Here is a 56195-nt window from a genome sequence, read left to right as displayed (position 1 = left end):
CCGGACCGCGCAGCCGGTGGCGCTCGCTCGTCGTGCCGACCGCGTGGCGCTGGTCGCGGGGCACGCCCACGGTGTACGTGGCATCACCCGTGTAGGTGTCGTCGAGCCGCGACCACGCCACACGCCGGCCGTTCCGGGTCGTCAGGCCGTCGGCCCGGTCGCCGAGCGTCAGTACCGTCCGCAGCCGGTCGCCGGCACCGAGGGTGGTCGTGCCGTTCATCGTGTAGGTGCGGTGCGTCCGGGTGGTGACGGCACGTCCGCGACGGTCGACCGTGATCTTCTCGTCGTCGGTCCAGGTGGCGTCCAGGCCGTCCACGGTCTCGCCGTCGGTCCAGCGGTGCACGGAGGTGTGGGCGAGGCCGCGGGTGACGGTGGTGGTCACGCGGCCGTGGGAGGTGTCGAGGTACCCGGCGACGGTCAGCCGGTGCCCGCCCTCGGTGTCGAGGCGGTGTTCCGCGCCGGGCGTGTGGACGGTGGCGTCGACGAGGTCGCCCGCGTCGCTCCCGAGCAGCTTCCCGGGGACGACGGCCCGGCCGGCGTCCTGCCAGACCAGCACGTTGACCGGAGTGCTCCAGCCACCCCGCCCCTCCGGGACACCGACCACGGACACCTCGACGCGGTGCGGACGCCCGTCGTTGAGGATTCCGGCGAAGGGCGTCAGGTCGTATTCGATCGGCTTGACGTCGAAGGCGCGGGGGCCCGGGATCACGTACCAGAGGAAGGGGTTGGACCAGCCGCCGGTCCACACGGTCGGGAAGGGGGTGGCGATGCCGGCCAGGCGTCCGTCGACCCTGACCTGCACCTCGCGGTACGGGCCGTCGTCCGCCCGGCAGGAGTAGGGCGCCTCCTCGGGCACCGTCAGATACCAGTACTCCTCGCACCCTCCTCCGGATCCGGTGGCGTACACCTCGGCGACGACGCGTTCGCTGTTGCGGGGGGTGGTGAGGGTCGCGCCGTCGGCCAGGGTGAGGACGCGGTCGGGCGCCGCGGCCTGCTTCCCGGCGTAGAAGGTCAGCGTGACCTTCACGTCGATGACTCCGGTGTACGTGTCGTCGACGACGTTCCCGATCAGCATCTCGACGTCCCGGCTGCGGCGGAAGGTGTCGCCGTACCGGGTGACGTCCTTCTCCACGGACCACTCGATGCCGTCGGGCGAGGGTTCCGGCGTCGACGTACGGAGGATCTCGACGCCACCGACGTGCACGAAACCGAGCCGGTCGAACTGACGCCCCTTCACCTTGCCGTCGAGACGCAGGACGACCTTGCTCCAGCGGTCGCCACAGCCCTTGGGCGGGGTGTAGGTGCCCCGGTACGGGGTGAAGTCCCGGAACTGCGCCTCGGCGAGCGTGACGTGGCAGGACCTGCCGGAAGGCCGGTCCACCGGCGGCGCCGCCGTCACCGGGTCGTGCCAGTCGGTGCCGAACTCGGCGGGGACGTCGGCCGATCGTGCCGGAGCCGCGCCCAGGAAGGTGCTCACCAGCAGGGTCGCCCCGGTGAGCATGGACATGATGACCCGTCTCTTCATGGGCGGTGTTCTACGGGGAGTCGGCCACTCCCCGCAATGGCGCCTCCCCCACCGGCGTCACGCCTCCAGCGCGGCCCTGTCCCCCATCACCACCACCGGATACTGATCCGGGTCGAGCGTGCGCAGCAGGTACTCCATGGCGTCCTTGGACAGGCTGACGCAGGCGGACGTGCCGTCACCGTGGTCCAGGTGCAGCCAGATCCCGCCACCTTTCTCCTCGCCCAGCGGCTTCGTCGGATCGTCGGGCGGGGTGCCCTGGACGCGGTTGTAGTCGATGGCGATGACGTAGTCGAAGTCGTGCCAGTGCGAGCGGTCCCACCAGCGCGGCGCCGCGTAGTCCTCCGACTGGGTGTACGGCAGCCTCGTCCCGGGGTCGTCCAGGACGCCGCCCGCGGCGGTGAGCGTGAACACGCCGACGGGACTGCGGTTGTCCCCGAGACGGTGGTCCGCGGTCCAGCCCTTCTTGCCGTTGTGCGCGGGCCAACCGCGGACCCGCTCCCAGACCCGGCCCCGCCTGGTGTACAGCACGGCGGTGGAGTTCGCGGAGTCCTCTCCCTCGCCGTACACCGCGAGCACCTGACGGGACGCGGCGGGAATGCGCCCGTGCATCCGGTCCCCCAGGTCCGGGATCCTGGTCGGCTCGGGCGCGGGCGTACTCGGCGCCGCACGACCGCCCCCGGCACCCACCTGCGTCCTGCCGCCGCCCTGCCCCGGGCCGGCGCTCCCGCAGGCGGACAGTGCCGCGAGAAGGAGAACTCCGGCCACCTTCACGGCCCCATGGGACCACCTACCGCCATGTCGCATCCGCCCATGCTCGCATCACTTTCCGGGCATTCATGTCAGATTCCGGACATCCGCGTCGTGTCGGCGAGCAGCCGGATCGATGCCACCGCCGCGGAAAACCAGTTGATTCCGACCACGCTGCGACGCGAACCTTTCACGGTTTGTTGCCGCTCCGCGCGGGTCCTTCTCGTGCGTTCACCCGCCTCTCTCCCCCCTCACCCCCTGACACGAGCCACTGGGACGTCATGCAGATCCAAGACCTTCCGTATCCCGACCCGGGTGTGCCGGACGCGCGCTCGGGACCTCGCTTCCTGTGGTGGCTCGGCCGCAACCAACTGGGCGGCCAGCTGAAATCCCTGGCCTGGGGCCTGCTGCACTTCGTCGCCGTCTCCGCACAGCCGTTCTGCGTGGGCCTCGCCATCGAGGCCGTGGTCGACCGTTCCGGGACCCGGCTCGCCCTCATCGGGGGACTGATGGCCCTGTGCGGTGCGGCCACCGCGCTCGGCGACACCTTCCTGCACCGGGCCGCCGTCACCAACTGGATCACCGCCGCCGCGCGCGTCCAGCAGCTGCTCGCCCGCCAGGCCTCGCACCTCGGATCGGCGCTGACCCGGCGGGTGGCGGCCGGCGAGGTCGTGGCCGTCTCCACCGGTGACGTCGAGAAGATCGGCTGGTTCGTGGAAGCCGTCTCCCGCTTCACCGCCGCGGCGCTGACGGTCGTGCTGGTCTGCGTGGGCCTGGTCGTCTACCAGCCGGCCCTCGGCATCGTGGTCGCCCTGGGGCTGCCCGTCCTCGCCCTCGCGGTGCTGCCGCTGCTGCCCCGCGCGACGCGCCGGGCCGACTTCCAGCGCGAGAAGGCGGGGCGCGCCACCGAACTGGCCTCGGACACCGTGGCGGGCCTGCGCGTGCTGCGCGGCATCGGCGGCGAGGAACTCTTCCTCGACCGCTACCGCCGCGCCTCCCAGGAGGTCCGGCACGCGGCCGTGCGCAGCGCCCGTATGTGGTCCCTCATCACCGCCCTCCAGGTGCTGCTGCCGGGCCTGCTGCTGATCGCGGTCGTCTGCTACGGCGTCCATCTGGTCCGCGAGGGCCGGGTCTCCGTCGGTGAACTGGTCACGGTCTACAGCTCCGTGATGGTGCTGACCTATCCCCTCAGGCACTTCGAGGAGATCGCGATGGCCTACTCCTTCTCGCGGCCCTCGGCCACACGCGCAGCGAGAGTGCTGTCCCTGGAACGGGTCACGGACGCCGGCGGATCGCGCGCGGCGGACCTTCCCTCCGGCGACCTGTACGACCCGTCGACCGGACTGCTCGCCCCGGCCGCCCGGCTCACCGCGGTGGTGTGCGGCGACCCGGACGCGGCCGGGCGGCTCGCCGAACGGCTGGGCGGCCATCCGCCGGAGGACGGACCGTCGGTGCTGCTCGGCGGCGTCCCGCTGGACGAACTCCCGCTGGACACCGCCCGCACGGCCGTCCTCGTGCAGGACAAGGACCCGGTACTGCTGTCCGGTTCACTGCGCGAACTGCTCGACGTGCCCGCGTCGGGCGCCGTGGCCGCGCGGGCCGCTCTGGCCGCCGCCCAGTGCGGGGACGTCCTGGACGCCCTGGTGCAGGGCTCCCTGGACGCCGACGACCCGATGGACGCCCGCATCACCGAACGCGGCCGCTCGCTGTCCGGAGGCCAGCGGCAGCGGCTCGCCCTGGCCCGGTCGCTGCTCACCGACCCGGAGGTCCTGGTCCTGGACGAGCCCACCTCCGCCGTGGACTCGCACACCGAGGCACGGATCGCCGAGGGGCTTAGGGAACTGCGGTCGGGCCGCACGACGGTGGTGTTCACCTCGTCCCCGCTGCTGCTCGACCGGGCGGACCGGGTGGTGCTCGTGCACGAGGGCAAGGTCGCAGCGGCCGGTGAGCACAGGGAACTGCTGCTCGGCGAGCCCCGGTACCGGGCCGTGGTCACCCGCGAGACCGACGAGGAGACGGCTCTGGGCGACGCGCTGACCCGGCTCGGCGAGAACAAGCTGAACGAACTGGAAGAGATCGAGGAGACCGCATGATCGGCGTGCCGCCACCGGAGTACGATCCGGCGGCACCGACGACGGCGAACACGCTGCCCGTCGGCGCCCCCGCGACCGTACGCGCCTACGTGGCCGAACTGCTGCGCCGGCATCGCCGTGCCTTCCTGGTCCTGCTGCTCGTCAACACCGTCGCCACGGTCGCCTCGATGGTCGGCCCGTGGCTCCTGGGCGATCTGGTGGAACGGCTGTCCGACGGCACGCGCGAGCTCCGTCTGGGGTTCACCGCCACGCTGTTCGTGCTCGCTCTGGTCGTCCAGGCCGCCTTCGTCCATCAGGTGCGGCTGCGCGGCGCCATGCTCGGCGAGCGCATGCTGGCCGATCTGCGCGAGGACTTCCTCGTCCGCTCGGTCCGGCTGCCGCCGGGCGTGCTGGAGCGGGCCGGTACGGGGGACCTGCTGTCCCGCATCACCACCGACATCGACCGGCTGGCCAACGCGATGCGCGAGGCCGTGCCCCAGCTGACCATCGGCGTGATGTGGGCCGGGCTGCTGCTCGGCGGTCTCGTCGTCATGGCACCGCCCCTCGCGCCGGCCGTGCTGGTCGCGGTGCCGCTGCTGGTGGCCGGCTGCCGCTGGTACTTCAAGCGGGCGCCGTCCGGCTACCGCTCGGAGGCCGCCGGGTACGCCGCGGTGGCCGCCGCCCTGGCCGAGACCGTGGACGCCGGTCGCACCGTCGAGGCCCACCGCCTCGGCGACCGCCGCGTCGAGCTGTCGAAGCTGCGGATCCGGCAGTGGACCGCCTGGGAGCGCTACACCCTGTGGCTGAGGTCGGTGCTGTTCCCGGTCGTCAACCTGGTGCACGTCACGGTGCTCGGCTCGGTCCTGATGCTCGGCGGCGTGTTCGTCCTGCGGGGCTGGATCGGCGTCGGCCAGCTGACCACCGGGGCGCTGCTGGCCCAGATGCTCGTCGACCCGGTGAACCTCATCCTGCGCTGGTACGACGAGCTGCAGGTCGCGCAGGTGTCGCTGGCCCGTCTCGTCGGGGTGCGGGACATCGAGCCGGACGCCGGGGAGAGCGGGCTGGCGCCGGACGGGCGGGACGTGCTCGCCGAGCGGGTCCACTTCGGCTACCGCGAGGGCGTCGACGTACTGCGCAAGGTGTCCCTGGAGGTCGCCCCGGGAACCCGGCTGGCCCTGGTCGGACCCTCGGGCGCGGGCAAGTCCACCCTGGGCCGCCTCCTCGCCGGCATCTACGCGCCGCGCGACGGCCGGATCACCCTCGGGGGCGCCGAGCTGTCCCGGATGACCGCCGAGCGGGTCCGCTCCCACGTGGCGCTCGTCAACCAGGAGCACCACGTCTTCGTCGGCTCCCTGCGGGACAATCTGCGGCTCGCCCGGACCGGGGCCGAGGACGCCGAGCTGTGGGCGGCCCTGGGCGCGGTCGACGCGGACGCCTGGGCCCGCGCGCTGGACGACGGCCTGGACACCGAGGTCGGCTCGGGCGGGGTCGCGCTCACTCCGGCGCAGGCCCAGCAGATCGCGCTGGCCCGGCTGGTGCTGGCCGATCCGCACACCCTGGTCCTGGACGAGGCGACCTCGCTGCTCGACCCGCGTGCCGCCCGGCACCTGGAACGGTCCCTCGCCCGGGTCCTGGACGGCCGCACCGTCGTCGCCATCGCCCACCGCCTGCACACCGCCCATGACGCCGATGTCATCGCCGTCGTCGAGAACGGCCGCATCAGCGAGCTGGGCAGCCACACGGAGCTGGTCGCGGCGGACGGGGCGTACGCGGCGCTGTGGCGGTCCTGGCACGGGTGAGGGGGTGCCGTCGGCGGCAGCGCCGGCGGGCGGGGCCGGGCAGCGCGTCGGCGGGGACACCCGCCGACCCGCAGCGGGCCTGTGGGCCGTCGCGGGTACACCGCCCGGCGCACCGGCCCCGGCGCACCGGTCCCGGCTCCACCTCCGCTCTGGCGTTGCGCGGTGCCGAAGCGGGATGGAACGCTGGATACCGGCACCCGCGCGGGGCACGGCCCGGATCCGTCCGCGGCACGCCGGGCCCGGCCGGTGCCCCGTACGGCGGTGCCGCACCGCCGATCGCGGTGAGAACGGGCCCGTCACCCCCTGGAGGTACCCGTGAACAGCGCCGACGGATGGGGGGACGACGTCTACCAGCCCGACGCCTCCGACATCCAGGAGGACACGGGACTGCTCGACGCGGAGGACACGCTCGTGGACGACGGCGTCGCGGATCCCCTGGACCGCGGCTGGTCCCCTCCGGAGCGGCCCTGGGCCGTGGAACACACCGGGGTGACGGCCGCGGAGCGTCGGCAGGGCGAGACCCTGGACCAGCGGCTCGCGGAGGAGATGCCCGACCTCGCCGCCCCCGACGGGGACGGCATCGGCGACTGCGACGGCACCGACGGGGAACTCCTCGACAACGAGGTCGGCGCGGCCCGGTCGGGCCGGCTCGTGGCACCGGACGAGGGGACCCACGAGGACGAGGAGAGCGCCCTGGTGGCCACCGATGTCGGCATCGACGGCGCGGCCGCTTCCGCGGAGGAGGCCGCGATGCACATCGTCGACGAGGACACCCTGTCCGGCTGACCGGCGCGCACCTGTTCCGTCGCCCCGACACGACGACGAGGAGCCCTCATGCAGCAGGACAAGCACCCCGACTACCACCCGGTCGTCTTCCGCGACCGCGCCGCCGGATACGCCTTCCTCACCCGGTCCACCGCGACCAGCGACCGGACGATCGAGTGGGACGACGGCGAGACGTACCCCGTGGTGGAGGTGGAGATCTCCTCGGAGAGCCACCCCTTCTACACCGGGAAGGCCCGCACGGTGGACACGGAGGGCCGCGTCGCCCGCTTCGAGCGCCGCTACGGCGAGGGCGGAAGCGCCTGAGCGCCCGCCCCCGCCCGCGGCCCGCGTCAGATGACGTTCAGCGCCGCCGCCGCGCCCACTCCCCCGAGCAGCATGAACACCGGCATCAGCACCTTCAGCTCGACCCAGCTGCCGGCCCGGAACCGCATCGCCTTGGGCGGACCCACCGGATACCAGCGCTTGCGCCCGATCGGGATGGGCCACAGCACCGGGCAGCCGGAGACGGTCAGCGCGTCCCCGATGTCGTGCACCAGGGCGCCGAGCAGGATCGGCAGCCCGAGCCACAGGTACTCCTGACCGGGCTCCGTGAACAGCCAGCCCGCGCCGTTGCCGGGCTTGTCCAGCACGCCGGCGAGGATCCACGCGCTGGTCGCGGCCAGCAGCCACACCAGCACATCGCTGCTGGAGCCCCGCGCCGCCCGCCACAGCAGGCCCTCGATCGCCAGCACCATGTGCACGAAGAGGATCGCCAGCACCGCCCAGCGGCCACCGGCGATCGCCAGCGCCGAGGCGCCCGCGCCGATCATGACGGCCCACAGCCAGGTGTGGGTGAGTGTGCGGTGCCCGCCGGAGCGACGCGGGTCGCCCTGCTTCCTGGTGCCCTTGTAGACGGCGTAGGAGAGCTTGTCGACGACCTCGCACAGCCAGCGCGAGAGGGGTCCGAAGGCGCGGGAGATCGTGGCGGCCTTGTGGTCGAGGTCCGGTGCGAGCGCCGCACCGGCGCAGATCAGCGCACCGCACAGGAGGACCGGCCAGGGCATGGTGTGGCCGGCTGCCGCGGCCGCCGCACCGACGCCGAGCCAGGCGGCGGCTCCCGACAGTGAGTGTGCTGGTCCCATCATGGCCGTTGCCCGCCCTGTTCCTTGTGTGCCGCTGTCCAGTTGACCGGGTGCGTTGACGCTCCGTCGGCGACACAGCGTAGCGGCCGTGATCTTCGGGCCGGCAGCCGATTCCCCCATCGGGCGCGCGGGCAGGCAAGATGGGGGCGTGACCCTCATCGATCAGTTGCCACCGACCGCAGATCCCGACGCCCTGTACGAAGCCTTCGAGTCCTGGGCCGAGGAGCGCGGTCTGACGCTCTACCCCCACCAGGAGGAGGCGCTGATCGAGGTGGTCTCCGGGGCGAACGTGATCGTGTCGACGCCGACCGGCTCCGGCAAGAGCATGATCGCGGCGGCCGCGCACTTCGCGGCCCTCGCACGGGACGAGGTCACCTTCTACACCGCCCCGATCAAGGCGCTGGTGTCGGAGAAGTTCTTCGAGCTGTGCAAGATCTTCGGCACGGAGAACGTGGGCATGCTGACCGGCGACGCGTCCGTCAACTCCGACGCCCCGGTCATCTGCTGCACCGCCGAGGTGCTCGCCTCGATCGCACTGCGCGACGGCAAGCACGCGGACGTCGGCCAGGTCGTCATGGACGAGTTCCACTTCTACGCCGAGGGCGACCGCGGCTGGGCCTGGCAGATCCCCATCCTGGAGCTGCCGCAGGCGCAGTTCGTCCTCATGTCGGCGACGCTCGGCGACGTCTCCTTCTTCGAGAAGGACCTCACTCGCCGCACCGGCCGCCCGACCGCGGTGGTCCGCTCGGCGACCCGGCCCGTGCCGCTGTCCTACGAGTACCGCTACACCCCGATGACGGAGACGCTCACCGACCTGCTGGAGACGAAGCAGGCGCCCGTCTACATCGTGCACTTCACGCAGGCGCAGGCGGTGGAGCGGGCGCAGGCGCTGATGAGCATCAACATGTGCTCGCGTGAGGAGAAGGAGCAGATCGCCGAGCTGATCGGCAACTTCCGCTTCACCACCAAGTTCGGCCGCAACCTCTCCCGGTACGTACGGCACGGCATCGGCGTCCACCACGCCGGCATGCTGCCCAAGTACCGGCGTCTGGTGGAGAAGCTCGCCCAGGCCGGACTGCTGAAGGTGATCTGCGGTACGGACACGCTCGGCGTCGGTGTCAACGTGCCCATCCGCACGGTGCTGTTCACGGCGCTGACGAAGTACGACGGCAACCGGGTGCGCACCCTTCGGGCGCGTGAGTTCCACCAGATCGCCGGCCGGGCCGGGCGGGCCGGCTTCGACACGGCCGGTTTCGTGGTCGCGCAGGCGCCCGAGCACGTCATCGAGAACGAGAAGGCGCTCGCCAAGGCGGGCGACGACCCGAAGAAGCGCCGCAAGGTGGTGCGCAAGAAGGCGCCGGAGGGCTTCGTCGGCTGGACGGAGAACACCTTCGAGAAGCTGATCGAGTCGGAGCCGGAGCCGCTGACATCCCGGTTCCGGGTGACGCACACGATGCTGCTGTCGGTGATCGCCCGGCCCGGCAACGCCTTCGAGGCGATGCGCCATCTGCTGGAGGACAACCACGAGCCGCGCCGGCAGCAGCTGCGGCACATCCGGCGCGCGATCGCGATCTACCGCTCGCTGCTGGACGGCGGGATCGTCGAGAAGCTGGACGAGCCGGACGCCACCGGCCGGATCGTCCGCCTCACCGTGGACCTGCAGCAGGACTTCGCGCTGAACCAGCCGCTGTCCACGTTCGCGCTGGCCGCGTTCGAACTCCTCGACCCCGAGTCGCCCTCGTACGCGCTGGACATGGTCTCCGTCGTCGAGTCCACGCTGGACGACCCGCGGCAGATCCTGGCCGCCCAGCAGAACAAGGCGCGCGGCGAGGCCGTGGCCGCGATGAAGGCGGACGGTGTCGAGTACGAGGAGCGCATGGAGCGGCTCCAGGACATCACGTACCCGAAGCCTCTGGAGGAGCTGCTCTTCCACGCCTACAACACGTACCGCAAGAGCCATCCGTGGGTCGGCGACCACCCCTTGTCGCCGAAGTCCGTCATCCGTGACATGTACGAGCGGGCGATGTCCTTCACGGAGCTGGTGTCGCACTACGAGCTGGCCCGTACCGAGGGCATCGTGCTGCGCTACCTGGCCAGCGCCTACAAGGCCCTCGACCACACCGTCCCCGACGACCTCAAGTCGGAGGACCTGCAGGACCTGATCGAGTGGCTGGGCGAGATGGTGCGCCAGGTGGACTCCAGCCTGCTGGACGAGTGGGAGCAGCTCGCCAACCCGGAGGAGATGACCGCCGAGGAGGCCCAGGAGAAGGCCGACGAGGTCAAGCCGGTCACCGCCAACGCGAGGGCCTTCCGGGTCCTGGTCCGCAACGCGATGTTCCGGCGGGTCGAGCTGGCGGCTCTGGACCAGGTCGAGGAGCTGGGCGAACTGGACGCCGAGTCCGGCTGGGACGCCGACGCGTGGGGCGAGGCGATGGACAAGTACTGGGACGAGTACGACGACCTCGGCACGGGGCCGGACGCGCGCGGACCCAAACTGCTGGTGATCCAGGAGGAGCCGCAGAACGGTCTGTGGCGGGTCCGCCAGATCTTCGACGACCCCGCCGACGACCACGACTGGGGCATCAGCGCGGAGATCGACCTCACGGCCTCCGACGCGGAGGGCCGGGCGGTCGTCCGCGTCACGGACGTGGGCCAACTGTGACGACAGCGCTAGGCACAGGAGAAGCGCACCGATGACGAACCCCGCCGACAGGCTCGTCGACCTGCTCGACCTGGAGCAGATCGAGGTCAACATCTTCCGGGGACGCAGTCCGCAGGAGTCCCTGCAGCGGGTCTTCGGCGGCCAGGTGGCCGGCCAGGCGCTGGTCGCGGCCGGCCGGACCACCGAGGGCGACCGGCCCGTGCACTCGCTGCACGCGTACTTCCTGCGCCCGGGCCGGCCGGGCGTGCCGATCGTGTACCAGGTCGAACGGGTGCGGGACGGGCGGTCGTTCACGACCCGCCGGGTCACCGCCGTGCAGCAGGGCCGCACGATCTTCAATCTCACCGCCTCCTTTCACAAGCCTGAGGAAGGTCCCTTCGAGCACCAGCTGCCGCCGGCCCGCGAGGTCCCGGACCCGGAGTCGCTGCCGACGGTGACGGAGGAGGTCCGGGCGCATCTCGGGGCACTGCCGGAGCAGTTGGAGCGGATGGCGCGCCGTCAGCCCTTCGACATCCGGTACGCGGACCGGCTGCGCTGGAGCGCGGAGGACGTCAAGGGCGCCGAGCCGCGCAGCGCGGTGTGGATGCGCGCGGTCGGGCCGCTGGGCGACGATCCGCTCGTGCACACCTGCGCCCTGACGTACGCCAGTGACATGACCCTCCTGGACGCCGTCCGCCTGCCGGTGGAACCCCTGTGGGGTCCGCGGAACTTCGACATGGCGTCGCTGGACCACGCGATGTGGTTCCACCGGCCGTTCCGCGCGGACGAGTGGTTCCTGTACGACCAGGAGTCACCGATCGCGACCGGCGGACGCGGGCTGGCCCGCGGGCGGATCTACGACCTCCACGGCCGTCTGCTGGTGTCGGTCGTCCAGGAAGGCCTGTTCCGCGCGCTGTAGCACGCGGGCGTCAGGAGCTTCTGCGGCACAGCCGGCTCAGCAGGCCGCGCGGCGAGCGCCGGGGCCGCTCCGGCGTCCCCGGTTCCGGCGCCGGAGGCGGGGACGGGTGCGGGTGCGGAACCGGCCGTACAGCGGGGGCGGACGGGGCCGGCGGAGTCGGGGCGGGCCGTGGCGCGGGTTCCTGCGCGCGGGCCTCAGCCAGGGTGCGGACCAGGTCGGACCTCAGCCATCCGATCTCGTCGGGGTCGTCCGCCGTCATGAGCTTCTCGACGAGATGCCCGGCCGGGGTCCCCGGTGCGCCATGGGCGGGCGGTCCGGGCCGGAACCGGTTCAGGTGGGAGCGCTCGTAGGGATCCTCCACGAGTTCCGCGACGTGCAGGGGGTCGAGGAAACCGGACAGGGCTCCGGCCCGTTGCCAGGGCCCGTCGGCGAGCCGGAGCAGGAAGCCCAGGTGGCGGCCCCGCCAGTTCCGGGCCCGCAGGTCCAGGCCCGCGGCCATGTGCGCGCGCATCCGCTCGGGTGTCCGGCCGTTGAGCCAAGGCGCGTTGTTCTCGTCGGCCGCGAACTGCTCCGCTTCCGCGGCCAGGTACAGCCAGACGACGGCCCGATAGCGGTTGAGATAGAACTTGACCGGGACGAGCAGCCCCAGTCGCGCGAGGCGGGTGAACCGGGAGGCCGGGACGTTCATGAGGGCGGCGCCCTCGCCCGTGCCCACGACCCGGACGTCCTCGCGCACCTCCCCGGCCGAACCGAGCAGCCGGTCGATCTCCGCGCGGGGCACCAGGCGGCCCCCGCCGCCTTCGTCGGGGACGGTCCTGATGCGCCCCAGATGCACGGCGAGGTCGAACTCGCTGCGCTTCAGGCCCAGTTCCCGAGCGGCGCGGCTCGGGGAGCAGGACGGGGCTCGCTGTGGTGCGACGGTGTTTCCGGACATGATCGGTCTCCCCCGTGGAGTGAAGTGGGATCAGGCGGCCCGCGGTCGATCCGCGGTGGCCTCGGAAAAGACCGTAGCCGGAATCGCGGATCCCGTGGCGAGCCTGTGGATAACTCCGGGGAAGCCGAGAAAAACCCAGGTCAGAGGTCTGTCAGCGGGGCCCGGTCGGGCTGCCGTGCGTCCACGGTCAGGTGCTCGCCGACCCGGCTGACGAGCAGGGTCATCTCGTAGGCGACGTGGCCCATGTCGGCCTCCGCGCCGCTGAGCACGCACAGACAGCTCCCCGAGCCCGCGGCGGTGACGAACAGCAGCGCGTCATCGAACTCGATCATGGTCTGCCGTACCTGCCCCGCGCCGAAGTGCCGCCCGGATCCCTTGGCCAGGCTGTGCAGTCCGGACGAGACCGCGGCGAGGTGCTCGGCGTCCTCGCGGCGCAGTCCGGTGCTCGCGCCCGCGACCAGCCCGTCGTTGGACAGCACCAGCGCGTGCCGGACATGGTCGACGCGCTGGGTCAGGTCGTCCAGCAGCCAGCCCAGTCCCTGGTTCTGCGCCATGTTCCGTCTCCCCGTGGTGACGTTCCCCGTGTGATGTCCCCCGTGTCGCCTCCGCCTCGCCGGAGGAAACGCCCGCCAGCCTTACCCAGGACCCGCCGCCGGAGCAAGGAGGATGGCGGCATGGCGCAGAAGATGACCGACGAAGAGTGGCGGGCGTTCGTCTCGTACGGCACCCGCACGGGAAAGCTGTCCACGGTGCGGGCCGACGGCAGTCCGCACGTGGCACCGATCTGGTTCGTGCTCGACGGTGACGAGGTGGTGTTCAACACCGGCAAGGAGACGGTGAAGGGCCGCAATCTGGCGCGGGACGGCCGGGTCGCCCTGTGTGTGGACGACGACCGGCCGCCGTTCGGCTACGTGGTGCTCCAGGGCCGCGCCCGGCTGACGGAGGACCTCGACGACGTCCGTCACTGGGCGGCCCGTATCGGCGCCCGGTACATGGGTGAGGACCGTGCCGAGGAGTTCGGCGCCCGCAACGGCGTGCCCGGTGAACTGCTCGTGCGCGTCGGGATCGACAAGGTGCTGGCGATGAAGGCCGTCGCCGACTGACGCCGTCTCGTCAGCTCACCGAGTCGAGCAGCCGGGCGGTGTGCATCCGCCCGGCGTACTCGACGAGCCGGATCAGCACCTCCTTGCCCGAGTCCCGGTCCCGGGCGTCGCACAGGACGACCGGGGTGCCCCCGTCGAGGTCGAGGGCCCGCGAGACGTCCTGCGCGCGGTGACTCCTTGCGCCCGCGAAGCAGTTGACGGCGACGACGAACGGGATGTGCCGGTGCTCGAAGTAGTCGACGGCGGGGAAGCAGTCCTCCAGGCGCCGGGTGTCCGCCAGGACCACCGCGCCCAGGGCGCCCTGCGACAGCTCGTCCCACAGGAACCAGAAGCGGTCCTGCCCCGGGGTGCCGAACAGGTAGAGGGAGAGGCCGGAGCGGATGGTGATCCGGCCGAAGTCCATCGCGACGGTCGTCGTGACCTTGTGGTCCACTCCGCCGGTGTCGTCCACCCACTGGCCCGCTTCGCTCAGGAGTTCCTCGGTGCGCAGCGGCTTGATCTCGCTGACGGCGCCCACCAGGGTGGTCTTGCCCACGCCGAACCCGCCGGCGACCAGAATCTTCAACGCCAGGGGGGCCGTGTCGCCACCCGCGGCATCGGAGTGCTCGGGGACCATGGATCACTTCTCTCGGGAGAGGACGGCTTGTGTGCAGGTGTGCGAAGTCAGCATCATGACAACTGGGTCCCCTTTCCGGGGAGTTCGACCGAAATTCGCCTGATCTGGCCGTCCTCTGCGCAAGCGCGGTCCGAAGGTGTGCGCCACGGGTCACAGCGCCCGCAGCCCCTCGATCACCTCACGCAGGATGCGTTCGTCGGGCAGGTGAGCGGGCGGCACCGGCCGGCTGACGGTGACACAGCCGAGTTCCAGAAGGTCGCCGAGGAGGACCCGGACCACGCCCACGGGGAGATCGGCGCCGGCCGCGAGTTCGGCGACGGACTGGGTCTCGGTACGGCACAGGGCGATGAGCGTCCGGTGTTCGGGCCCGAGCGCCATGCCGTCCGTGCCGGGCGCGCCCGGGTCCAGGGTGACCAGGGCGATCAGATCGAAGCGCACTCCGGTGGGACCGGGTTTGGTGCGCCCGCCCGTCATGGCGTAGGGGCGCACCAGGGGCCCGGCCTCGTTGTCGTACCACTGGCTGCCCAGCTCGCGCGGGACGCCGGTCATGTCCTCGGTCATCTCGGCCGGTCGCTCTCTCGTGTCATCCGGCGGCGGGTGGCCGCGTCGTGAGCCTCGGCGGGGTGAAGAGGTGCTCACCGACCCGTTTGACCAGCCGCGCCATCTCGTACGCGACGAGGCCGATGTCGGCGGTCACGGCGGTGAGGACGGCGAGGCAGGAGCCGTCGCCCGCGGCGGCCACGAACAGGAAGCCGTCGTCCATCTCGACCATGGTCTGACGGACGCCGCCGGCGCCGAAGTGGCGGCCCGCGCCCTTGGCGAGGCTGTGGAAGCCGGAGGCGACGGCGGCGAGGTGTTCGGCGTCCTCGCGCCTGAGGCCGGTGGAGGCGCCGACGGCCAGGCCGTCGTTGGACAGCACCACGGCGTGCCGTACCTCGCTGACGCGCATCACCAAGTCGTCCAGCAGCCAGTCGAGTTCACCGGACCGCTGGGGCGGCCGCGTGCTCGGGTCCTGGATCATGCGGGGTCTCCTTCGCTGCTGTCGCTGCGCGGTGCGGATTCCGGGGTGGCACCGCGGCCGGGTTGCCTGCCGCCGCCGCGTGCCCAGCCGGCCCGGTAGGCGGCCATCCGGTCCCGGACGAGTTCGGGGGTGCGTTCGGCGTCGTCGCGCGGGCGCGCCTCGGGGGCCGGTTGCTCGGGAAGCGGCCGGCGCAACTGGGGGGCGAGGTGCGCCTGACGGACCCGGCGCGGGAGGTCGTCCGATCCGTCGGAGCGGTCCGGTCCGTGGGAGTGGTCCGGTCCGTGGGAGTGGTCCGGTCCGTGGGAGTGGTCCGGTCCGTGGGAGTGGTCCGGTCCGTGGGAGTGGTCCGGTCCGTGGAAGTCCTCCGAGCCGTCGGAGCGGTCCGGTCCGTGGGAGTCGTCCGGTGAGCGGTGCAGGCGCAAGGCGGTGACTCCGGGGGGCGGCGGGTCGGCGGCCGCCGGGCGGGCGGCGGCCCGGACGGGGGCGACCAGCGCGGGCCGGTCGGCGGGAGCGGGGACGGCCTCCTGCTCGGCGGCGGGCCGGTCGGGTGCGGGCACCCTCGCGTACGCGTGTCCCGCCGGCTGCCCCGCCTCCGCCGCCTCCCGGGCGGAACGTTCCGGCTTGCCGGTGTGCAGCAGGGCCGTCGGCAGCAGGACGACCGCCGTGGTGCCGCCGTAGGGCGAGGTCCGCAGGTGCACCTTGACGCCGTGCCGGGCGGCGAGCCGGCTGACGACGAACAGACCGAGCCGGTCGCTGTCGAACAGGTCGAGCGCCTCGGACTGCGCGATGCGCCGGTTGGCCTCTTCGAGGGTCTCCTTGCCCATGCCGAGGCCGCGGTCCTCGACCTCGACGGCGTAGCCGTTGCCGACGGGTTCACCGGTGATGCGCACGCGTGTGTGCGGAGGTGAGAACTGGGCCGCGTTCTCGACGAGTTCGGCGAGCAGGTGGGTGAGGTCGGCGACGGCGGCGCCGACGACGGACGCCTCGGGGAGCGGTCGTACCTCCACGCGCGCGTAGTCCTCGACCTCGGAGACGGCGGCCCGGACCACGTTGGTCAGGGAGACCGGCATGCGCCAGGCCCGGCCGGGTGCCGCTCCGGAGAGGATGATCAGGCTCTCGGCGTGGCGTCGCATGCGGGTGGTGAGGTGGTCGAGCCGGAAGAGGTCGCTCAGTTCGTTCGGGTCGTCGGAGCGGCGTTCCATGCTGTCCAGGAGGCTCAGCTGGCGGTGGACGAGGACCTGGCTGCGGCGGGCGAGGTTGACGAACACCCCGGAGATGCCGCTGGCGAGTTCGGCGCGCTCGACGGCGGCTCGCAGTGCGGCCCGGTGCACGGTGGTCAGGGCCTCGGCGACCTGGCCGGTCTCGTCCTCGGAGGGCGGGCCGGGCGGGGCCTCGGCCCGGATGTCGATCTCTTCCCCGGCGCGCAGTTTGCGCATGGCCTCGGGGAGTTTGCGCCGGGCGATCTCCAGGGCGTCGTTGCGCAGGCCGACCAGTTCGACGACGAGACCGCGGCCGATGCGTACGGAGATCACGAGGGAGGCGGCGACGGCGGCGAGGCCGAACAGCACCGCGGCGCCGGCCGGGGTGAGCAGCCCGCGGGTGAACGGGTCGGCGCGCTCTACCGCGTCCCGCCCGGCGGCCTCCTCGATGTCGCGCATGCCGTCCTGCACGCGTGCCCGGGCCTTGTCCCAGATGGCCGCCGGAGCCGCCGCGATCGCCCTTCTGCCCGGTCCGCCCGCGAGTGCCCTGTCCTCGGCGGCGGCCAGCGCCGCGTAGTCGCGGCCTGCGGCCAGGCGCTGCCAGGCGGTGCGTTCGGGGCCGCGCAGGTCGGCGACGGCCGCCTCCGTCAGGGCGCGGCGGGTCTCGACGGCGCCGGTGAACAGCCGCAGCCGCCGGCCGTCGAGGCGGCCGGACAGGCGGGCGCCCGCGAGGACGGCGTCCTCCTGGGCCAGCGCCTCGCCCGCGCGGGAGAATTCGAGCAGCACGCGCGCGTCGGAGCCGAGTTCCGCGTCCTGGATGCCGGAGAGCGCGCCGCCGACCGAGAAGGCCGCCGAGATCGTGGTCGTGTACCGGTCGTGGGCCTCCTCCCAGTCGGCGCCGCCGTCGAGGACGGCGGTCCGCAGGGTGCGCAGCCCCTCGGCTGCGGAGACGAAGGCCTCGAGCCGCCGGGCGACCGCGCGAGGCAGGTCCTGGCCGTCGGCGACGGTGCTGTGGTCGCCGAGCCGGAGCCTGGCCACGGCCACGTCCGTCTGCCGCGCGAGCGTCCTGAGGTCGGTGTCCCGTCCGGCCGCCGGACCGGTCGCGTACCGGACGGCGGCCGCCCGCTCGGCCTGCAGGGCGGCCACCGCGGCCGACACGGGGGTGCGGACCTGGGAGTCCACGAGCTGCAGTTGACGCAGCCCGGAGACGTCCTGGGCGGTGCTGACGGTGGCGTACGCCCACAGGGCGAGCAAGGAGACGGCCGGCACCATCAGCAGGCAGATGATCTTGGCTCGCACGGTGCGCGGACGGATCTGCCAGCGTCCGGCACGCAGGGGTATGACGTCGGCCGACGGGCCGGTCCGCTCGTGCGGTCCCTCGTCGGCGGGCGGCCCGGCGTGGGCGCGACGGCCGCGCACGGGCGGCGGCGCGTCGGCGCCTGCCGTGGGGGTCCTCCGGGGTGTACGCATGGCCTCCTCGCTCGGAAGAAGTTCGGGGGGCGTGCCGTCCACGCCCGTCACACGGTCCGGGCCGGCCTGCGGCCGGTGACGCTCTCCCCCGGCTGCTGGGCCGACGCGGACGCGGCGCGCTCCCCCGTGGTGGGCGACAGGGCGACGAAGGCCGAGGTCAGGAAGAGATAGGACCCGAGGCCGACGGCGAGGGGGAAGATGAACTGCATCGCCGTGGCCCCGGGCAGTGCCGCTCCGGACGGCGTGACCCGCACGCTGACCGCGAACATGCCGGTGTAGTGCATGCTGCTGACCGCCGCCCCCATCACGAGTGAGGCGACGGTGACGGCGACCGGCGCCTTGATGTTGAGCGCCGCCCACAGGGCCGCGGTCGCGGCGACGACGGCGATGAGGACGGAGAGCGCGACGCGTGCCGGTTCGTAGACGACGTCGCCGTGCAGGCGGACCGCGGCCATCCCCAGGTAGTGCATGCTCGCGACGCCCAGACCGGTGGTGAGACCGCCGATGAGCAACGCGCGCGTGCGGTCGCGTCCGTAGCCGACGGCGAAGACACCGGCACAGACGACGACCATGGCGACGAGAAGGCTGAGCACGGTCAGCGGAACGTCGTAGCGGATGTCGGTGCCGCCGACGCCGAAGCCGAGCATGGCCACGAAGTGCATGGTCCAGATGCCGGTGCCGATGGCGGAGGCGGCGGTGATCAGCCAGTTGCGGCGCGAGCGCCCGGTGGCGCCGAGGGCGCGCACGGTGCAGCGAAGACCGAGGGCGGCGCCTATGCAGGCCATCACGTACGACAGCACGGGGGTCAGCCAGCCGAAGGCGGCGTGGTCCAGGTGTCCCATGGCCAGGGGACGCTAGTGGGGGCACGGGTGCACAAAGGGGGCGCATTTCGAAAGGTGAGGGAATGTGACGCATAAGTGCGCCGATCCGATCGCCTGACGCTCGAACGTGCGCGCAGCGACGTCCTCCGTGTCGGTGAGGGATCATGCGGAACATGAGCGACGACCACACACACGTCCAGGAGTTCTTCGGCGCACGCGCGGCGGACTGGGACGACCGCTTCCCCGACGACGGTCCCGCCTACGCGGCCGCGGTCGACGAGCTCGGACTGCGGGAGGGGGATCGCGTGCTGGACGCGGGCTGCGGCACCGGACGGGCCCTCACGCCGCTGCGCGCGGCCGTCGGGCCCTCGGGGGTGGTCGTGGGGGCCGATCTCACCCTGGCCATGCTTCAGGCCGCCGTACGGGCCGGGCGCGACCGCGACGGGCGGCTGCTGCTCACCGACGTCGCCGCGCTCCCGCTGCGTCCCGGCGCACTCGACGCGGTGTTCGCGGCGGGGCTCATCGCCCATCTGCCCCGGCCGGCGGAGAACCTGCGGGAGCTGGCCCGGGTGGTGCGGCCCGGCGGGGTCCTGGCGTTGTTCCACCCGATCGGCCGGGCCGCGCTCGCGGCCCGGCAGGGCCGGCAGATCACGCCGCAGGACCTGCGCGCCGAGCCGAACCTGCGCCCCCTGCTGGCCGGGGCCGGCTGGCGCATGACGTCGTACGTCGACGAGGACGACCGCTTCCTGGCACTGGCCGTCCGGGAGGGCTGACGGCTCACACCCCCGCGGCGACCGCCTCGACGAACGCGTCCGGGTTGTCGAACATGACGTTGTGACCGGCGCCCGGCACCGTCACAACGCGGACGCCCGCCTTCTCCAGGGCGTCCGCTCCCTCGAGCGGCCCGGTGAGTGCGCCCTGGAGGTACACCCGGTCGACCCGGTCGAGCCCGGTCAGGATCTCGCGCATGACGGGGTCGGAGCCGCGCCTGAGCGCGACGGCGCTGCGGTGCAGGGCGCGCGGGTCGGCCAGCCGCATCGTGGCGGCCCACAGCGGACCGACCCGGTCGAGCACGCGCGCGTACCCGCCGTCGAGGAACTCCTCCTCCGTGCAGGCGGCGATGCCGCTGCTGCCCGCGGTGGGCGGCGGGCAGGCGTCCAGGTTGGCCTCCGTGAGGACGAGCCGCGCGACCAGGTCGGGCCGGCGGTGGGCGAGGACGATGGCCACGGAGCCGCCCATGCTGTGGGCGACGAGTTCCGCCCCGCTCACGGCCGCCGCGTCCAGCGCGGCCGCCAGCGCGTCGGCGTGCTCCTCGAGCGTGTATCCGAAGTGCTCGGGCCGGTCGCTGACACCGTGCCCGGGAAGGTCGACGAACAGGCTGCGCCGGCCCGCGAGTTCGGGTCGTGCCGCCACGTGCGCGTGGTAGACCGCCGACGCGGCGCCCAGTCCGTGCACGTACACGCGGGCGGGTTCCGCACCCGGCGTCTCGGTCCAACGGACCCGGCTTCCCCTGTCGTCGAACTCGGCCTGCCGCATCGTTCCCCCTCGGAGCACCCGGCTGATCATCATTCCGGCACCCACTATACCTCGGTGCCGATGTATTCCGCAGTGGAGATATTCGGTGCCCGCATTACGACGACAGCGATGTACCTCACCTCTCCGGCAGAATGAGGGCATGCTGGAGCTCGCCATCCTCGGCTTCCTGTACGACACCCCGCTGCACGGCTACGAGCTGCGCAAACGCCTCACGGCGCTGACGGGACACGTGCGCCCGGTGGCGGAGAGCACCCTCTATCCGGCGATCAAGCGGCTCGAGAAGGCCGGTCTGCTGGTGCGCGCCACCGAGCCCGGGGCGGTGGCCGCCCCGCGGCACGTCCTCAGGCTCACCGAGGAGGGCGGGGGCGAACTGCGCCGACGGCTCGCCGAGCCGGCCGAGCGCGACATCACCGACGAGAACCGGTGGTTCACGGTGCTCACGTTCCTGCGGCACCTGGACGACTCCGCCGCCCAGGCGGCCGTACTCCGTCGCCGACTGGCCTTCCTCGAAGAGCCGTCGAGCTTCTTCTACGACGGCGACCGGCCCCTGCGTGCCGAGGAGGTCGACGACCCGTTCCGGCGCGGTGTGCTGACCATCGCGCGGGCCACCTCCCGGGCCGAGATCAGCTGGCTGCGCGAGACCCTGGACTCACTGGGCGGCTGACTCGTCGGCGATGTGCCGGACCGGGCAGCCGCGTACGCCGGGCACCGGGCGGGTACCCAGCTCGTCCAGGCGGTAGCCGTTCGGATAGCCCTTGATCTCCCAGTTCTGCCGCGCGTAGTGCGGGGTGCGGCGGGGCGGCAGCAGCCGGACCGCGCGTCCACGCGCGCGTACGGCTGTGCGCACCAGTGTGCGGACGGCCGGGCCCGGCGGGGTGTAGCGAAAGGCCTTCAGGAGCGGTTCGTCGAGCAGGGCGAGCGTGGCGGTCCGCAGGACAGGAGCGAGCGGCCGCGGGTACCAGGAGGCCATGAGGTCGAGCGTGGCGTCCGAGACCCGTCGCGCGTCCTCGTCCCAGGCGAAATGGGCCTTCTCGTAGGCGTCGAGGCAGGCCTCGAACTCCTCGTAGGTCCCAGGGATGTCCTTGATGCCCATACGGCGGCCGAGAGTGCCGTAGTGGACGGTGGAGGCCACGGTCTCGTGGCGTGACAAGCGGCGCCATCCGTACGCGTCGATCCACCGCTTGGGCATCACGACGAACGTGCAGAGCACGTAGCGCATGTCGTCGTTGCTGATGTCGTAGCTGCGGTGCATCCGGTTGATGCGGCGCACGGCCGTACGGCCCTGCTCGCTGTCGAAGCCGTGCTCCACGACGGCGTCGAGGAGCAGCGAGGTGTCGTCGTAGCGCTTCTGGGAGCGGTCCGTGAGTTCCGCCGTTTCGGCCAGCAGGCGGCCGATGCTCGGGACCGCGTAGGTGCGGTACAGGGCGAGCTCCAGAGCGCGGGTGAAGTCCCAGGGGAACTCGTAGGCCGCGGTGAGCCGGTAGATCTCGAACGCGTCCTCGTACGGGTCCATGCGCCGGATCTGTTCAAGCCGCTCGAAGCGCTTCACCGTCTCGTCCCCCTTCTGCCGCCGTGACTCCAACTCTACGTTGGGTAAAGGGAGATGAAACGATCAACCCGACCATGACAACCGCATAGGGGGAAGGCCTTCACCATGTTCGACAAGGTTCGTACGGCTTGTGCCAGGTTCCTCGACTCGTTGCGCGGGCGGCCGCGCCCAGGTGACGCCGGCCGCGCCGACGCCCCCGGCGGGCGGGGGCCCGACGCCAAGAAGCGCCCGCACAACCTGTTCGAGGCCGCCGCCGCGTACGTCTCGGCGTGCGCGGAGGACGATCAGGACCGCATCGACGAGGCGGCCGGCTGGGTGTCGCCGGAGGCGTTGTCCTTCGGGGTCAACGAACTCGCCTGCCGCGCCGTCGTGGCGCTCGCGCGCGAGCGGGACGAGTCGCCCCGGACCGTGGCGCGGGCGCTGCTGGGGCTGCCGACGGTGTGACGGGACGGCGAAAGGTGGTCGATTCACCCCGTCAGGTCGGAAAGCTGCAGCTCCGGGTGTGTCGGGGAGTCGTGACAAGCGCCTTCCCGGCGCACTAGGGTGCGCGCCGTTGGACGAACCGATGGGGAGGCTGGGATGGCCGGGACGGACGAGGACGCCGTCGCCGCCGCGGACGATGCGCTCTATGTGCTCACGGCGGCGCTGCTGACGCCGGCGAAGTTCCCGAGTGTGCTCGGCGACGACTATCCGGAGGCGTGTGCGGCGCTCGGCCTCGCGCCGCTGGCCGACGGGTACGGCCTGGTGCTCGGCCAGGACGGCGAGGGCGCGCGGTGGACGGTCGTCATCGACGACGTGTCGCTGGTGGCGGTGGCGATCGCGTCCTGGGACTGCGGCATGGAGCACGACCTGTCGCCGGACGAGCGGACGGTGGTCGCCGCTCTGCCCGGGTGGCCCCTCGCGGTGGCCGTGGCGGCGCCCGGCGTGCCCGCGCCGCACGATCCCGCCCCGGAGATCTCGGAGGGTCCCGTGCTGTCCCCTCCGGACACGTCGGTCTGGGGACCGGCCCAGCGGCGCCTGGGGGCCGACGAGATCGCGCTCCAGTGGAGCCTGTGGCGGGACCAGATAGACGACGCCGCCTTCGCGCCCCCGCCCGCGGCGGAGCCCGCCGAGGACACCGACGAGGCGGACGGCGGCGGAGCGGTGGCCGACGGGGGCGCGGAGGGGAACGGCGACGGGTCCGCGGAGGCCGCGCCGAAGAAGCGCAGTGACATACGGCGCGTCCTCGCCGAGGCCCGTTCCTACGTGGACACCCCGCCGCCGCTGGGCCGGGTGCGGTCGTCCTTCGCCTCCGGCGACGCGCGCACCCTGCGCGCCGACGGGCCCGGCTGGTCGCTGGTGGCCAGGACCGACGACATCGCGTTCCTCCTGCTGGACGCGCGGCCCGGTGAGGTCCTGCCGGTCGGCCGGGGCCCGGAGCTGCCGGGGCTGCTGGAGGCGCTCGACAAGATGGCCGTACGTCCGTTCTGAGACGGACTTCGGCCTGACATCCGCTCCGAGACGGCGCGAGGGCCGCGACGAGGTGCTGCCGCGGGGCCGGCATGCCCCGCGCGTCACGCGAGGGACGGGCGCCTCGTCGCGGTCCTCGCCTCCTCAGCGGCCGAGCTCCTTGCGGGTGACACGGCGCAGCCTGCGCCGCTGCGAGGGGTCCAGCGTGAGGTAGGCCGCCGCCGGAACTCCCAGCACGATCAGCAGCGCCGCCCACCAGGGCAGCCAGATCAACAACAGCAGTCCGACCGCCACACCTCCTACGGCGATCTTCGCGTTCCTCGACATGTGCGTCGCCTCCTTCGCGGCCCCTGCCGCTCTCTGTCATGAAAACGGGTTCGCGCCGCGCGCGGTTCCGGACGCGACCCTGAAACCTCCCTGACCTACACCCCCGAGGCACCCTGAGATCCCCCTCCGCACCCTCGCGGAACTCCTGGAAACAGAATGCGCGTTCGGGAGGCAGGTGGGGTACCCTCGGCGACTCCACCGCGGTAGTCAAATTTGAGGAGTAGTCTCATCGCTGTGCAGAGGGTTCCCGTGGAAGCAGTGCCCGAGATCTCCGAACTGGCCTGGCGCCCCGCCGTGTTCGTGCCCGGCGTCCCGGCCCGCACCGGCCGCGTCGCCTTCTGGCGACCCGACGGCGACGTCACCGGGCCCGGCGGTGACACCGCTCCTCCCGTCGCGTCCGCGGCCGTCGAGGACCTGACCGTCGTCCAGCCCGCTGCTGCCGGTGTGTCGCTCACGCGCGTGCGTGCCGTGCTGCTGCCGGTGCGGGAGGCCCTGCCGGTTCTCGCACGCGCGCGCGTCTCCGCCGAAGGGCACCGGGCCGCCGTGTTCTGGGGCGCGGCATCCCTGCTGGCGCTGCGATGCGTGGCGCGGGGACTGCTGCTGCCCGGCCTGTCGTCGGAGGACCACGACGCCTGGCGGGCAGGGCCGCTCGGGCCGGAGGACATCGAGGAGGTCCGCCGGCTGGCCGCCTCGATGCCGCCCGAGGCCCATGCCGTGCCCGTCGAGGAGGCACCGCCCCTGCGGCTGCCGGACCCGGAGCGCCTGCTGCGGGCCTTCCTGGACGCGGTCGCCGACGCGCTGCCCCGCTCCCCCGCCGCCCCGCTCGTCACGGGCGGCCCCGCCTACGCCGCCCCGCGGCCGCGGCACCTGCCGGAGCTGCGCGGGTGGGTCGCCGACGTCGCCGCGGGCCACGACGCGGGTGTGCGGGTGTCGCTGCGGATCGAGGTGTCGGGGATCGAGACGCCCGGGATCGGGACGCCCGGAGCGGCGGTCCCGGCGTCCGGCGAGACGGTGGCGCGGTTCCGGGCCGTGCCTCAGGTGCACAGTGTGAACGATCCCGCGCTCGTCGTGGACGCCGCCGAGATCTGGGGCGACACCGGAGCCGTGCACGACGGATTCGGTCCCCGCGCGCGCATGGACGCGCTGCTGGCCCTGCGCCGCGCCGCCCGGGCGTGGCCCGCGCTCACCCCGCTGCTGTCGGCCGGTGTCCCCGATTCCGTCGGCCTTCTCGACGAGGAGATCGCCGAACTGCTCGGGGACGGTTCGCGGGTGCTGGCGGGCGCGGGCGTCGAGGTGCACTGGCCGAGGGAACTGGCCCGTACCCTGACCGCCCGCGCGGTGGTGGGGCTGCCGGAGGACGAAGCGGACGGGGGCGGAAGGGACGGCTCGGGCCCGGAGACGCCGTCCTTCCTCTCGGCCGACGCGCTCCTGTCGTTCACCTGGTGGTTCGCCGTGGGCGACCAGCGGCTCACACGTGAGGAACTGGACCGGCTGGCGGAGGCCGGCCGGCCCCTCGTACGGCTGCGGGACCAGTGGGTCCTGATCGATCCGCGGGAACTGCGCCGGGCCCGCGCCCAGCAGGACCGCAAGGTGACGCCGGTCGAAGCGCTCGGCGCCGCCCTGACGGGCTCCGCCGAGGTGGACGGCCGCTGGGTCGAGGTGCGGCCCACGGGCCCGCTGGCGGCCCTGCGGGAGCGGCTGACGAGCCCCGGGGCGCGGGAGCCGGTGGCGCAGCCCGCCGCGCTCGACGCCACGCTGCGCGACTACCAGCGGCGCGGCCTGGACTGGCTGGCGCGGAACACGTCGCTCGGACTCGGCTGCTGCCTGGCCGACGACATGGGACTGGGCAAGACCATCACGCTGATCAGCCTGCACCTCCACCGCCAGAGCGACGTCTCGACAGCCGGTCCCACCCTCGTGGTCTGCCCGACGTCGCTGATGGGCAACTGGCAGCGCGAGATCGAGAGATTCGCCCCCGGTACGCCGGTGCGCCGCTTCCACGGGCCGCGCCGTGACCTGGACTCCCTGGCCGGCGGGGAGTTCGTGCTCACCACCTACGGCACCCTCCGGCTGGACGCCGCCCGGCTCGGGGAGGTGCCGTGGGGCCTGGTCGTGGCGGACGAGGCGCAGCACGTGAAGAACCCGTACTCGGCGACCGCGCGGGCACTGCGCACCATCGGCGCACGCGCGCGTGTCGCGCTGACCGGGACCCCGGTGGAGAACAACCTGTCGGAGCTGTGGGCGATCCTGGACTGGACGACACCGGGCCTGCTGGGCCGCCTGGGCGCGTTCCGCAGGCGGTACGCGCGTGACGTCGAGGGCGGCGGGGATCCGGCGGCGGCGGAGCGGCTCGCCCGGCTCGTGGCGCCGTTCCTGCTGCGCCGCCGCAAGTCGGATCCGGGGATCGCCCCTGAGCTGCCGCCCAAGACCGAGACCGATCGCCCGGTGTCGCTCACCAGGGAGCAGACGGGCCTGTACGAGGCGGTGGTGCGCGAGACGCTCGCGGCGATCGCCGAGGCCGACGACATGGCTCGTCGCGGCTTGATCGTGAAGCTCCTGACCGGCCTGAAGCAGATCTGCAACCATCCGGCGCAGTACCTCAAGGAGGAGCGGCCGGGGACCGCGGGACGCTCCGGGAAGCTGGAGCTCCTCGACGAGTTGCTCGAGACGATCCTCTCCGAGGGCGCGGGCGTCCTGGTCTTCACCCAGTACGTGCGCATGGCGCGGCTCCTGGAGCGGCACCTGGCGGTGCGCGGCGTGCCCACGCAGTTCCTGCACGGCGGGACGCCCGTGGCCGAGCGCGAGGCGATGGTCCGGCGCTTCCAGGACGGTGAGGTCCCCGTGTTCCTGCTCTCCTTGAAGGCGGCCGGCACAGGGCTCAACCTCACGCGCGCGGAGCACGTCGTGCACTACGACCGCTGGTGGAACCCCGCCGTCGAGGCTCAGGCCACCGACCGGGCGTACCGCATCGGCCAGACACGGCCCGTGCAGGTGCACCGGCTGATCGCCGAGGGCACCATCGAGGACCGTATCGCCGACATGCTGCGCCGCAAGCAGGGCCTCGCCGACGCCGTGCTGGGATCCGGTGAGGCGGCGTTCACCGAACTGACGGACAGTGAGCTGGCCGATCTGGTCGAGCTGCGAGGAGGCACGCGATGAACGCGCACGACGGCCTGGAGCGTACGTTCGCCGCGTTGCCTCCCGCGCGCGGGAGGGCGTTCGCGCAGAGCTGGTGGGGCCGGGCGTGGCTGGCCGCGCTGGAGGACGGTGCGCTGGACGCCGGGCAGGTGCGGACGGGACGCGGGATGGCGCGCGCGGGCGCGGTGGGCGCGGTGTCGGTGCGGCCGGGGCGCATCACGGCTGTCGTACGGGATCGCGACCGGACCGCGCACCGGGCCGATGTGCTGCTCGGCGAGCTCTCGGACGCGGAGTGGGGCCGGTTTCTGGACCTGGCGGCGGAGCGGGCCGGGCATGTCGCCGCCCTGCTCGACCGTGAGATGCCGCCGCATCTGGTGGAGGACGCGGCGACGGCCGGCGTCGACCTGCTGCCGGGGCTCGGCGAGCTGGAGGCCGAGTGCGACTGCGGCGCCTGGGACCACTGCGGTCACACAGCGGCGCTCTGCTACCAGGTGGCGCGGCTGCTCGACCAGGATCCGTTCCTCCTGCTGCTGCTCCGGGGACGCGCCGAACAGACCGTGCTCGACGCCCTGCAGGCCCGTGTCACGGTCGCTCCGGCCGAGGCGGAACCTCCTCGGCCGGACGGGGTGGACGCGGCCGAGGCGTACGCAGCGGGAGACGTCCTGCCGCCGTTGCCGGCCGTGCCCGGGTTCCCCCCGGAGCCGGGCGTACCGCCTTCGCTGGACACGGACGCCGCGCCTCCGCCGGGGGTGGATCCGGCGGCCCTGGAGATCCTCGCCGCCCGGACGGCCGCCACCGCGCGTCTCCTGCTCTCGGAAGCACTGCGCGGCGACGACGGACATCTGGACTCCGCAGCGCCGTTGACGGTGGCGCAGGACGCGGTGCGACTGGCTTCCCATGCCGGCGGGGAGCCGGAGAACGGCGGGGTGACCGAGCGGCTCGCCGTCGGCTCGGGACGCAGCCGCGACCAACTGGCGGCGGCCGTACGGGCCTGGCGGTACGGAGGTGCGGCAGCGCTGTCGGTCCTGGAGGAGGAGTGGACCGTGGAGGGCGACGTGCTCGCACGCGCGCGTGCGGCGCTGGAGTCGGCCTGGGAGGACGGCGAACGGCCGGTGCTGCGGGCGCGGGGCAACCGGTGGACGGCCGTCGGGGCCGCCGGTCAGCTGCGCCTCGGGCGGGACGGGCGCTGGTGGCCGTACCGCAAGGAGGGCGGTCGCTGGATGCCGGCCGGGATCGCCGCGCGGGACCCGGCGACGGCCTTGACCGCGACCCGGCCGGACGGCGAGTAGACGCCTTCCCGAGCTCGGGGCGGGGTGGGGCGTCGGTCCGCCGGGCGCCGACGCCCCACGTACGGCTGCCGCGGGACGTGTGACGGATCACGCCCCCGCGTCCGGGTACGCGCGCGTGTGGGTGACGGCACCTCCACGCGCGCGCGGGGGGGGGCGCTAGGGCAGCAGCGCGCTGAGGGACGGCAGCAGCGACTCCAGGTCGCTGGGGATCTCGGTCGGCAGGGTGCTCGGGAGTCCGGACGGCAGCTCGCTCGGCAACCCGCTGGGCAGCTCCACGGGAAGGCTGATCGAAGGGGCGGGAGAGGAACCGGTGCGGCTCCCGGTCGGCTCGTCGTCCGGTGAGTCGTCACCGTCCGAGGCCATCAGGACGACGGCGAGCACGGCTCCCGCGGTGACCAGCAGCGCGAGCACCACGACGAGCGGGCTCCTGCGCCGTCGGGGGCCACCGGCGCCGTGACCCGGGGGAGGCGGTCCGAAGCCGCCGGGAGGCGGCGTGTCACTCGGCGGTCCGGGCGGCTGGGGCGGTACGGGTGGCGTGGCCATACGTCCAGCGTCCCCGCGAACCGCACGAGGGACGACCCCCACACGGAAGTTGATACGGGGTCATGCCACGGAGGGCATGACTCCGGCGTATTCCGTGCGGAGGTTCGTCCGGGCACCGGTCAGCCCCTGGCGCCGAGCAGGTGGTCCATCGCGAGCTGGTCGAGCCGCTCGAAGGCCATGCCCCGGGCGGCGGCCGCCTCGACGTCGAAGTCCTCGAACGCGGTGCGGTCGGCGAGCAGGCTCTGCAGGCCGTCGGCGGCGGTGGCCTGGGCCAGCTCGTCGAGGCGGGAGGCGCGCAGGGCCTCCTGGACCTCCGGGTCGGCACGGAACGCGGCCGCGCGCTCCTTGAGGATCAGGTAGTTGCGCATGCAGCCCGCGGCGGACGCCCACACGCCGTCGAGGTCCTCGGTGCGCGGCGGCTTGAAGTCGAAGTGCTTCGGGCCCGCGTAACCGGCGCTCTCCAGCAGGTCGACCAGCCAGAACGCCGAGCGCAGGTCGCCGGCGCCGAAGCGCAGGTCCTGGTCGTACTTGATGCCGGACTGGCCGTTGAGGTCGATGTGGAAGAGCTTGCCCGCCCACAGCGCCTGGGCGATGCCGTGCGGGAAGTTCAGCCCGGCCATCTGCTCGTGCCCGACCTCGGGGTTGACGCCGTACAGCTCCGGGCGCTCCAGGCGCTCGATGAAGGCCAGGGCGTGGCCGACGGTGGGCAGCAGGATGTCGCCGCGCGGCTCGTTCGGCTTGGGCTCGATCGCGAAGCGCAGGTCGTAGCCCTGGGAGGTGACGTACTCGCCGAGGAGGTCGAAGGCCTCCTTCATCCGGTCGAGGGCCACGCGTACGTCCTTGGCGGCACCGGACTCCGCGCCCTCACGGCCACCCCAGGCGACGTAGGTCTTCGCACCCAGCTCGACGGCCAGGTCGATGTTGCGGATCGTCTTGCGCAGGGCGTAACGGCGCACGTCGCGGTCGTTCGCGGTGAACGCGCCGTCCTTGAAGACGGGGTGCGTGAAGAGGTTGGTGGTGGCCATCGGCACGGTCATACCGGTGGTGTCCAGGGCCTGGCGGAAGCGCTTGACGTGCTCCTCGCGCTCGCTGTCGGAGGACCCGAACGGGATCAGGTCGTCGTCGTGGAACGTCACGCCGTAGGCACCCAGCTCGGCCAGGCGCTGCACCGTCTCGACCGGGTCGAGGGCGCGCCGCGTGGCGTCGCCGAACGGGTCCCTTCCCTGCCAGCCGACGGTCCACAGGCCGAAGGTGAACCTGTCCTCGGGGGTGGGCTGGTAGTTCATGCCGCGGCTCCTTGCTTGAAGACTGTCTCGCCGACTATTTCGTCATGGCCGTTTACAAATTAGTATGCGAACGCATCTCTGGGAAGACAGATCCCGCAGAGCCGCGGAAAAACTTGAGGGAGAGCCCGATGTCAGCAGCCGAGGGTCCGCTCGTCGTCGGCGTGGACTCGTCCACCCAGTCCACCAAGGCGCTGGTCGTCGACGCGGCCACCGGCGAGGTCGTCGCGAGCGGCCAGGCCCCGCACACCGTGTCCTCCGGGGCCGGCCGCGAGAGCGACCCGCGTCAGTGGTGGGACGCCCTGCACGAGGCGCTGCGCCAGTGCGGCGACGCGGCGCGCGAGGCCGCCGCGGTGTCGATCGGCGGGCAGCAGCACGGGCTGGTCACCCTGGACGGACACGGCGAGCCGGTGCGGCCGGCGCTGCTGTGGAACGACGTGCGCTCGGCCCCCCAGGCCCGGCGGCTGACCGAGGAGCTGGGCGGGGCGAAGTTCTGGGCGGAGCGCACCGGGTCCGTCCCGGCCGCCTCCTTCACGGTCACGAAGTGGGCCTGGCTGGCCGAGCACGAGCCGGAGGCCCTGCGCGCGACGAAGGCCGTCCGGCTTCCCCACGACTACCTCACCGAGCGCCTCACGGGCGAGGGCACCACCGACCGCGGCGACGCCTCCGGCACCGGCTGGTGGGCGTCCGCGACGGAGGGCTACGACGAGGAGATCCTCGCCCATGTCGGGCTCGACCCGGCACTGCTCCCCCGCGTGGTGCGCCCCGGCGAGATCGCGGGCACCGTGCGCGACAGCCACGACCTGCCGTTCTCCAAGGGCACCCTGGTCGCGCCGGGCACCGGCGACAACGCGGCGGCGGCGCTCGGCCTCGGGCTGCGTCCCGGCACTCCGGTGCTGAGCCTCGGCACGTCGGGCACGGTGTACGCGGTGGCGAAGCGCCGCCCCACCGATCCGACCGGCACGGTGGCGGGCTTCGCGGACGCCCACGGCGACTGGCTGCCGCTGGCCTGCACCCTGAACTGCACGCTCGCCGTGGACCGGCTCGCGGCGCTGCTGGGCCTGGACCGTGAGGCGGTGGAGCCCACCGAGGAGCTCACGCTGCTGCCCTACCTGGACGGCGAGCGCACGCCGAACCTGCCGAACGCCTCGGGCCTGCTGCACGGCCTGCGCCACGACACCACGGCCGGGCAGCTGCTGCAGGCCGCCTACGACGGTGCCGTGCACTCCCTGCTCGGCGCGCTCGACCTGGTCCTCGACGAGGAGGCGGACCGTTCGGCTCCGCTGCTGCTGATCGGCGGCGGCGCACGCGGCACGGCCTGGCAGCAGACGGTACGGCGGCTGTCCGGGCGGCCGGTGCAGATCCCCGAGGCGAAGGAACTCGTCGCGCTCGGCGCGGCGGCACAGGCCGCCGGGCTGCTGACCGGCGAGGACCCGGCCGCCGTCGCCCGCCGCTGGAACACCGCGCGGGGTCCGGTGCTCGACGCCGTGGAGCGGGACGAGGCGGCGCTGGCCAGGATCGCCGGGGTACTCTCCGACGCGGCCCCGCTGCTGGAGCGGAGCCGGCCCACCCACTGACCCTCGACGACGAATCGACTCAGGCATGACCGCTCCCCCGCACGAGGCCCGCGCCACCGGCCCGGGGCGTGCGCTGCCCGACACCCAGCAGGGCATGCGCCGCCGCAACCTGGCGCGGGTGATGCACGCCGTCAGCGCCCAGGGGCCGCTGTCCCGGGCAGCGGTCGCCTCCCGCATCGGCCTGACGCGTGCGGCGGTGTCGACGCTCGTCGACGAGCTGATACGCACCGGCCTGCTGGAGGAGCTGGGCCCGGAGCGGCCCAGCAGGGTGGGCCGGCCCGGATCGGCGCTGGCGGTGAGCGGACGCGGTCCCGCGGGGCTGGGCGCCGAGATCGGCGTCGACCATCTCGCGGTCTGCGCCGTCGACCTGCGCGGCGAGGTGCGGGCGCGCGCCGTACGGCACGGCACGAACCGGGGTCGCTCCCCCGAGCCGGTGATCGAGGAGCTGACCGGGCTGCTGCGCGAGGTCGTCGCCGAGGCGGCGGGCGAGGGGCTGTGGCCGGCCGGGCTCGCCGTGGCCGTCCCCGGCCTGGTCGCCCGCGACGGCCGGACGGTCGTACGCGCCCCGAACCTCGACTGGCACGACATCGACCTCGGCGCCCTGCTGCCCGGTGACTACCCGCTGACGGTGGACAACGAGGCCAACTTCGGCGGGCTGGCCGAGCTCTGGCTCGGCGAGCGCACACCGCGGGACTTCCTGCATGTCTCCGCCGAGATCGGCATCGGCGCCGCGCTGGTCGTGGACGGCAGCCTGCTGCGTGGCACCCGCGGCTTCGCGGGCGAACTGGGGCATGTGCCGGTCCACCCCGACGGACCGGAGTGCGTGTGCGGCGGCCGGGGGTGTCTCGAGCAGTACGCCGGCGAGGAGGCGGTGTTGCGGGCGGCCGGGCTCGAACCGGGCGGCGACCGCGTCGGACTCCTCGCGGGGCGCGCGGCGGACGGCGACCCTGACGTACGGCGGGCCCTGCGCGATGCGGGAACGGCGCTCGGCATCGCCCTCACCGGGGCGCTCAACCTGCTGGACCCCGAGAGCGTCGTGCTCGGCGGCGCCCTGGCCGGGCTCGCCCCCTGGCTGCTGCCGTCGCTCGAATCCGAACTCGCCCGGCGCTCGGCCGGCCCCGCACGCCCCGTTTCCGTGTCCCGGCTCGGCCCCGAGGGACCGTTGCTGGGCGCCGCCCACTCGGTGGTGCGCGCCGTGCTGGACGACCCGGCCGCGGTGGGGGCGGAGGGGGCCTGACAGGTGGCCTTACGGGTGACCGTCGGCCGAGGTCCCGGGACAGGCGCGGGCGCCGAGGGGCCGCCCGCGAGCCGCGGTGGGCCGAAACTCCACGTTCGGGTGAGCGAGTTGTCCACAAGGGGGCTTCTGTCCACCGAACTCCACGGCCTCCCGCTGCCTGACCGGTGATCGCCGTAACGTGATCCCCGCGGGGCAGCCGTCGGTCTCCGCAGAACGGAGAGCGCAGCCATGAGCGACCCTCACCTCAGCCAAGCAGCAACCCGGTCCGGGCCCACGAGGCGGCGGCTGCTGACGGGCGCAGCCCTCGTCGCCGTCCCGTACACCCTCCTCCCCGGCGCGCGGGCCGGCGCGCAGACCCAGGCCGTCGACTACCGGCACGCCGAGTGGCAGCCCGCCACCGGCTCCAACCGCACCCCCTCCGACCGCCCCGCCACCCATCCCGTCGACCGTGTCGTCATCCACGTCACACAGACCGACTACGCCCAGGCCCTGTCCGTCTTCCAGAACCCGAAGAAGAAGGTGTCCGCGCACTACGTCGTGCGCTCCGCCGACGGCCATGTGGCGCAGTGCGTACGCGAGTCCGACATCGCCTGGCACGCGGGGAACTGGGAGTACAACACCCGCAGCGTCGGCATCGAGCACGAGGGATGGGTGGACCGGCCCGACTCCTTCACCGACGCGATGTACGAGCGGTCCGCCCGGCTCACGGCCTCGGTCTGCGCGCGGTACGGCATCCCCCGGGACCGCGCGCACATCATCGGCCACTACGAGGTGCCGGGCACGGACCACACCGATCCCGGTCCGAACTGGGACTGGGGCCGGTACATGAGACTCGTGAACCGCGTCTGAAGGGCCGCGGACCCGGTCGGGACCGGACCCGGACGCCCGACTTCGGACGACCGTGTCCAAACGGTTGTCGCACCGCACACCCGGCGTGACGATGTCCCCAGCCGTGTCGTCTGCCGGGAGGGCGAGTTGCCGAGCGATCCGTGGGTGGCCCTGGAGCCGGGGGACGACCCTGCCGAGCGGGTACGGATCCTGCGCCGGGCGCATCAGACGTTCACCGAGGCGGGGACGGTACCGAGGCCGGTGCGGGCCGTCGTGGCGGACTCGTGGCGGCGTTCGGCGCGGGCCGGAGTGGGTCCCGACGGCACCGCGAGTGTGGAACTGACCGACGGCGATCTCGGCACGTACCGGTCCGAGCATCCGCTGGCCCGGGTGATGCCGCTGTTCCGCGAACTCATGGGCACGTTCGCCGCCGACGGGGAGCACCTCCTCGCGGTGTGCGACGCGCACGGCAGGCTGCTGTGGGTCGAGGGGCACGCGGCGACGCGGAAGCAGGCGGGGCGGATGAACTTCGTGCCGGGCGCGCGGTGGGCGGAGAGCGCCGTCGGGACGAACGCGCCGGGTACCGCGGTCGCCGTGGACCGTCCGGTGCAGGTGTTCGCGGCGGAGCACTTCATCCGGCGGGTGCAGCCGTGGACCTGCGCGGCCGCGCCCGTGCACGATCCACGGACCGGGAGGGTGCTGGGGGCGGTGGACATCACCGGCGGCGACGGGCTGGCCCATCCGCACAGCCTGGGCTTCGTCCAGGCGGTCGCGCGGGCCGCGGAGGCCCAGCTGGCGCTGCTCACCCCCGAGCGCCCGCGGGCCGACGTGCCGGAGCTGACCGCGCTCGGCAGGGACGAGGCGCGCCTGGTCGTCTCAGGCGGCGGCATCAGGCTCAGCCGCCGGCACAGCGAGATCCTGGTGCTCCTGGCCCGGCACCCGGAGGGCCTGACCGGCGACGAGTTGCTGTGCGCGCTGTACGAGGACGAGTCGGTGACGCCGGTGACCCTGCGGGCGGAACTCGCCCGGCTGCGGGGGGTGCTCGGCCCCGGGCTGCTGGCGTCGCGCCCCTACCGGCTCACCGTTCCCCTGGAGTCCGACGTCTCGGTGGTCGAACGGCGGCTGGCCTCGGGCGCGTTGACGGCGGCCTTGGCGGCCTACACCGGGCCGCTGCTGCCGGCCTCGCAGGCTCCGGCGGTCGTACGGCTCCGGGAGCGCCTCGCCGACGGTCTGCGCGCCGCGCTGATCGCCGGCCAGGACCCCGACCTGCTGGCGGACTGGGCGCACACGCCGTGGGGCGAGGACGACCTCGCCGTATGGCGGGCGCTGGCGGCGGTCCGCCCGACGGCGGCGATACGGGCGCGCCTGACGGCGCTGGAGAAGGAACTGACGGCACCGGAGCGCTGGGCGCGCCGCCAGGTCGTGCCGGGCGTCGCACGGCAGACGGGAAGGTGACGGCAGGACCAGGGGCCGCAACGTCGCTGCAACGTCCGCGTCCCTAGCCTCCCGCCAGAGCCGCCCAACGGCGGGCGGCCCTGCTCAGGGAGGCACACCGGCATGACCCGTTACGCGGCGCCCGGCACCGAGGGCGCGATCGTCTCCTACCAGGCGCGATACGACCACTTCATCGGCGGCGAGTACGTGCCGCCGGCCCGCGGGCAGTACTTCGAGAACCCGTCCCCCGTCAACGGGCAGCCGTTCACCGAGGTGGCGCGCGGCACGGAGGAGGACGTGGAGCGGGCTCTCGACGCGGCGCACGCGGCCGCGCCCGGCTGGGCGCGTACGTCGGCGACCGAGCGCTCGGACATCCTGCTGAAGATCGCCGACCGCATGGAGGCCTCTCTGGAGCCCCTCGCGGTCGCGGAGAGCTGGGAGAACGGCAAGCCGGTCCGCGAGACGCTGGCGGCGGACATCCCGCTGGCCATCGACCACTTCCGCTACTTCGCCGGGGCGGTGCGCGCGCAGGAGGGTTCGCTCAGCGAGGTCGACGAGGACACGGTGGCGTACCACTTCCACGAGCCGCTCGGCGTCGTCGCGCAGATCATCCCGTGGAACTTCCCGATTCTGATGGCCGCGTGGAAGCTCGCGCCGGCGCTGGCAGCCGGCAACGCGGTGGTCATCAAACCGGCCGAGCAGACCCCGGCCTCCCTCCACTACTGGATGAGCCTGGTCGCGGACCTGCTGCCGCCGGGCGTGGTGAACATCGTCAACGGCTTCGGCCCCGAGGCGGGCAAGCCGCTCGCCTCCAGCCCCCGGGTGGCGAAGGTCGCGTTCACGGGCGAGACGTCCACAGGCCGGCTGATCATGCAGTACGCCGCCGAGAACCTGAAGCCCGTCACGCTGGAGCTGGGCGGCAAGTCGCCGAACCTCTTCTTCGACGACATCTGGGAGAAGGACGACGATCTGCGCGACAAGGCCCTCGAGGGGTTCACCATGTTCGCGCTGAACCAGGGCGAGGTGTGCACCTGCCCGTCGCGCGGACTGATCCAGCGCGGCAACTACGGCGACTTCCTCCAGGCGGCGGTCGCGCGTACCGCGCTGATCAAGCCGGGCAACCCCCTCGACACCGAGACCATGATCGGCGCGCAGGCCTCCAGCGAGCAGCTGTCGAAGATCCTCTCCTACATCGACATCGGCCGCCAGGAGGGCGCCAAGGTGCTCACCGGCGGCGAACGCGCGGAGTACGACGGCGAGTTGAAGGGCGGGTACTACGTCCAGCCGACGATCTTCGAGGGCGACAACCGGATGCGCGTCTTCCAGGAGGAGATCTTCGGACCGGTCGTCTCGGTGGCCTCGTTCGACGACTTCGACGACGCCGTCAAAATCGCCAACGACACGCTGTACGGCCTCGGCGCCGGGGTGTGGACGCGTGACATCAACACGGCGTACCGCGCGGGCCGGGCGATCCAGGCGGGCCGCGTCTGGACCAACTGCTACCACGCCTACCCGGCGCACGCCGCCTTCGGCGGTTACAAGCAGTCGGGGATCGGCCGGGAGACGCACAAGATGATGCTGGAGCACTACCAGCAGACGAAGAACCTGCTGGTGTCGTACTCACCGAAGAAGCTGGGCTTCTTCTAGACCCCGAAGAAAGGGCGCCTGACCTGGGAAGATACCCGTCAGGCGCCCTCCGCGGCGCCTGGCTGCCCCTGTTCGTCCCCTCTGGACCGGCAGGCAGAGCACCGGGGTGAACCAGACGGCCATCCGCGACGGAGGAGGTCTCCGAGGGGCTGTACGGCGACAGCCCGGACACCTCGCAGGCGATCACGAGGCGGCTCTTGCCTCCGACGTGACGGCATCGTACGCTCACCGTTCATACCGACTGGACGGTATGCCATGCAATCGCATCGATACGCGGCGACGGCGGCCTGCGTGGCCGCCGCACTGGCCGCCGTTCCGACGCGACCGTCGAAGGAGCCGCCGAAGATGAGCAGCACCAACCACCAGGTGCGCCTGGCCGCACGTCCCGTGGGAGAACCCCGGCCCACCGACTGGGAACATGTCGAGGAGCCGGCCGGTGAGCCGGGTGACGGTGAATTCCTGGTGCAGGTGCTCTGCCTGTCGATCGACCCGGCGATGCGCGGCTGGATGAACGCGGGCAGGTCCTACATCCGCCCCGTGGAGATCGGCGAGGTCATGCGCGCCGGCGCGGTGGGACGGGTGATCGCCTCGCGGCACTCCGGATTCGCGGTCGGCGACCATGTCTCGGGCTCGTTCGGCGTGCAGGAGTACTGCGTGTCGGACGGCCGCGACGTGACCAAGGTCGATCCTGCGGCCGCCCCTTTGCCGACCTACCTCGGCGCTCTCGGCATGCCGGGCCTGACGGCCTACTTCGGGCTGATCGACATCGGGCGTCCCGAGCCCGGTCAGACCGTCGTCGTCTCCGGGGCGGCGGGGGCGGTCGGCAGCGTCGTCGGCCAGATCGCCAAGATCCTTGGCTGCCGGGTCATCGGCATCGCCGGCGGCGAGTCCAAGTGCCGTCTGGTGGTCGACGAGTTCGGGTTCGACGCCGCGATCGACTACCAGAAGGAGGACGTCCGCAAGGCGCTGCGCGAGCACGCCCCCGACGGTGTCGACGTGTACTTCGACAACGTCGGCGGTGAAGTTCTGGACGCCGTGCTGCTTCGGCTGGCACGCGGTGCCCGCATCGTCGTCTGCGGCGCGATCTCCCAGTACAACAGCACCAAGCCGCAAGGGCCCGGCAACTACCTGTCGCTGCTGGTGAACCGCGCCTCCATGACGGGATTGGTGGTGTTCGACTACGCCGACCGGTACGCCGAGGGGATCGCGCAACTGGCCACGTGGCGAACGCAGGGCCGGCTGAAGTCCCTGGAGGACGTGGTGCCGGGCGGAGTGGCGGCGTTTCCCGAAACCCTGATGCGGCTCTTCCGTGGCGAGAACCACGGCAAGCTCGTGCTGCAGGTCGCGGACTGACCGGGCGGGGCGGAAGGAGAGATCCGGTGAAAGCACTGAGCTACCACGGCCGTCACGACATCCGCTACGGGAATGTTCCCGACCCGGCCGTCACCCGTCCCACGGACGCGGTGGTCCAGGTGACCGCGGCCGGCATCTGCGGCAGCGACCTGCACATCTACCACGGCAACCCGTTCAGCCCGGAACTGGGCTACTCACCGGGACACGAGTGCGTCGGCGTGGTGCTCGAAACCGGCGACCAGGTCACCGGCTTCAAGCCCGGCGACCGGGTACTCGTGCCCGCCTCGGTCGGCTGCGCCCTGTGCCGGTCGTGCGCGGCCGGGTTCACCGCCCGCTGCGAGCGGGCGAAGTCCAGCACCGAACTCTGCTACGGAGTGAGCCCGCAACTGCCGGGCAGTCAGGCTCAGGCCCTGGCGGTGCCCTACGCCGACGTCAACCTGGTGCACTTGCCCGAGGGCATCTCCGACGAGGCCGCCGTCGTCCTGACGGACAACGCCCCCACGGCCTGGTACGGCTGCCGCCGTGCCCGCATCCAGCCCGGTGAGACCGTCCTGGTCATCGGCCTCGGGCCGGTCGGTCTCATGGCCGTCCAGTCCGCCTACGCGATGGGCGCCGCGCGGGTGCTGGCCGCGGACCTGGTCGCGGAGCGCCGCGCCTTCGCGGCCACCCTGGGTGCCGAGCCGGTCGAGGGCGACGACGCACGCTCCGCCATACGGGAGATGACCGGCGGACGCGGACCGGACGCCGTGGTGGAGGCCGTGGGCTCGGACGCCACCATCGAACTCGCCCTCAAGGCCGTCCGGCAGGCGGGCCGGGTCAGCGTCGTCGGGGTCAGCCAGAGCAAGGCGTTCCCTTTCCACATGGGACTGGCGCAGATCAAGGAACTGGAGTTCGCCATCGGGCTGTGCTCGGTGCATTACGAACTCCCGCCCCTGATCGCGCTCACCCTCGCCGGCCGGATCAAGCCGGAGGTGGTCGTCTCCCACCACCTTCCGCTCTCCGAAGGCCCGGCGGCGTACGAACTGTTCGCAGGCCGCTCCGAGGGCGTCCGCAAGATCCTCCTCGACCCCACCCGCTGACCCTGCCCACCGCCGCCCGCGCGGGGCCGGGGATTCCGCTGCCCGGCACGCGCCTTGACCGGGCTAGCCGAGCAGTTGCGCGCTGCCGACCGGTTCGCTCCGCTGCTGTCCGTTGATGCGATGCCGCTCGATGGACGAGCGCCGGTACACCTCCTGCCGCACCCGCTGGATCTCGCCGATGGGCCGGTGCTCCTCACGCGAGCGCCACGGTGTGATCGACGTGGCGTCGGCGGCCGCCACGTTGTCGTCCCCGCCGATGTCCTGCCGCGGGAGATCGACACGGGCGACGGTGACCCAGGGGGACAACTCTTCGGGCCACTTCACGGAGGTGTTGTCCACCGGCATGCGAGCCAGGTCGGTGTTGAGCTGCACCTGGAGCTCGAAGGAGTGGTCGCGCTCCGCGGCCTCCGCGACCAGGGTGCGGCGGAACGCCTCGTTGTCCGCGTGCACGTCCACGATCTGGTGTGTGAGGGCGGCCAGGGACTCGGCCGTCGGCACGGTGCGGATCTTGGCGATGTGATCGCCGTAACGGAAGGCACCCATGCTGTTGTAGCTGTACGACAGCAGGTTCCTGCGCGGGACGGTGGTGAACGAGAGCATGGCGAACAGTTCGTCCCAGAGCCAGCCGTCGGGATCGGTGAGCGTACCCCGGCGGGTCAGGAACTCCGCCATCCAGGTCTTGCGGCGGGCGGGGTTTGCCAGGCCCTCGGGCAGTTCCGCGAACAACTCCTCGATGACCATGTAGTCGTAGGCGGTGTTCGCGAAGAAGACCTCGTTGTTGATCAGGTTGAGGTCAAAGGTACCGGTGTCCGGTTCGTCGGCCAGCAGTGTGGGGCCGGGGACCCCGAACATCTTGATGCCCATCCCACACGCCGCGCCCAGCTGGTGGTCGGGACGCTGGTGACCCAGACCGTTGGAGTAGCGGACGACAGCGTCGTACTCGGTGGGCCGGGCGAAGATGCCCTGCCCGTGGAAGTCCGGGTTCTCACCGACCGTGACCGTGGCCTTGAGGAGGCCGTAGGTCTTTCCGTGGGCGGTGCGGACGGCGCGGCCGACGGCCTCGCGCTCGACCGAGGTGCCGGTGCGCTGTGCCACCTGGGCGACCACCGCCTCCAACTCCTGCTGATAGGTCGGCCGTTCGGCGGGGCGGTAGTCCTCGTAGCGGACGAAGTCCATGGTGCTGCCTCCTGTGGTGGTGCCGTTGACCTCAGACGCTAGCCAGCAATTAAATTGTGCACAATATAACCGGCTGTGATGAACCCCACGCCGTCGAGAGCACACCACTGGGCGCGCTCGTGACCACCGTCGGCCGGTCTCCACCCGGAGACCGGATCAATCCCGAAACGTGACGGACGACGGGCTTACTCACATGCCAACCAGTCGGTATGGTGCGCCGCCTGAAGCATTCTTCTCTGTTCACCGCACGGATCCGAGCCGCAGTGGAAGGCCAGGCGATGACGTATTCCGACGAGAACCGGTACCCACCATCAGCACCTGCGGGATGGCCGCCGCCGTACCCCGAACCCCACCGGATCCCCTCCGGACACGACACGTACGGGCAGAGTTCGTGGCCGGAGCAGTACGGGCACGACACCCCTCGATACGACGCGTACGGGCGGCACGCCACCTGGGACGCCCCCTACGCGCACGAGACTCGTCGGCCCGACGCCGACCTCGCCGCCCTGCGCTCGGCCTACCGCCTGCTCCGCCGGATCTCCACGTGCACCGCGCTCGGCTCCTTCGTGGTGTACGTCCTGCTCTCCTGCTACACGCCCGGCCTGATGGGTTCCAAGATCACCGGAGAACTGAGTCTGGGCATGGCCCTGGGCGTCCTCCAGCTCGTCGTCACCTTCGCGGCCGTCTCCTGGTACGGACGCAGCGCACGACGTTCGGTGGATCCGCTGGCCCGCGCCGTCAGGGAGCGGGCGGTCCCCGCCGGCCGGAACGCGGGGGCGACCAGATGACCGACTTCAGCTCCGGGACGCAGGGCACCGTCCTGGTTCTGTTCACCACGCTGGTCACCGTCACGCTGATGATGTGTGTCATGGCGGGACCGGAACGCGACGACCTGACGAACTTCTACACCGGCTACCTGTCGCTCACCCCGCTCAAGAACGGCCTGGCGATCGCGGGCGACTACATCTCCGCGGCCACGGTACTGAGCACCACCGGCATCATCGCGCTCACCGGATACGACGGCTACGTCCTCGCGGTCAGTACCGCCCTGTCCCTGGTGCTGCTGATGTTCCTGCTGGCCGAACCCCTGCGCAACGCCGGCAGGTTCACCATGGGCGACGTCCTGGCCCGCACCATGCCCGGACGGGCCGTGCGTATCGCGGCCTGCGTGGTGACGCTCTCGGCGACCCTGCCCTTTCTGGTCGTCCAGCTCTCCGGAGCCGGGTCGCTGCTCACCTTCATCCTGAACATCCCGCACGCGGCGGGCGCCAGGACGGCGTCCATCGTCATCGTCGGCACTCTGATGATCATTTATGCGGCGATCGGCGGTATGAGGGGCACCGCGCTGATCCAGATGATCAAGATCGTGCTCCTTCTCGGCACCAGCATCGTCGTCGCCGCTCTCGTACTGAACCGCTTCGACTGGAGCCCCGGCGCCATCCTCAGGGCCGCCCAACACGGCAGCGTCGCGGGCCCCGCCTACCTGCAGCAGGGCCTGCAGCTCGGCACGTCGGCCACTGGCCGACTGGACTTCGTCAGTTTCCAGATCACCGTCATCCTCGGTGTGGCCTGCCTGCCACACATCACGATGCGCATGTACTCCGCGCGGGACGTACCGGCCGTACGTCGCTCCATGTCATGGGCGGTGGGCACGGTCACCACGTTCTGCCTGCTCGTGATCATCATGGGTACGGGCGCGGCGGCCCTGGTGGGATCGCAGCACATCACCGCGGCCGATCCTCAGGGCAGAACGTCGATGCTCATGCTGTCCCAGATGCTCGGCGGGCCCCCCGGCTCCGCAGGCGCGACGATGCTCTACTCGGCCGTGGCGGGCATGGTGTTCATCACCCTGCTGTCGTCGGTCGCGGGGATGACCCTGGCAGCGGCCTCGTCACTCGCCCACGACCTGTTCGCCCATGCGGTGCGGCGGGGACAGGCCGAGCCGCGTACCGAGATGACGGTGGCGGCGTGGACGAGCGTGGTCGTGGGGATCGTCGCCATCGGACTCGCCACCACGGTGCAGAACTGGGACGTCGGCGTGCTGACCACGCTGGCCGTCTGCATAGGAGCGTCGGCGGTGGCACCCGCGCTCACCTACTCCCTGTTCTGGCGAGGGTTCACGCGCACCGGCCTGCTCGCCACCCTCTACGGCGGCGCGGCCAGCGCCTTGCTGCTCCTGGTCTTCTCCAAGGCCGTCTCGGGCACGCCGTCCGCAGTCTTCCCGCATGCCGACTTCGACCTGTTCCCCATGCAGACCACCGGACTGGTCTCCATTCCGGTCGGCTACCTGGCGGGCTGGTTGGGCAGCCGCCTGGACCACCGGCGCCGCGCCGCCGACAGCCGTGAGCACCGGCGCCTGTACGAGGAGAGCGAGGCACGGCTGCTCGCCGCAGCCGAATGACCACGGCGGCGCGGGACGGCCGGCTCCGGGCGGCCTCCCGCGTCTGCCGCGAAGACGGTCAGACGGGCGTGCCGCTGAGCGGTTGCTCGGTCCACACGGTCTTGCCCTCCCGGGTGTAGCGCGTACCCCAGCGTTCGGTCATCTGGGCCACCAGGAACAGGCCCCGCCCGCCCTCGTCGGTCGTACGGGCGCGGCGCAGGTGCGGTGAGGTGTGGCTGGTGTCGCTGACCTCGCACACCAGACACCGCTCACGGATCAACCGCAGGGTCGCAGGACCGCCGGCGTAGCGGTGCACATTGGTGACCAGCTCGCTGGCGATCAACTCGGTGGTGAACGCCAGGTGCTCCAGACCCCACTCGGTCAGCTTGGCCGTGGTCAACGCCCTGGCCCGGGAGGCGGCGGCAGGCCCCGGCGGCAGACGCCAGGAGGCGACGTCGTCCGACGGCAGCATGCGCGTGCGGGCGATCAGCAGTACGACGTCGTCACTGGGACGCGAGGGCACAAGGGCCTCGACCACCGCTTGGCATGTACGTTCCAGCGCGCCCGCGGGGCGGGTGAGCGCCGCACACAGCTTCGTCAGGCCGACCTCGGCATCGATGTGGCGTTCGCCGATGATTCCGTTGGTGTACAGGCACAGCAGACTTCCCTCGGCCAGTTCGATGTCCCGGGCCTCGAACGGCAGACCGCCCAGGCCGAGCGGTGGGCACGCGGGGAGGTCGAGCACCGCCACCCGACCATCCGGAGCGGTCACCACCGGCGGCGGATGACCGGCGCGGGCCACGGAGCAGCGTCCGGAGACCGGGTCGTACACGGCGTACAGGCAGGTGGCGCCGACAACCTGCTCCCCCACGGGCCGTTCGCCGACTGCTTCCTGTTCGGCCGCCAGCAGGTTGACCAGGTCGTCAAGGCGGGAGAGGACCTCGTCCGGTTCCAGGTCGAGGCTGGCAAGCGTGTGGACGGCGGTGCGCAGCCTGCCCATGGTCGCGGCAGCATGGATGCCGCGTCCCACCACGTCGCCGACGACGAGCGCGACCCGGGCCCCGGACAGGGGAATGACGTCGAACCAGTCGCCGCCCAGACCCGGGCCGGCGCTGGCCGGCAGGTACCGCAGGGCCACCTCGACGGCCGACTGGTCCGGAACCGCCCGGGGCAGAAGACTGCTCTGCAAGGCGAAGGCGGTCTGCTGCTGCTGCGTGAAGCGCCGGGCGTTGTCGATCGCGACGGCGGCTCGCGCGGCGAGTTCCTGAGCGAGGGTGAGATCGTCGGCCTCGAAGGCATCGGGGCGGCGCGAGCGCCACAGGGTCATCACACCGAGCACCAGGCCACGCGCGGCAAGTGGTACCACGATCAGGGAGTGGGCGCCCGGGTCCGGAGCGTGGGCACCCTGGCGCTCTGCCGCCGAGAACCAGTCGGGCGGGATCACCGGCTCGAGGACGGGCCGTCCCTCGGCCAGGCATCCAGCCTGCGGGGTGTCGGGCCCGAACTCCACCGGCTCGCCGTGGGGATGGGGCGGTCCGGGTTGCTGGGCACCGATGCTGCAGTACCCCAGTCGGACCACGGGCCCCGCAAGGGCGCGCCTCGGTTCCTCACCGCGCGTCACCGGCTCAAGCAGGTCCACGGACGCATGGTCGGCGAGGTGAGGCACCATCACCTCGGCGAGTTCCCGGGCGGTCTCGGCCACGTCGAGAGTGGTTCCGATACGGCTGCCCGCCTGGTCGAGAAGTGCGAGCCGGCGCTGGGCCCGATGGCGTTCGGTGATGTCCTCGATCATCTCGGCAACACCCAGGATGCGGCCCGAGGGGTCTTCCATCCGGAAGGACGACACCAACGCGACCCGCTCCCTCGCCGGATCCCGCTCCAGGCGGGCGAACTGCTCGGAGTAGACCAGGGGTCTTCCGGTCTCCAGCACCTGGCGCACCCGGTCCACTGCCTTGCGCGCGTCGTCGGGGAGGAGCATCCGCCCGGTGGGCAGCCCCCGGAAGTCTGCTGCCGGGACGCCGCTGAAGCGTTCGATCGCGCGGTTGACCCGGAGAATCCTCAGGTCGGGGCCATGGACGACCAAGCCGATCGGGCACCGGCGGTACAACCCGTCGAGAACCGCGCGGTCCCTCTGCCATTCGAGGACGTCACCCGCGAGCGCCCCCGCGAGGACCCACTCACGGACCCGGCCGTCGCGGGACAGCTCATGAGCCCTGAGCCCCAGCTCCACGAGCCGCCCGTCACGGTGGCGCAATCTGAGCACGCCGGCCCAGGCACCGGCCCTGCGGCAGTTCTCGGCGGCCTCGGTAACAGCCGGCAGATCGTGAGGATCGACCAGGATCTCGAACGCCGGACACCCGATCACGGCCGTGTCCTGGTAGCCGAGCAGTTCCTGAGCCCGCCGGTTCCATCCGACCACTGTTCCCCGGTCGTCGAGCACCGCCGAGGCAGCGAGGTGCGGGGCGAACGGATCGTCGTGGCCTGCGCTGAACTCCGTCATCGCTTCTCCACCGCTGGACACCACCGTGTACTCGGTCGCCGATGTTCTGCCGCGGGCCCTGGCCGGTCACCGGCATGACGGCGTCCGTGGCGGTGGCTCGGCGTTCCCGAATGCACGCGACCTGCTGACCATGTAAGCCTATGGACATCTGGCGGACGCCGCGGCCTCGCCCGCCGCGTGGCGTGGCGTGGCGGGCATGAGGGATGACATCGGGCACGCCGGCCCCCTCACGACGAGCCGCTACGGGCCTTCGCCCTGCGCAGCCCCGCCAGGCCCTGCGGAGGCGTCCCCGGCCCCCGTGCCGCCAGGGCCCGGCTGGGCTGCCCGGCGGTGCCCGTGCCCCGGCGCAGCCGGTTGCGGACGACGCGGACATGGACGTGCGCGCCGCCGAGGAGGGTGCGCCGCGTGGGATCCGCGCCGAGCTGGTCGCCCCGGGGCCTGATCGGCATCCCCACGGGCCGCGAGGTCCCGGCCCGGCGGGCGTCGCGTTCCCCCTCTGGCCTCCCATGACGGGCGGGGGCGGTCCCGAGAGGTCAGGGCATCGACCGGGACCGCCCCCGCCGGCTCACTTCGCCAGCGGGCCGAACTCCTTGCGGGTGTCCACCGGCTTGCCGAACAGCTGCCACCGCTCGCCCTTGAACCGCATCAGCTGCATCGTCTCGATCGGGAAGGCGTCATCGGGCCCGGTGGAGAGGGTGACGCCGGGCAGCAGCATGTCCACCTTGACGTCCTTGAGGTTGCGCACCGCGTCCCGCAGCCCCTCCCTGGTCGGGCACTCCATCGCGTCCAGGGCCTTGTGCAGGCTGGAGGCGGCGGCCCAGCCATAGGCGTTGAACTGGTTGGCCGGGTCGGAGTCGGGCGCGTACTTGCGCAGCGCCTCGGTGTACGTCCTCATCTCCTCGTCGTCGGCCCACTGCGGGTCGGCGGGGTCCTTGAAGTAGGTCGCCGAGACCACGCCCTGGACGTTCTTGAACCCGACGGGCTTGAGCACGGTGGCGGACGAGGACACGTTGTTGACGATGTGCAGCGGGTTCCACTTGGTGTTCTTGGCATCGGCGGCGAGTGCCTGGCTGCCGAACTTGGGCGTGGTGATGTCGAGCAGCACATCCGCCTTGGACCGGGCGAGGCTCGTCATCTGTGCCGAGACGGACGGGTCGGTGACCTCGTAGCTCTCCTCGGCGACCACCTTGATACCGCCGCCGGCGACGGCCGCCTTGAATCCGCCGAGCAGGTCCTTGCCGAAGTCGTCGTTCTGGTAGAGGACGGCGACCTCGGCCTCGGGCTTCTCCTCCTTGAGGTACTTGGCGTACACCCGTGCCTCGGCGATGTAGTTGGGCTGCCAGCCGGTGGTCCACGGGTGCTTGTCGTCGGTACCCCAGACGGAGGCACCGGTGGCGACGAAGGGCTGCGGCACCTTGCGCTTGTTGAGGTAGTCCCACACGGCGGCCGTGGACGGGGTGCCCAGGGTCTGGAAGACGGCGAAGACCTTCTCCTGCTCGACGAGTCTGCGGGCCTCCTCGACCGCCTTGGGCGGCTGGTAGCCGTCGTCACGGACGGTGAACTCCACCGTGCGGCCGTCGATGCCGCCCTGGTCGTTGACGTGCTTGAAGTAGGCGCTCACACCTTTGCTGATCGTGCCGTACGCGGAGGCCGGCCCCGACAGCGGGTAGATGCCGCCCAGCTTGATGGCCTTGTCGGTGATACCGGTGGTCTGCTGGCCCTGGCACGCTCCGTCGGCTGAGGCGTCCTTGTCGTCCTGCCCGCGCTGGCTGCTGCAGGCGGTGGCGAGGAGCAGGGCGGCGGAGGCGGCCGCGGCCGCCCGCAGAGTGGTCGTCTTGCGCATGTGGTTCATTCCTCTTCCGTGCGGGGCAGTGCGCCCACGGGTTCGGCATCGACAGGTGCGGGATCCGCCGGGGCGGCGGCCGCGGACGGTTCGGAGTCGGGCGCCCGGTCGTCGGTGGCGGGCATGGTGGTGCGGGTGAAGCGACTGACGGCGACACCTCGGAGACGGCCCGCCAGACCGGCCAGTCCCGTCGGGGCCACGAACATCACCGCGATGATCAGCAGGCCGAACACCACACCGGGCGCCGCGTCGCTGATGTCCTGGGCCACGCTCGGCACGTACATCACGAACGCCGCCCCGAGCAGCGGCCCGTAGAGCGAGGCGAGCCCGCCCACCACCAGGCCGGCCAGCAGCGTGATGGACAGGACGAAGCCGAACGAGTCGGGCGAGACGAAGCCGATCACCCAGGTGTAGACGCACCCGGAGACTCCCGCGAACAGCGCGCTCCACGCGAAGGCGAGGGTCTTGTGCAGCGACAGCCGTACGCCCATGACCTCCGCCGCGCTCTCGTTGTCCCGCATGGCGAGCAGGGCCCGGCCGACGCGGGAGCGCAGCAGGTTGCGGGCGAGCAGCAGAGCCACCGCGGTGACGGCGAGGACGACGAAGTACGTCCACTGGTCCTCGGCCAGCCCGCTCCACGCGGGCGCCTGCAGCTTGTCCACGGTCAGTCCCATGGAGCCGCCTGTCACCGGTTCGAGCCGCTTGAGCAGCGGTGGCAGGAACACCGCGAATGCGAGCGTGACCAGGGCGAGATACAGCCCCCGCAGACGCAGGGCCGGCACGCCGAAACCGAGGCCCAGCAGGAAGCATCCGACGGCCGCGACCGGCAGCGTGGCCAGGTGGCCGGTCTCGTACCGGTCGAGCATGACCGCCGCCGTGTAGGCCCCTGCCGCGAAGAACGCGCCGTGCCCGAGGGAGATCTGCCCGCCGAACCCGACCAGCAGGTTCAGTCCGGCCAGTGCCACGGCGTACAGCAGCACCATGGTCAGCTGGAAGACCTGGAAGGGGGCGAAGTAGAACGGTGCGCCGAGGGCGACGCCCGCTGCGAGCAGCGCGGTGAGCGCGGCCCGCAGGCGGCGGGCGCGGTCGGTGCCGGGTGTTGCGGTGATGGTGCTCATGCGCGCTCCACCGCCGCCCGTCCGAACAGGCCCTGGGGCCGCACCAGCAGCACCGCCAGGATGATCACCAGGGGTACGCCCACCTTCAGGTCGGCGCCGATGACGTCCACGTACGCCCCGGCCAGCGTCTCGGCGACGCCCACGAACAGGCCGCCGACGACCGCGCCGACCGGGCTGTCGAAGCCACCGAGGGTGGCCGCGGCGAAGGCGTAGATCAGCACCCCGCCCATCATGTTGGGCTCCAGGAACAGCACCGGGGCGACGAGCACACCCGACACCGCGCCGACCGTCGCGGCCAGTCCCCAGCCGAGCATCAGCACGCGGCCGACCCTGATGCCCGACAACCGGGCGGAGGCGGGATTGGCGGCGACGGCCCGCATCACCAGGCCGGCGGAGGTGTGCTGGAACAGCACGTACAGCAGGCCCATCACGCCGGCCACCACCGCGATGATCCCGAGGCTCGACCAGTCCACGCGTACTCCGGCCAGGTCGATCCCTCCGTCGGGGAAGGGCTGGGGAAAGTCCTTCACGGTGAACGACCAGATCAGACCGGCCATCGCGTTGACGAAGATGAACAGGCCCACCGTGACGATGACCATCGTGAGTTCGGGCGCGTTCTGCACCGGGCGGATGACAATCCGTTCGACCAGCATGCCGCCGGCGAAGGACACCGCCAGGGTCACCGTCAGCGCCAGCCAGAACGACATCCCGGACGCCATCAGCTGCCACGCCACGTAGGTGGAGATCATGGCGAGCTCACCCTGTGCGAAGTTGACGATCCCGGTGAACCGGTGGATCAGTACCAGCGCCAGCGCCAGGCTGGCATAGACCGCACCGGAGCCGACGCCTTCCACCACTTGCTGGAGCAGTTCGGTCACGGCGCTCACCCGCCTTCTCCGGAGCGGACGGAGACACCGAGGTACACCTCGGCGACCTGCCCGTCCTCGCGGATCTCCTGGGACGGCCCGGACAGCACCAGGCGGCCGGCCTCCAGTACGTGGGCCCGGTGCGCGACATCCAGCGCGAGTTGGGCGTTCTGCTCGACGACGACCACGGTGGTGCGTTCCTCCTCGTTGACGGCACGGACGATCTCGAACAGCTCGCGCGTGACCAGCGGCGCGAGGCCCAGCGACGGCTCGTCCAGGAGCAGCAGCGAGGGGCGCAGCATCAGCGCTCTGCCGATGGCGAGCATCTGCTGTTCGCCGCCGCTGAGGCTGCCCGCGGCCTGCCTGGACCGCTGGCGGAGCTTGGGGAAGTAGCCGTAGATGCGCTCCAGGTCGGAGGCGACGGCCGCGCGCTCGGCGCGGCCGTCGCGCCGCCACCGCCCGGTGCGCAGGTGGGCGCCGATGCGCAGGTTCTCCTCGACGGTCAGGTCGTTGAAGGTGCCCCGGCCCTCGGGTACGTGCGCGACGCCGAGACGGGCGGTCTGCTCGGGCGAGCGGCCCAGCAGCTCCGTACCGTCCAAGGTCACCGAGCCGCGTCCGCGGACCATGCCGCACAGGGCGCGCAGGGTCGTCGTCTTGCCCGCGCCGTTGGGGCCGAGGATCGCGCAGACCTCGCCACGGGCGACGCAGAAGTCGAGCCCCTGGAGCACGCGGGCCTGGCCGTATCCGGCGTGCAGGCCGGTCACCTGCAGGAAGTCCGGCTCCGCAGTCGCCTGCGCGGCCTTGGTGCTGTCGGCGGTGGGTTCCGTCATGCCGCCACCCCCAGGTACGCCTCGATGACCGCCGGGTCGCGCTGGATCTCCTCCGGCGAGCCCTCGGCGATCTTGCGTCCGAAGTCGAGGCAGACCACCTTGTCGCACAGGCCCATCACGAACCCCATGTGGTGTTCGACCACCACGAGCGTGAGGTCGAACTCCTGGCGCACCGACCGGACCAGATCCGCGAATTGGCCGACCTCGCCGTGGCTGAGTCCGTTGACGGGTTCGTCGAGCAGCAGCAGCCGGGGCCGTACCGCGAGCGCCCGGGCGAGTTCGACGCGTTTGAGCGTGCCGAACGGCAACCCGGAGGCGGGGTGGTCGGCCACCTCCGCCAGGTCGAGCCGCTGGAGCAGTTCGTCTGCCTGGTCACGTAGTTTCCTCTCCTCCCGCCGGACGGGGGGCAACCGGAGCGTCGCGGCGAGGTGTCCCGTGCGCCCCCGGCTGTGGGCGCCGACCATGACGTTCTCCCGGACCGTGAGACGGGGGAACAGACCGAGGTTCTGGAAGGTGCGGGCGATGCCGCGCCCTGCCACGGAGTGCGGCGGGAGGGCGAGCAGGTCCTCGTCCTCGTATCGCACCGTCCCCGCATCAGGGGTGCAGCGCCTGGTGAGGCAGTTGAACAAGGTGGTCTTGCCGGCTCCGTTCGGTCCGATGAGCCCCACGGCGGTGCCCGGCTCGACGGTGAACGCGACACCGTCCAGTGCCGTGATCCCGCCGAAGCGCACGCTGATACCGTCGACCGCGAGCATGAGTGACGCCCCTTCCGAGGTGCTGGGGGGGTGGGCGAGCGTCACAGTAGGTGGGGGCCTTCCGAGCGCACATTGGGTGCGAGCACCCAACTTCGCGGCCACCGACTTGTGCGCCGCGCCCAGCTCCCCCGACATGCCGCCCGCCGAGCCTGTTGACGGGACACGAGGAAGGCGGCGACTATCGGCGCCATGCCTCGCGGACCCACTCTCGGCGGCCCCGCCCTGACCGAACCCCTCAGCCGGGAGCGGCACCGGATCCTGCACGCGGTCCAGGACCGGCTCGGAGACGTGGCGAAGACCGCCGTCGCGGTCATGCGCACGGAGATCCCGTCCTACGCGCTGCAGGACGAGCGGTTCTTCGACGACGTACGGGACCAGGTCCTCACCCACTACCGGATGCAGCTTGCGGCGCTGGCCGGGGACCGGGACATCGCCCCCGAAGACCTGGTCTTCAGCCGCGCGGCGGCCATGCGCAGAGCACGGGCGGGGTTCGCCCTCGAGGACTGGATCAGTGCCTTCCGGGTGGGCCGCCAGGTGCTGTGGGACGCGCTGCTGGAGTGCGCGGGCACGTCCGCCGAGGCGCAGCAGGCCGCGCTGTCCCTCGTCACCCCGCTGATGCGGTACGTCGACTACGCCAGCACCCATGCCGCGCAGGCCTATGTCGAGTACGAACAGCACGTGGTCGCCGACGCGGACGGGCAGCGCCGGGACCTCCTCGACCAACTCCTGGCCGGCACGGCACCGACACGCGGTCCGCTGCTCGCGGCGGCGCAGGCGTACGGCATCGGACCGCACTCGCCGATGACGGCGGTCGTGGCGGTGTGCGTGGGCGACACCCGCACCGGAGACCGCGCCTCGGCCGAGCACGGCTACGCGACCAGCGCGTCCATCGGCATCGCCGGGCCCTGGGCAGGCCGGACCCTGGTCGTCGTCCGCCACGGCGAGGTGGTGGCCGTGCCCGTGGTCCGCACCGGCATGGACGCGGAGGACATCTGTACCCACTTCGAGGCGGTGCAGCGACGGCTCGCGAGCGAGGGGATCATTCTCTCCATGGGCATCAGCACAGTCGCCAAAGGCGCCGGCGAACTGCCGCGCGCCTACGAGGAGGCACGGGCCGCCCTCGACCTCGTGCCGAGCGGGGGCGGGGTGGCGGCACTGCCGCGCCTGTCCCCCTTCGACTACCTGGCGCTGCGCGCGGACGACCTCGCCCGCCAGCTGGTCGATCCCCGCGTACAGGAGCTGCTGGAGGACGACCGCAGACGTGGTGACACGCTGGCGGCCACCATACGGGCCTTCGCGGAGGCCGACCTCAACCTGCGGCTGGCCGCCGACCGGCTGCGGGTGCACCACAACACGGCCCACTACCGATTGCGCCGGATCGAGGAACGCACCGGGCGCAATCCGCGCCGGATCGCCGACCTCCTGGACCTGCTGGTCGCCCTCGCCATCCGCGACGGCGCCGGAGAAGGTGAGGATCACCAGTGAGCGGCATCGTGGAGCCTGCCGGGACCGAGACGGCACATCAGCTGCCGGACCCGCGGGAGGACACGGGTCTGCCGGAGGTACCCGCCGGGCAGAACCGAACGATCCGGAACGCGCTTCTCGACGCCGCGCTGGAGGTGTTCACCGAGCGCGGTTACGCCGACGCCGGTCTCCCCGAGATCGCGGCGCGCTCAGGCATCCCGGTGGGCAGCCTCTTCCAGCACTACGGCGGAAAGCGAGGGCTTTACCTCGCTCTTTGGGAGGAGTTCCGGGAGGAACAGGAGCGCCGGACCGCGGCCACGCTGTCCGCCGAGCGTGGCCGCGGCGTGGACGACCCCATCGCCCTCTTCGTGGCGGGAGCCAGGGCCTATCTGGAGGGCGTCTGGGACAACCGGCGCATCGGCAGACTCCTCGTGGAGAATGACGGCCCCACGGGCTTCGACGCCCTGCGCCGCCAGTGGGACCGCGCGTGGGTACGGCGCAACGCCCGGCTCCTTCAGGTGGACGAGAAGCGCCGTGCCGGCCGGGTGCGGGTGAGCGTGCTCACCACCGTGATCGGCGGGGCGGCACGCGAGCTGGGCGACTGCGGGGACGAGACGGAGGCATTGGAGATCGTGGACGAGGTGTGCGGGATCCTGATCCATCTGTCGGCGCCGCCCGGCTGAGACGCCCGGGGCACAGCTCAGTGGGGGCCTCACGAGGAAGCCCCCGGCGATGTCGTCCACCACGAACCGTGGAGCGAGGCGGCATACGGCGCATACGCCGGTCGCCGCCCCCGGCCGCGATCAGGTCGTCTCCTCGGGGTGCAGGCGCCCCAGGAGTTCGTAGAGACTGCGGCGACCCTCCTCGTCCAGCCGCGCGAAGGCTGCCGAAGTGGCCCGCATGTCGGCGCGGATGAGACGGACCGCCTGCCGTCCCTCTTCGGTGGCGACCACGTTCTTGATCCGCCGGTCGCCCGCGTCGGCGTGTCTGGAGACCAGCCCACGCGCCTCCAGGCGGTCGACGAGTCCGGTGATGTTGGAGGCGTCGCAGCCAAGCCGACCTGCGAGGGCGCGCATCGGCAGCGGTTGCCGAAGCAGGATGAGCATCTTGGCCTGCGTCATGGTGAGCCCGTGCAGTGCGGCCGCCGCTGTCAGGTCCCGGTAGTAACCGGCGGCTGCGCGGGCCAAGCGCTCCATGAGTGCGTCGTGGGCAGGGTCACTGGAGCGGTCGACGGGCGGCGCGGGGGTGTGGGCCATGCCTCAAGTTTAGGCGCACCTCAATGTTTGACTTCCTAAACCATTGAGGTTTACCGTCACCGTCATTGCTTGACTGTATAAAGCATCTAATCCTCGACCACTCCTCTGCCGGGTTCCCGCCGTAACGCCCCGCACCGCACCGGAGAGAGCACCCGTGTCACAGCCCCTTGCTCCGCCGCACGGCCGACGCCGAGCCGAGACCGCGGTCGTGCTTGCCCTGAGCCTCGCCGCGATGATCGTGTCGATGATGCAGACACTGGTGGTGCCGATTCTCGGCCTGATCCAGAGCAGCCTCGGCGCCGGCTCCGCCGAGATCAGCTGGGTGACCACCGCCACCCTGCTCTCGGCAGCCGTCTTCACCCCGCTGCTCGGCCGCTTCGGCGACCAGCACGGCAAGAAGCCGACCCTCATCGGCGTGCTGGTGGTGATGATCGCCGGCTCCGTCCTGGCCGCCACGACCGACTCGCTGCTCTGGCTGATCGTCGGCCGCGTGCTGCAGGGGGCCGCCACCGCGATCTTCCCGCTCGCTCTGTCGGTGCTCCGCGAGGAGGTCCCCGCCCGCCGTCTGCCGGGAGCGATGGCGCTGGTCAGCGGCACCCTGGCCTTCGGCAGCGGTTTCGCGCTGGTCACCACCGGCCTGCTGACCCGCGGCGAGGAGGCCGACTACCACCGCGTCTTCTGGCTGGCCACCGGTCTTGCCGTGGTCACCCTGCTCGTCGTCGTCCTCCTCGTACCGGCCGGCCGCAACAAGACCGGGGGACGCATCGACATACTCGGCGCCCTCACCCTCGGCCTCTTCCTGGTTCTCCTGCTGCTGCCGATCTCCCAGGGTCACGAGTGGGGCTGGACATCCGCCCGTACGCTGGGCAGCTTCACCGGCGCGGTCCTCATGGCCGGCGTCTGGAGCTTCACGGAGAGCCGCGTCCGCGAACCCATGGTCGACATGAGGATGTTCCTCCACCGCCCGGTGCTCCTCAGCAACCTCGCGGGCCTCTTCGTGGGATTCGGGATGTTCACCCAGTTCCTCGGCGTCTCGTACCTGGCGCAGGTGCCGAGGGACATAGCAGGCTACGGCTTCGGCGCCCCCGTGCTCCGCGCCTCCGTCGAATACCTGCTGCCCAGCACCGTCGCCTCCCTCGTCGCCTCCCAGTTCGGTGGCCTGCTGATCCGCAGGATCGGCCCACGCCTCACCCTCTCCCTCAGCGCGACGGCGGGCATCGCCGGCTTCGCGTGGCTGGCTGCCGCACACGCCTCGACCCCTTCGGTCATCGGCGCCGGCATGGCTGTCGGAACGGCCATCAGCCTCGGGTACGCCGCGATGCCCGCCCTCATCGTCGCGGGGGTGCCACCCCACCAGACCGGCATCGCCAACGGCATCAACTCCATCTCCCGGTCCGTCGGCAGCGCGGTCGGCAGCGCGCTGGTCACCTCACTGCTCGCCTCCAGAACCATCGAGAACCTTCCGGCCGGAGTGCCCCCACTGCCCGCCGAGAGCCAGTTCACCCTGAGCTTCACCCTCGCCGGTGTCGCCTTCGCCTTCGTCCTGGCCCTTTCGCTGGCCGGCCTCGCGCACGGACGACAGGCGCCCCGCACGGAACACCTGCCCGCGCGGGAGCCGGCCGCCACCACCGCTGCCTGAAGAGCCCACCGCGATCCGCACCACCGGCCCTTACCTCCCACCAGCGCGACCCGCGCATACGTAGAAGGAGACAGTTGTGACCGCAGTTCTGTTCGTCGTCACCGGCGCCGACCACTGGACGCTCGCCGACGGCACCCTGCACCCCACCGGCTACTGGGCGGAGGAACTCGCCACACCACACCGGCTGTTCCGCGAGGCCGGGTTCGACGTCACCATCGCCACACCCGGCGGGGTGGCTCCGACCGTCGACGCCGTCAGCCTGGCCGCCCGGTCCACCGGCGGCGAGGAGCACGCCGACGCGATCGCCGGGTACCTGGCCTCCATCCGCGCCGACTTGGAGAACCCCGTCAAGGTCGAGGAGGTCGACCTCGACGTGTACGCCGCCGTCCTCTACCCCGGTGGACACGGCCCCATGGAGGACCTCGCCGTCAACGCCGACTCCGGTCGCCTGCTCACCACCGCACTGGACTCCGGCAAACCGCTCGGCGTGCTGTGCCACGCCCCTGCGGCCCTGCTCGCCGCCCGGCGCGAGGACGGCGGCTGGCCGTTCGCCGGTTACCGCATGACAGGCTTCACCAACGACGAGGAGGCCGCGGCCGGTTTCGCCGGCAAGGCCAAGTGGCTGGTTCAGGATCGCCTGGTGGAGCTGGGGGCCGACTTCCGCGCCGCCGCTCCCTTCAGCGAGCACGTCGTGGCGGACCGCAATCTGCACACCGGCCAGAATCCCGCCTCCTCCGAGCAACTCGCCCGGCACCTCATCGACGCCCTGAACCGCAGCTGATCCCCCTGCCCGCCGCCGCGCCCGGGCTGCCCCGCGGCACGGCGACAACGGCCTCGTCCACGTACCGCACCTGTGAGGAAACCATGAACAACCCGTCACCCGAGCAGCCCGCCGAACTCGTCACCCGGCTGCGCGCCACCTTCCGCTCCGGCAGGACCAAGCCCGTCGCCTGGCGCACCGAGCAGCTGCACCGGATGCGTACCCTGCTCACCGAACAGGGGGAGACATTCGCCGCGGCGCTCCACGCCGACCTGGGAAAGAGCTCCACCGAGGCCTACCGCACGGAGATCGACTTCGTCGTACGCGAGATCGACCACACCCTGGAGCGTCTGGACGGGTGGCTGCGCCCCGAACCGGCCCCCGTCCCCGCGTTCATCGGCGGGGCGAGTGCCTGGACGCAGTACGACCCCCTGGGCGTCGTCCTGGTCATCGCACCGTGGAACTACCCTGCGCAGCTGCTGCTGGCCCCGGTGGCCGGTGCCCTGGCCGCGGGCAACGCGGTGGTCGCCAAGCCCAGCGAACTGGCCCCGGCCACCTCGGCCGC

At 72.1% G+C, this 56195-nt stretch carries 51 protein-coding genes (2 of these 51 running past the window's edge); 27 read left to right on the top strand and 24 right to left on the bottom strand.

What is annotated here, in order from left to right:
• Both ACFY2L_RS24505 and ACFY2L_RS24500 read right to left on the bottom strand, forming a co-directional pair.
• Window positions 1–1525: the 5' portion of a peptide-N4-asparagine amidase gene (locus ACFY2L_RS24505; protein WP_390823376.1), read on the bottom strand. It extends 68 nt beyond the left edge of the window; only the first 1525 of its 1593 coding nucleotides appear in the window; the start codon lies at window positions 1523–1525; the stop codon falls past the left edge of the window.
• A 57-nt stretch (window positions 1526–1582) separates the two neighbouring features.
• Window positions 1583–2329 (bottom strand): L,D-transpeptidase family protein, encoded by a 747-nt coding sequence (locus ACFY2L_RS24500; RefSeq protein WP_390823375.1) that lies wholly within the window; start codon window positions 2327–2329, stop codon window positions 1583–1585.
• Between the two features lie 224 nt (window positions 2330–2553).
• On the opposite strand from ACFY2L_RS24500, the gene ACFY2L_RS24495 reads away from it, so the two are divergent.
• The 4 genes from ACFY2L_RS24495 to ACFY2L_RS24480 all read left to right on the top strand — a co-directional run bounded on the left by ACFY2L_RS24495 (window position 2554) and on the right by ACFY2L_RS24480 (window position 7232).
• Window positions 2554–4365, top strand: a complete 1812-nt coding sequence (locus ACFY2L_RS24495) for an ABC transporter transmembrane domain-containing protein (RefSeq protein WP_390823374.1) — start codon at window positions 2554–2556, stop codon at window positions 4363–4365.
• A complete protein-coding gene (locus tag ACFY2L_RS24490; protein ID WP_390657494.1) occupies window positions 4362–6143 on the top strand; it encodes an ABC transporter ATP-binding protein in 1782 nt (593 codons plus the stop codon). The genes ACFY2L_RS24495 and ACFY2L_RS24490 overlap by 4 nt, the downstream gene beginning before the upstream one ends.
• Window positions 6144–6458: 315 nt before the next feature.
• Window positions 6459–6929 (top strand): DUF5709 domain-containing protein, encoded by a 471-nt coding sequence (locus ACFY2L_RS24485; RefSeq protein ID WP_390657493.1) that lies wholly within the window; start codon window positions 6459–6461, stop codon window positions 6927–6929.
• 48 nt (window positions 6930–6977) lie between these two features.
• Window positions 6978–7232: a type B 50S ribosomal protein L31 gene (locus ACFY2L_RS24480; RefSeq protein ID WP_390823372.1), complete on the top strand. Its 255-nt coding sequence runs from the start codon at window positions 6978–6980 to the stop codon at window positions 7230–7232.
• Window positions 7233–7258: 26 nt separating this feature from the next.
• Here ACFY2L_RS24480 and ACFY2L_RS24475 read toward each other — a convergent pair whose 3' ends face one another.
• Window positions 7259–8053 carry a metal-dependent hydrolase gene (locus ACFY2L_RS24475; protein WP_390823371.1) on the bottom strand — a complete coding sequence of 265 codons (795 nt, stop codon included), beginning with the start codon at window positions 8051–8053 and terminating at the stop codon, window positions 7259–7261.
• A gap of 145 nt (window positions 8054–8198) precedes the next feature.
• On the opposite strand from ACFY2L_RS24475, the gene ACFY2L_RS24470 reads away from it, so the two are divergent.
• Together ACFY2L_RS24470 and ACFY2L_RS24465 are read left to right on the top strand one after the other, a co-directional pair.
• Entirely contained in the window at window positions 8199–10712 is a 2514-nt protein-coding gene (locus ACFY2L_RS24470; RefSeq protein ID WP_390657490.1) for a DEAD/DEAH box helicase, read from the top strand.
• Window positions 10713–10743: 31 nt separating this feature from the next.
• Window positions 10744–11610, top strand: a complete 867-nt coding sequence (locus ACFY2L_RS24465; RefSeq protein WP_390657489.1) for an acyl-CoA thioesterase — start codon at window positions 10744–10746, stop codon at window positions 11608–11610.
• A 10-nt stretch (window positions 11611–11620) separates the two neighbouring features.
• Here ACFY2L_RS24465 and ACFY2L_RS24460 read toward each other — a convergent pair whose 3' ends face one another.
• Entirely contained in the window at window positions 11621–12544 is a 924-nt protein-coding gene (locus ACFY2L_RS24460) for a DUF6397 family protein (protein WP_390823370.1), read from the bottom strand.
• Between the two features lie 140 nt (window positions 12545–12684).
• Entirely contained in the window at window positions 12685–13098 is a 414-nt protein-coding gene (locus tag ACFY2L_RS24455; protein WP_390657487.1) for a roadblock/LC7 domain-containing protein, read from the bottom strand.
• A gap of 120 nt (window positions 13099–13218) precedes the next feature.
• Here ACFY2L_RS24455 and ACFY2L_RS24450 point away from each other — a divergent pair, with 120 nt between their 5' ends.
• Window positions 13219–13647 carry a PPOX class F420-dependent oxidoreductase gene (locus ACFY2L_RS24450; protein WP_390657486.1) on the top strand — a complete coding sequence of 143 codons (429 nt, stop codon included), beginning with the start codon at window positions 13219–13221 and terminating at the stop codon, window positions 13645–13647.
• Between the two features lie 10 nt (window positions 13648–13657).
• On the opposite strand, the gene ACFY2L_RS24445 is transcribed toward ACFY2L_RS24450, so the two are convergent.
• The 5 genes from ACFY2L_RS24445 to ACFY2L_RS24425 all read right to left on the bottom strand — a co-directional run bounded on the left by ACFY2L_RS24445 (window position 13658) and on the right by ACFY2L_RS24425 (window position 18795).
• The gene (locus ACFY2L_RS24445; RefSeq protein ID WP_390657485.1) at window positions 13658–14263 is read right to left on the bottom strand and encodes an ATP/GTP-binding protein; all 606 of its coding nucleotides are present in this window, start codon (window positions 14261–14263) and stop codon (window positions 13658–13660) included.
• Between the two features lie 150 nt (window positions 14264–14413).
• The gene (locus ACFY2L_RS24440) at window positions 14414–14824 is read right to left on the bottom strand and encodes a DUF742 domain-containing protein (protein WP_390823369.1); all 411 of its coding nucleotides are present in this window, start codon (window positions 14822–14824) and stop codon (window positions 14414–14416) included.
• Window positions 14825–14846: 22 nt separating this feature from the next.
• Window positions 14847–15284 carry a roadblock/LC7 domain-containing protein gene (locus ACFY2L_RS24435; RefSeq protein WP_390657483.1) on the bottom strand — a complete coding sequence of 146 codons (438 nt, stop codon included), beginning with the start codon at window positions 15282–15284 and terminating at the stop codon, window positions 14847–14849.
• On the bottom strand, window positions 15281–17953 hold the full coding sequence (locus tag ACFY2L_RS24430; RefSeq protein ID WP_390823368.1) for a nitrate- and nitrite sensing domain-containing protein: 2673 nt from the start codon (window positions 17951–17953) through the stop codon (window positions 15281–15283). Before ACFY2L_RS24430 ends, ACFY2L_RS24435 begins: the two co-directional genes overlap by 4 nt.
• A gap of 47 nt (window positions 17954–18000) precedes the next feature.
• Entirely contained in the window at window positions 18001–18795 is a 795-nt protein-coding gene (locus ACFY2L_RS24425) for an MHYT domain-containing protein (RefSeq protein WP_390823367.1), read from the bottom strand.
• A gap of 152 nt (window positions 18796–18947) precedes the next feature.
• Between ACFY2L_RS24425 and ACFY2L_RS24420 the strand changes: the two genes are divergently transcribed.
• Window positions 18948–19547, top strand: coding sequence for a class I SAM-dependent methyltransferase (locus ACFY2L_RS24420; protein ID WP_390823366.1), 600 nt, complete (start codon window positions 18948–18950; stop codon window positions 19545–19547).
• A gap of 4 nt (window positions 19548–19551) precedes the next feature.
• Here ACFY2L_RS24420 and ACFY2L_RS24415 read toward each other — a convergent pair whose 3' ends face one another.
• On the bottom strand, window positions 19552–20310 hold the full coding sequence (locus ACFY2L_RS24415; protein ID WP_390657479.1) for an alpha/beta fold hydrolase: 759 nt from the start codon (window positions 20308–20310) through the stop codon (window positions 19552–19554).
• A gap of 139 nt (window positions 20311–20449) precedes the next feature.
• Between ACFY2L_RS24415 and ACFY2L_RS24410 the strand changes: the two genes are divergently transcribed.
• A complete protein-coding gene (locus tag ACFY2L_RS24410; protein ID WP_390657478.1) occupies window positions 20450–20974 on the top strand; it encodes a PadR family transcriptional regulator in 525 nt (174 codons plus the stop codon).
• On the opposite strand, the gene ACFY2L_RS24405 is transcribed toward ACFY2L_RS24410, so the two are convergent.
• Window positions 20960–21859 (bottom strand): oxygenase MpaB family protein, encoded by a 900-nt coding sequence (locus tag ACFY2L_RS24405; protein WP_390823365.1) that lies wholly within the window; start codon window positions 21857–21859, stop codon window positions 20960–20962. The two genes, ACFY2L_RS24410 and ACFY2L_RS24405, sit on opposite strands and share 15 nt — an antisense overlap.
• A gap of 105 nt (window positions 21860–21964) precedes the next feature.
• Here ACFY2L_RS24405 and ACFY2L_RS24400 point away from each other — a divergent pair, with 105 nt between their 5' ends.
• Entirely contained in the window at window positions 21965–22303 is a 339-nt protein-coding gene (locus ACFY2L_RS24400) for a hypothetical protein (protein ID WP_390823364.1), read from the top strand.
• A 135-nt stretch (window positions 22304–22438) separates the two neighbouring features.
• Entirely contained in the window at window positions 22439–23329 is an 891-nt protein-coding gene (locus tag ACFY2L_RS24395) for a hypothetical protein (protein WP_390823363.1), read from the top strand.
• Window positions 23330–23452: 123 nt separating this feature from the next.
• Here ACFY2L_RS24395 and ACFY2L_RS24390 read toward each other — a convergent pair whose 3' ends face one another.
• Window positions 23453–23635, bottom strand: a complete 183-nt coding sequence (locus tag ACFY2L_RS24390) for a hypothetical protein (RefSeq protein WP_390657474.1) — start codon at window positions 23633–23635, stop codon at window positions 23453–23455.
• A gap of 234 nt (window positions 23636–23869) precedes the next feature.
• Between ACFY2L_RS24390 and ACFY2L_RS24385 the strand changes: the two genes are divergently transcribed.
• On the top strand, window positions 23870–26794 hold the full coding sequence (locus ACFY2L_RS24385) for an SNF2-related protein (protein ID WP_390823362.1): 2925 nt from the start codon (window positions 23870–23872) through the stop codon (window positions 26792–26794).
• Window positions 26791–28062, top strand: a complete 1272-nt coding sequence (locus tag ACFY2L_RS24380; protein WP_390823361.1) for an SWF or SNF family helicase — start codon at window positions 26791–26793, stop codon at window positions 28060–28062. Before ACFY2L_RS24385 ends, ACFY2L_RS24380 begins: the two co-directional genes overlap by 4 nt.
• Before the next feature lie 156 nt (window positions 28063–28218).
• Here ACFY2L_RS24380 and ACFY2L_RS24375 read toward each other — a convergent pair whose 3' ends face one another.
• Both ACFY2L_RS24375 and xylA read right to left on the bottom strand, forming a co-directional pair.
• Window positions 28219–28476, bottom strand: a complete 258-nt coding sequence (locus tag ACFY2L_RS24375; RefSeq protein WP_390823360.1) for a hypothetical protein — start codon at window positions 28474–28476, stop codon at window positions 28219–28221.
• A gap of 248 nt (window positions 28477–28724) precedes the next feature.
• Window positions 28725–29891 (bottom strand): xylose isomerase, encoded by a 1167-nt coding sequence (gene xylA / locus ACFY2L_RS24370; RefSeq protein ID WP_390823359.1) that lies wholly within the window; start codon window positions 29889–29891, stop codon window positions 28725–28727.
• A gap of 128 nt (window positions 29892–30019) precedes the next feature.
• On the opposite strand from xylA, the gene xylB reads away from it, so the two are divergent.
• The 7 genes from xylB (at window position 30020) to ACFY2L_RS24335 (ending at window position 39043) form a co-directional block, all read left to right on the top strand.
• On the top strand, window positions 30020–31465 hold the full coding sequence (xylB, locus tag ACFY2L_RS24365; protein ID WP_390823358.1) for a xylulokinase: 1446 nt from the start codon (window positions 30020–30022) through the stop codon (window positions 31463–31465).
• 25 nt (window positions 31466–31490) lie between these two features.
• The gene (locus tag ACFY2L_RS24360) at window positions 31491–32702 is read left to right on the top strand and encodes an ROK family protein (RefSeq protein WP_390657468.1); all 1212 of its coding nucleotides are present in this window, start codon (window positions 31491–31493) and stop codon (window positions 32700–32702) included.
• Window positions 32703–32930: 228 nt separating this feature from the next.
• On the top strand, window positions 32931–33551 hold the full coding sequence (locus ACFY2L_RS24355; RefSeq protein ID WP_390657467.1) for an N-acetylmuramoyl-L-alanine amidase: 621 nt from the start codon (window positions 32931–32933) through the stop codon (window positions 33549–33551).
• Window positions 33552–33677: 126 nt separating this feature from the next.
• Window positions 33678–34985, top strand: coding sequence for a GAF domain-containing protein (locus tag ACFY2L_RS24350; RefSeq protein WP_390823357.1), 1308 nt, complete (start codon window positions 33678–33680; stop codon window positions 34983–34985).
• A gap of 102 nt (window positions 34986–35087) precedes the next feature.
• A complete protein-coding gene (locus tag ACFY2L_RS24345) occupies window positions 35088–36611 on the top strand; it encodes an aldehyde dehydrogenase family protein (RefSeq protein WP_390657465.1) in 1524 nt (507 codons plus the stop codon).
• 345 nt (window positions 36612–36956) lie between these two features.
• Window positions 36957–37964: an NADP-dependent oxidoreductase gene (locus tag ACFY2L_RS24340; protein ID WP_390657464.1), complete on the top strand. Its 1008-nt coding sequence runs from the start codon at window positions 36957–36959 to the stop codon at window positions 37962–37964.
• A 26-nt stretch (window positions 37965–37990) separates the two neighbouring features.
• The gene (locus ACFY2L_RS24335; protein ID WP_390657463.1) at window positions 37991–39043 is read left to right on the top strand and encodes a zinc-binding dehydrogenase; all 1053 of its coding nucleotides are present in this window, start codon (window positions 37991–37993) and stop codon (window positions 39041–39043) included.
• Between the two features lie 63 nt (window positions 39044–39106).
• Here ACFY2L_RS24335 and ACFY2L_RS24330 read toward each other — a convergent pair whose 3' ends face one another.
• Window positions 39107–40219 (bottom strand): catalase family protein, encoded by a 1113-nt coding sequence (locus ACFY2L_RS24330; protein WP_390657462.1) that lies wholly within the window; start codon window positions 40217–40219, stop codon window positions 39107–39109.
• A gap of 278 nt (window positions 40220–40497) precedes the next feature.
• On the opposite strand from ACFY2L_RS24330, the gene ACFY2L_RS24325 reads away from it, so the two are divergent.
• Together ACFY2L_RS24325 and ACFY2L_RS24320 are read left to right on the top strand one after the other, a co-directional pair.
• Window positions 40498–41007, top strand: a complete 510-nt coding sequence (locus ACFY2L_RS24325) for a DUF485 domain-containing protein (protein ID WP_390823356.1) — start codon at window positions 40498–40500, stop codon at window positions 41005–41007.
• A complete protein-coding gene (locus ACFY2L_RS24320; RefSeq protein WP_390657460.1) occupies window positions 41004–42620 on the top strand; it encodes a cation acetate symporter in 1617 nt (538 codons plus the stop codon). The genes ACFY2L_RS24325 and ACFY2L_RS24320 overlap by 4 nt, the downstream gene beginning before the upstream one ends.
• A 58-nt stretch (window positions 42621–42678) precedes the next feature.
• Here the strand turns inward: ACFY2L_RS24320 and ACFY2L_RS24315 are convergent, their stop codons facing one another.
• The 7 genes from ACFY2L_RS24315 to ACFY2L_RS24285 form a co-directional block, all read right to left on the bottom strand.
• Window positions 42679–45099 (bottom strand): SpoIIE family protein phosphatase, encoded by a 2421-nt coding sequence (locus ACFY2L_RS24315; protein ID WP_390823355.1) that lies wholly within the window; start codon window positions 45097–45099, stop codon window positions 42679–42681.
• A 227-nt stretch (window positions 45100–45326) separates the two neighbouring features.
• A complete protein-coding gene (locus tag ACFY2L_RS24310; RefSeq protein WP_390823354.1) occupies window positions 45327–45554 on the bottom strand; it encodes a hypothetical protein in 228 nt (75 codons plus the stop codon).
• Window positions 45555–45664: 110 nt separating this feature from the next.
• Window positions 45665–46942, bottom strand: a complete 1278-nt coding sequence (locus ACFY2L_RS24305) for an ABC transporter substrate-binding protein (protein ID WP_390823353.1) — start codon at window positions 46940–46942, stop codon at window positions 45665–45667.
• Window positions 46943–46947: 5 nt separating this feature from the next.
• Window positions 46948–48060 carry a branched-chain amino acid ABC transporter permease gene (locus ACFY2L_RS24300; RefSeq protein ID WP_390823352.1) on the bottom strand — a complete coding sequence of 371 codons (1113 nt, stop codon included), beginning with the start codon at window positions 48058–48060 and terminating at the stop codon, window positions 46948–46950.
• The gene (locus ACFY2L_RS24295) at window positions 48057–48947 is read right to left on the bottom strand and encodes a branched-chain amino acid ABC transporter permease (protein ID WP_390657456.1); all 891 of its coding nucleotides are present in this window, start codon (window positions 48945–48947) and stop codon (window positions 48057–48059) included. The genes ACFY2L_RS24300 and ACFY2L_RS24295 overlap by 4 nt, the downstream gene beginning before the upstream one ends.
• A complete protein-coding gene (locus ACFY2L_RS24290; protein ID WP_390823351.1) occupies window positions 48944–49756 on the bottom strand; it encodes an ABC transporter ATP-binding protein in 813 nt (270 codons plus the stop codon). Before ACFY2L_RS24290 ends, ACFY2L_RS24295 begins: the two co-directional genes overlap by 4 nt.
• Entirely contained in the window at window positions 49753–50511 is a 759-nt protein-coding gene (locus ACFY2L_RS24285; protein ID WP_390657454.1) for an ABC transporter ATP-binding protein, read from the bottom strand. The genes ACFY2L_RS24290 and ACFY2L_RS24285 overlap by 4 nt, the downstream gene beginning before the upstream one ends.
• A gap of 189 nt (window positions 50512–50700) precedes the next feature.
• On the opposite strand from ACFY2L_RS24285, the gene ACFY2L_RS24280 reads away from it, so the two are divergent.
• Window positions 50701–51996 carry a PucR family transcriptional regulator gene (locus ACFY2L_RS24280; RefSeq protein ID WP_390657453.1) on the top strand — a complete coding sequence of 432 codons (1296 nt, stop codon included), beginning with the start codon at window positions 50701–50703 and terminating at the stop codon, window positions 51994–51996.
• A complete protein-coding gene (locus ACFY2L_RS24275; protein WP_390657452.1) occupies window positions 51993–52658 on the top strand; it encodes a TetR/AcrR family transcriptional regulator in 666 nt (221 codons plus the stop codon). Before ACFY2L_RS24280 ends, ACFY2L_RS24275 begins: the two co-directional genes overlap by 4 nt.
• 120 nt (window positions 52659–52778) lie before the next feature.
• On the opposite strand, the gene ACFY2L_RS24270 is transcribed toward ACFY2L_RS24275, so the two are convergent.
• The gene (locus ACFY2L_RS24270; RefSeq protein WP_390823350.1) at window positions 52779–53231 is read right to left on the bottom strand and encodes a MarR family winged helix-turn-helix transcriptional regulator; all 453 of its coding nucleotides are present in this window, start codon (window positions 53229–53231) and stop codon (window positions 52779–52781) included.
• Between the two features lie 154 nt (window positions 53232–53385).
• Here ACFY2L_RS24270 and ACFY2L_RS24265 point away from each other — a divergent pair, with 154 nt between their 5' ends.
• The 3 genes from ACFY2L_RS24265 to ACFY2L_RS24255 all read left to right on the top strand — a co-directional run.
• Window positions 53386–54870, top strand: coding sequence for an MFS transporter (locus ACFY2L_RS24265; RefSeq protein ID WP_390823349.1), 1485 nt, complete (start codon window positions 53386–53388; stop codon window positions 54868–54870).
• Between the two features lie 76 nt (window positions 54871–54946).
• Entirely contained in the window at window positions 54947–55651 is a 705-nt protein-coding gene (locus ACFY2L_RS24260) for a type 1 glutamine amidotransferase domain-containing protein (RefSeq protein WP_390823348.1), read from the top strand.
• A gap of 83 nt (window positions 55652–55734) precedes the next feature.
• A protein-coding gene (locus ACFY2L_RS24255; RefSeq protein WP_390823347.1) for an aldehyde dehydrogenase family protein crosses the window boundary here: on the top strand, window positions 55735–56195 show its 5' portion. The gene runs 859 nt beyond the window's last position; the window shows 461 of its 1320 coding nt (coding positions 1–461); it begins with the start codon at window positions 55735–55737; its stop codon lies off the right edge, out of view.

The sequence above is a fragment of the Streptomyces sp. NPDC001381 genome (assembly GCF_042895685.1).
Lineage (GTDB): Bacteria > Actinomycetota > Actinomycetes > Streptomycetales > Streptomycetaceae > Streptomyces.
This window is presented reverse-complemented; position numbering and strand designations above follow the sequence as displayed.

Bases quoted from the DNA above. Each gene is read 5' to 3' on its own strand.
- ACFY2L_RS24500 (WP_390823375.1), bottom strand. From the start codon at position 2,329: ATGCGACATGGCGGTAGGTGGTCCCATGGGGCCGTGAAGGTGGCCGGA.
- ACFY2L_RS24495 (WP_390823374.1), top strand. From the start codon at position 2,554: ATGCAGATCCAAGACCTTCCGTATCCCGACCCGGGTGTGCCGGACGCG.
- ACFY2L_RS24490 (WP_390657494.1), top strand. From the start codon at position 4,362: ATGATCGGCGTGCCGCCACCGGAGTACGATCCGGCGGCACCGACGACG.
- ACFY2L_RS24480 (WP_390823372.1), top strand. From the start codon at position 6,978: ATGCAGCAGGACAAGCACCCCGACTACCACCCGGTCGTCTTCCGCGAC.
- ACFY2L_RS24475 (WP_390823371.1), bottom strand. From the start codon at position 8,053: ATGATGGGACCAGCACACTCACTGTCGGGAGCCGCCGCCTGGCTCGGC.
- ACFY2L_RS24465 (WP_390657489.1), top strand. From the start codon at position 10,744: ATGACGAACCCCGCCGACAGGCTCGTCGACCTGCTCGACCTGGAGCAG.
- ACFY2L_RS24460 (WP_390823370.1), bottom strand. From the start codon at position 12,544: ATGTCCGGAAACACCGTCGCACCACAGCGAGCCCCGTCCTGCTCCCCG.
- ACFY2L_RS24455 (WP_390657487.1), bottom strand. From the start codon at position 13,098: ATGGCGCAGAACCAGGGACTGGGCTGGCTGCTGGACGACCTGACCCAG.
- ACFY2L_RS24450 (WP_390657486.1), top strand. From the start codon at position 13,219: ATGGCGCAGAAGATGACCGACGAAGAGTGGCGGGCGTTCGTCTCGTAC.
- ACFY2L_RS24445 (WP_390657485.1), bottom strand. From the start codon at position 14,263: ATGGTCCCCGAGCACTCCGATGCCGCGGGTGGCGACACGGCCCCCCTG.
- ACFY2L_RS24440 (WP_390823369.1), bottom strand. From the start codon at position 14,824: ATGACCGAGGACATGACCGGCGTCCCGCGCGAGCTGGGCAGCCAGTGG.
- ACFY2L_RS24435 (WP_390657483.1), bottom strand. From the start codon at position 15,284: ATGATCCAGGACCCGAGCACGCGGCCGCCCCAGCGGTCCGGTGAACTC.
- ACFY2L_RS24430 (WP_390823368.1), bottom strand. From the start codon at position 17,953: ATGCGTACACCCCGGAGGACCCCCACGGCAGGCGCCGACGCGCCGCCG.
- ACFY2L_RS24425 (WP_390823367.1), bottom strand. From the start codon at position 18,795: ATGGGACACCTGGACCACGCCGCCTTCGGCTGGCTGACCCCCGTGCTG.
- ACFY2L_RS24420 (WP_390823366.1), top strand. From the start codon at position 18,948: ATGAGCGACGACCACACACACGTCCAGGAGTTCTTCGGCGCACGCGCG.
- ACFY2L_RS24415 (WP_390657479.1), bottom strand. From the start codon at position 20,310: ATGCGGCAGGCCGAGTTCGACGACAGGGGAAGCCGGGTCCGTTGGACC.
- ACFY2L_RS24410 (WP_390657478.1), top strand. From the start codon at position 20,450: ATGCTGGAGCTCGCCATCCTCGGCTTCCTGTACGACACCCCGCTGCAC.
- ACFY2L_RS24400 (WP_390823364.1), top strand. From the start codon at position 21,965: ATGTTCGACAAGGTTCGTACGGCTTGTGCCAGGTTCCTCGACTCGTTG.
- ACFY2L_RS24395 (WP_390823363.1), top strand. From the start codon at position 22,439: ATGGCCGGGACGGACGAGGACGCCGTCGCCGCCGCGGACGATGCGCTC.
- ACFY2L_RS24390 (WP_390657474.1), bottom strand. From the start codon at position 23,635: ATGTCGAGGAACGCGAAGATCGCCGTAGGAGGTGTGGCGGTCGGACTG.
- ACFY2L_RS24380 (WP_390823361.1), top strand. From the start codon at position 26,791: ATGAACGCGCACGACGGCCTGGAGCGTACGTTCGCCGCGTTGCCTCCC.
- xylA (WP_390823359.1), bottom strand. From the start codon at position 29,891: ATGAACTACCAGCCCACCCCCGAGGACAGGTTCACCTTCGGCCTGTGG.
- xylB (WP_390823358.1), top strand. From the start codon at position 30,020: ATGTCAGCAGCCGAGGGTCCGCTCGTCGTCGGCGTGGACTCGTCCACC.
- ACFY2L_RS24360 (WP_390657468.1), top strand. From the start codon at position 31,491: ATGACCGCTCCCCCGCACGAGGCCCGCGCCACCGGCCCGGGGCGTGCG.
- ACFY2L_RS24355 (WP_390657467.1), top strand. From the start codon at position 32,931: ATGAGCGACCCTCACCTCAGCCAAGCAGCAACCCGGTCCGGGCCCACG.
- ACFY2L_RS24345 (WP_390657465.1), top strand. From the start codon at position 35,088: ATGACCCGTTACGCGGCGCCCGGCACCGAGGGCGCGATCGTCTCCTAC.
- ACFY2L_RS24340 (WP_390657464.1), top strand. From the start codon at position 36,957: ATGAGCAGCACCAACCACCAGGTGCGCCTGGCCGCACGTCCCGTGGGA.
- ACFY2L_RS24330 (WP_390657462.1), bottom strand. From the start codon at position 40,219: ATGGACTTCGTCCGCTACGAGGACTACCGCCCCGCCGAACGGCCGACC.
- ACFY2L_RS24325 (WP_390823356.1), top strand. From the start codon at position 40,498: ATGACGTATTCCGACGAGAACCGGTACCCACCATCAGCACCTGCGGGA.
- ACFY2L_RS24320 (WP_390657460.1), top strand. From the start codon at position 41,004: ATGACCGACTTCAGCTCCGGGACGCAGGGCACCGTCCTGGTTCTGTTC.
- ACFY2L_RS24315 (WP_390823355.1), bottom strand. From the start codon at position 45,099: ATGACGGAGTTCAGCGCAGGCCACGACGATCCGTTCGCCCCGCACCTC.
- ACFY2L_RS24305 (WP_390823353.1), bottom strand. From the start codon at position 46,942: ATGCGCAAGACGACCACTCTGCGGGCGGCCGCGGCCGCCTCCGCCGCC.
- ACFY2L_RS24300 (WP_390823352.1), bottom strand. From the start codon at position 48,060: ATGAGCACCATCACCGCAACACCCGGCACCGACCGCGCCCGCCGCCTG.
- ACFY2L_RS24290 (WP_390823351.1), bottom strand. From the start codon at position 49,756: ATGACGGAACCCACCGCCGACAGCACCAAGGCCGCGCAGGCGACTGCG.
- ACFY2L_RS24285 (WP_390657454.1), bottom strand. From the start codon at position 50,511: ATGCTCGCGGTCGACGGTATCAGCGTGCGCTTCGGCGGGATCACGGCA.
- ACFY2L_RS24280 (WP_390657453.1), top strand. From the start codon at position 50,701: ATGCCTCGCGGACCCACTCTCGGCGGCCCCGCCCTGACCGAACCCCTC.
- ACFY2L_RS24270 (WP_390823350.1), bottom strand. From the start codon at position 53,231: ATGGCCCACACCCCCGCGCCGCCCGTCGACCGCTCCAGTGACCCTGCC.